The sequence below is a fragment of the Pseudomonas sp. PvP100 genome (assembly GCF_017833055.1).
Lineage (GTDB): Bacteria > Pseudomonadota > Gammaproteobacteria > Pseudomonadales > Pseudomonadaceae > Aquipseudomonas > Aquipseudomonas syringae.
Genome location: NZ_JAFIBO010000001.1, coordinates 3,221,142 through 3,278,812, shown reverse-complemented (window position 1 = coordinate 3,278,812; position 57,671 = coordinate 3,221,142). Strand labels below are relative to the sequence as shown.

Genomic DNA, 57,671 nt, shown 5'->3' with positions numbered 1-57,671 from the left:
CAGTAGCGATGCTTGAGCGTCATGTCGCAGCCTGATTGAACCCTGCTGGCGCGTTCCCGAGCGAATGCTCACGAACGCGCCACGCGCAGGGTTTACAACAGATTGAAGGTCGCTTCTTTCACTGCTTGCGAGTCCAGGCCGATCATGACCTTGAATTCGCCAGGTTCTGCCACGTGCTTGAGCTCGGTGTTGTAGAACTTCAGGTCGTCTTCACTGAGGGTGAAGGTCACGACTTTTTCTTCTCCGGGCTCGAGCATCACTTTTTCGAAGTTTTTCAGTTCTTTTACCGGACGGCTGATCGACGCCGCTACGTCATGCAGGTACAACTGCACAACAGTTGCACCGGCAACCTTGCCGGTATTTTTCACGGTCACACTGGCAGTCAGCTTGCCTTTGCGGGTCATGTTGGCGTCCGACAACGTGATGTCCGAGACGTCGAACTGGGTGTAGCTCAGACCATAACCGAACGGGTACAGCGGGCCATTGGGCTCCTCGAAATAGTGCGAGGTGTAGTTGCCTGGCTTGCCTTCGTGATACGGACGGCCGGTGTTCAGGTGCGCATAGTAGACCGGCAGTTGACCGATCGAGCGAGGAAACGTCATGGCTAGCTTGCCCGACGGGTTGTAGTCGCCGAACAGCACATCAGCCACTGCGTTGCCGCCTTCGGTGCCCGGGAACCAGGTTTCGAGCATGGCGTCGGCCTGTTCCTGTTCGTCGACCAGAACCAGCGGACGGCCGTTCATCAGTACCAGCACCAGTGGTTTGCCAGTGGCCTTGAGCGCCTTGATCAGGTCGCGCTGTTTGCCCGGAATGTTCAGGCTGCTGCGGCTGGCCGATTCATGCGACATGCCACGCGACTCGCCGACCACGGCAACGATCACATCGGCCTGCTCGGCGACCTTGACCGCTTCGTCGATCATTTCCTGGGCCGGACGCGGGTCGATCTCTACTTCCTTCTCGATGAAGTTCAGGTAGTTGAGGACGTGTTCGTTGTCACTGACGTTGGCACCGCGCGCGTAAACCAGCTTGGCCTTGTCGCCGACTGCGTTGGCCAGCCCTTCATACACCGTCACCGACTGGTTGGGACGACCCGCTGCCGACCAGCTGCCGAGCATGTCGAGGTGACTTTGCGCCAGTCCGCCGATCACTGCGATGGTGCCTTGCTTCTTCAGCGGCAGTGTCTCGTTCTGGTTTTTCAGCAGCACCAGCGTCTTGCGCGCCACATCTCGAGCTTCGGCACGGTGCAGGCGGTCATCGGAATAAGTGTCGGCCGGATCTTCGGCAGCGACACCGATGCGACCGTAAGGCGAGGCGAACAGGCCCATGTCGTACTTGGCACCCAGCACTTCACGCACGGCGCTGTCGATTTCCTTCATGGAAACCTCGCCGTCCTTCACCAGACCGGGCAACTGCTCGCCATAGGCCGCGTCGTTCATGCTCAGGTCAACGCCCGCCTTGATCGCCAGCTTGGCGGCCTCGCGGAAATCCTTGGCCACGCCGTGGTCGATCAGCTCCTTGAGCGCGCCGTGGTCACTGATGGTCACGCCCTTGAAGCCCCAGTCCTTGCGCAACAGGTCCTGCATCAGCCATTTGTTGGAGGTCGACGGGACGCCGTTGATCGAGTTGAGTGCGACCATGATGCCGCCGGCGCCGGCATCGATGCCGGCCTTGTAGGGCGGCAGGTAGTCCTGGTACATGCGCGTCATGCTCATGTCCACGGTGTTGTAGTCGCGTCCGCCTTCTACCGCGCCATACAGGGCGAAGTGTTTGACGGCGGCCATGATGCTGTCGTTGGCTGCGACGTTCTTGCCCTGGAAGGACCTGACCATCACATCGGAAATGCGTGACACCAGGTAGGTGTCTTCACCGAACCCTTCGGAACTGCGGCCCCAGCGAGGGTCGCGGGAAATATCCACCATGGGGGCGAAGGTCATGTCGATACTGTCGGCACTGGCCTCTTTGGCCGAGACCCGGCCCATCAGTGCGATGGCGTCCATGTCCCAGCTGGCGGCCATGCCCAGGCTGATCGGGAAAATCGTGCGATGGCCGTGAACCACGTCATAGGCAAAGAACATCGGAATTTTCAGACGGCTCTTGGCGACTGCGGCTTCCTGCAGCGGACGATTTTCCGAACGGGTAATGGAGTTGAACGTGCCGCCTATTCTTCCGGCGGCAATTTCCTTGAGAATTTGCGGCTGTGGCATTTCCGAACTGATACTGATGAGTCGTAACTGACCGATCTTTTCGTCCAGAGTCATTTGTTTCATGAGTTTGCCGATGAAGGCATTCTTGGCCTGAAGCGTTGTATTGTCCGTGGCGGCAGCGTTCTGGGCCATCACCGACTGACTGGCCATACCGACCAGCAAACCTAATAAACACAGCTTATTCATGAATGATTTCTCAAGGCTTTTGTCAGTAACTCGCGTTTAATGTCCGACAGCCAGTTTTTGGGTTATGGACCTTTGGCGTTATGGTTCGCACGGGATGCCAGGATAGTTGCCATCCGCTTCACTGTACGAAGTCTCCCCAAGGTGTGTACGAAAATGGCGGTTTGATTGATTTTTGTACAGACCCTGTTCGATCAAATAATGACCGCATCAGGTGTTGGCGATGGATTATGCCGGGGAACTTGTGTTTTGGCTAAGGCGCGTCGTTTCAATGGATTCAAAAAAACACCGGAGGTCTGGATTTTGAAGTCTGTTTCACAGTGGTTGTTGTACGTGGTGATGCTGTTGGGAGGGTTATTGCGTGCCGAGGCAGAGCCATCAGCACTGGTTTTTCCGCCGATGACCGGCAGTGTGGTGGACGCCGCACAAATGCTCGACAGCCAGACTACGGTTCGTCTGGCCAGACTTCTGAGCGCCCATGAAAAGGCGACCGGGGAGCGGGTGGTGGTCGTAACCCTCGCTGATCTGCAGGGCACGAGCATCGAAGAGTTCGGCTCTCGACTCGGTGACGCCTGGGGCCTGGGGCTGCATGGCAAGGATGACAGTGTTCTGCTGGTGGTCTATCGCGACAAGCGCAAGGTGTTCATGGAGGTCGGCGATGTGCTGAAGGATCGTCTCAATGACGCCCAGGCCTCTCTGATCATCGACATGCTGATGACCCCCGAGTTTGACGACAACCGGTTTGCCGTCGGTATAGAGCGCGGTACGCGCGCGGTTATCGCGGCATTGGGCGGGCAGATACCCGATTATCCTGAACCGAAAAGACAGATGTCCGAAGTTGACGAGCAGACCAATGACGACCAGGTCTGGCTGATCGGAATCGTGTTGACCCTCATCGTGCTGGGGATTGTAATCATCAGTGTCAGACGCGGCGGCGCCACCCGGCCTGCCCGTGAAAGAGCCGCTGATCGCAGTGGCGGACGTTTCGGCGGCGGCGGTGCTTCAGGCAACTGGTAGTTGATTGATTCGGAATGAGGGAACCATGGCTTTACTGAACAAAGACGAACAGCGGCAGGTTGCCGAAGCGATTGACCGCGTCGAGCAGCGCACTGACGCCGAGCTGGTCACGGTGCTGGCCGCTCGTGCTGACGACTATGCCTACATGCCGCTGATCTGGGCCGGGCTGATCGGTCTGTTGCTGCCGGGCACGATCAATTACTGCCTTCAATGGCTGAGCGCGGACGAGTTGATGCTGGCGCAGATGAGCACGTTCATTATTGTGGCGCTGGTGTGCCACCTGTCGAAGGTCTCAGCGTTGCTGGTGCCGCTTTCGGTGCGGCGCTGGCGGGCCGGCAACCTTGCGCGTCGGCAGTTCCTCGAACAGAACCTGCACAAGACCCATGACGGCACCGGCATTCTGGTGTTTATCAGCGAGGCCGAGCGTTATGTCGAAATTCTGGTCGATCATGGCATCGCCAGTCGTCTGCACGACGACACCTGGAAAGCGATGGTCGACGTGTTCACTCAACAGGTTCGAGACGGGCAGATTCTGCAGGGATTTCTGGGGTGTATTCACGCCTGCGGCGAGTTGCTTGCCGATCACGTTCCGGTAACCCACGGCAGAAATGAGCTGCCCAATCGGCTGGTGGTGCTGGGGTAAGGCCAAAAGGCAGGCGTCGAGTTCAACGACACCTGCCTTTCTTGAAACCCGTGCGGGTCAGACGATACGCTTTACGTTGTAAAACGATTTTATGTAAGTCTGCAGGTGTTCGACTTGCTGGCTGATCGACGTCGAAGTATCAGCTGGCGACGTTATCTGATCCAGAAAATGGTAGAGCGATTGATAAACCTTTTTCGCTTCTTGTACCCAAAGCGTTTTGCTCTGAGCAACGCCGGCGAGCGCTGTCAACTCGTCGAGTTTTTCTCGGGTTGCCTGTGCTTCCCGGAGAGCCGTGCGGGAATCGTCAAGCAGAGCGTTATAGCGAGACCTCAGTCTGTCGCGTTCTTCAATGAGGTCAAGGTAGTTCAGGGCGCTGCTGACCTTGTCGAGCAGTTTTCCGAGTCTGGCAATCCCGGCGTTGATCAACGCGAGTTCCGGAGAGGTCATGGTGACCAGCTTGAGTTCCTCTGGAGTAGGCAGCATTTCCTTGAACTGATCGGCGATGTTGTACTTTTCAAATGTCTTGATCGTTGTGTCAAGCAGGCGCCGGTCTGCAGCGATTAACGCCATTGCGCTTTCCTGCGTGGCTGAGCGTTGGGTCATGCTGTCGATCTGTTGCTGAAGTGTTTCCAGCAAACGGTTGCTTTCCAGCGTCAGGTTTATCTGCGCCACATCATCGCTGTGTGCGGCAATGGCTTGAGCGCTGCGGCGCACGACGTCTGTGAGATTCGATACCTGCCGAATGCGCTGCCCGTTCAGCAGGCTGATCGCTTGTTGTTTCTGTGTGTCGCTGAGCCTTGCGTCGGCTTCAATCAGTTGTTGTTTCTGATCGATCGGCTTCAGGTCTATGTTATTCAACTGTACGGTGACAGTGGCCAGTTCCTGGCCATAGACCTTTTCTGCACTCATCAATGCGGCCTGAAGCGGCAGCATTTTTTCTTTCATGACCGGCAAAAAGTCCAGCTTCAGCGCGGTCACTTGCGCAAGAATATTCTGACGGGCTGTTTCCATGACTTCATTGTCAGGGGGGGTAAGGATTAACAGCTCATCCAGGCGTTCAGTGCTCATGGTTATCGTCCTATGCCAATGGCGGGTTGCTGTTCGCGTTTAAACTGGTCCAGCGCGCTATCAAATATCTTTAATAGCTCAGTCGTTTTACCTTTTATTTCCAGCCACGGCATGACGACGCCTTGAAACTGCATGGCGAAAATCAGCAGTGCCTGATCGTCTTTGATGGCCGCCAGTTCATGTGCGGAACGTTCTATGTACGTGGCTAACAGTAACCAGAGGTCTTTCAGGTGGGTGGCGCCTTTGTGAGCGTCCAACATACGAATATACATATCATCAAACATGAGTTGCAGGCTGCGCACGGCGCCTGTCAAAGGAACTTTTTCCTTGAGCAGTTGAACGTTCTGAGCCTTTGAAGCAACCATTCGATTTTTTTCTTTTCGGATCTTTTCCGCTTTGGCGCCAAAAATACCTCCTGTGATAGCGACCCCGATGGGGCCGCCGAAACCACCCCAGGCAATATTATTCAGTGCGGTTTTATACTCCTTGTTTTTCTGCTCGATGTCCGTCGTCAGTTGTTCGATATCTTTTTCCAGCTCCTTGATTTGCTGGTCCAGGTCTGAGCGCGCAGCCAGTTTCACTTTGTCGTTGATGCCGGGAATGAGCGTGACGCTTAATACGGAGCTGAACGTATCGATGTGTTGCTCCAGTGTTTCGGCAGCGTGCTGATGGTTTTTTATTTGTGACGCCGTTTTCTTCAGAAATTCAGCCAGCGTGCTACAGACCCTTTGATCGTTTTTTTCCAGGGGTACCGGAGGTGTGTTGCGGACCTCTTCAATGATCAAATCGGCAACAGTCAGATCCAGCTGTCTGGCAAAATCCATCTTTTCAATGCGGTCGATGATCTGCTGACCCTGTACCGAGAACTGCGCGGCAAACAGGTCAATATTGAACCCGGTACGCTTGATGCCATCCTCGATCCCCGACCAGCTTTTGCCGTGACTGTTAATGGCCTTGTAGGTCTTGAGCATGTCTTCAGGCTCAAGCCCGGGAATGCCACTTTTGGTAAAACCCAATTGCTGTTCGACGCGCGAAAGTGACGTGGGAATATTAAGGGCGTGTCGTTCGTAGCGTTTCAGACTAAGAATGTCTTCCTTGGTCAGAACAAGGCCGGCGCTACGGCCACCACTTTTTTCATCATCAAAGATAACGTTCAGGTATTCGACGGGTTTCAAGGTAACCCGTGCGATGTCTTCGTTTTCCAAAAGTGCTGCTGGAGTCAACATAATGCACGTTCCTTGTGCGAGTTATTTCAGTCGAGCAAAAAGCTCTAGAGGGTTGGTCTGATTATCTATAATCAGCCAAACCGACTATAAAGATGTTTTTATGCCGCGCAAGTAGCGGTTCATCGTTTTTGGCAAGGATTACTTTACCGTTTATGTGCGTTTCTTCAGGGGATGTAGGCACGTGCGAACAGTGTGTGTAGTCCCTGAAAAATAGGGGTGCCCATGACGCGCTGACACGCCTAAAATACAGGCCTGATTTTTCGAGTCCCGGACGGGACGCTTGAGGCACATTTTCAATGTCAGTCATTACCTCCACGTCACCCATCGCTGCGACCGATCATCTCGCGCAGTTCCTCGGCCTGCTGGAGACCAGCCTGTCGCAGAACTCGCTGATCAAGCTGGTCCTGGCCAAATACGTGGGCAGCGAGGCTGATCTGCAGCGGATCATCATCAAGCCGCTGACCGTCAAGGAACAACCGTGCCTGAGCTTCGTGTATCGCTACAAGACTCGCGACATCACCAAGAATTTTTCGCTTGCTGAAGCGGTGGCTGTCATTGCCAGCCTGATACCGGCGTCCTTCAAGAACGCGCACCTTTTGTCGCTGACTGACGAGGTGCAGCTGGAGTTCAGCAAGAAGGGCAAGACGACGCTGTTCAAAAGCAAGGCTCAGCAGGAGCGCCAGGCTCCTTCGGCCGGGCATGACCGCGAGAAGAAACGCTACCTGGAGCTTACCCGGCCATTCCTGACTGACTTGGGTGTGACCAATCGCCAGCATGAGCTGATTCCGGCCATGTCGCGCAAATGGAAGCAGATCAACAAGTTCATCGAAGTGTTTTCCCATGCACTGAGCTCATCGCCGCTCAAGCTCGATCAGCCGATCAAGGTTGCGGACTTCGGCTCAGGCAAGGGTTATCTGACCTTCGCCATCCACGACTACCTGTGCAACACCTTGCAGGCGCAAGGGCAGGTGACCGGTGTCGAACTGCGCGAAGACATGGTCAGTTTGTGCAACGAGGCGGCGGCGAAGCTCGATCATCCGGGGCTGACCTTTGCGCAGGGTGACGTGCGTACGGTGGCGCCCAGCGCGCTGGACGTGATGATCGCGCTGCACGCCTGTGATATCGCGACAGACTACGCCATTCATATGGGCATTCGCTCCGGCGCCTCGATCATCATGTGCTCGCCGTGCTGCCACAAACAGATCCGCTTGCAGATCCAGAGCCCGACGCTGTTGAAGCCGATGCTGCAATACGGTCTGCACATGGGCCAGCAGGCAGAAATGGTCACCGACAGCCTGCGCGCGCTGTTGCTGGAGGCATGCGGTTACGAGACCAAAGTGTTCGAGTTCATTTCGCTGGAGCACACCAACAAAAACAAGATGATCCTCGCGGTCAAGCGTACCGAGCCGGTCGATCCGGCTCAGTTGCTGGCGCGTATTCAGGAGCTCAAGACGTTCTACGGCCTTAGCGAGCATTGCCTGGAAATGCTCCTCAAGAGCGACGGCTTTATTGGCTGAAAATAGCCGTCCTGTGCGCAGTGGCCGAAGAGTCTGCGACCAACGGTCTGGCGTTTGACTGCTTTGTTGCGCTGGGTCAATGGTTGTACCTCGCGCCAGGCGGATGCTTGGTTTATCACCCAAGCATCCGCGCTACCCACGAGGGTCCGTCATGATCAGCACTTTTTTCATCCCCGCCGTGAACATCATCGGCACTGGCTGCATTGATGAAGCCATGCTCGCCATACGCAAATACGGATTTCGCAAGGCGCTGATCGTCACGGATGCAGGCCTCGCCAAGGCCGGAGTGGCCAGTCAGGTCGCCGGGCTGCTGGTGGAGCAGGGCATCGACTCGGTGGTGTACGACGGTGCCCGCCCCAACCCGACCATCGCCAATGTCGAGAACGGTCTTGCCTTGTTGCAGGAGCGCCAGTGCGATTTCGTCATATCGCTTGGCGGCGGCTCGCCCCACGACTGTGCAAAAGGCATTGCCCTGTGCGCCAGCAACGGAGGGCACATCAGTGACTATGAGGGCGTCGACCGTTCGGCTAAACCGCAGTTGCCGCTGATCGCCATCAATACCACCGCCGGAACCGCGAGTGAGATGACCCGCTTCTGCATCATCACCGATGAAGCGCGGCATGTAAAAATGGCGATCATCGACCGCAACGTCACACCGCTGTTGTCGGTGAATGATCCCGACATGATGGTCGCCATGCCCAGGTCGCTGACCGCCGCCACCGGCATGGACGCCTTGACTCATGCAATCGAAGCCTATGTCTCCACGGCTGCCAACCCGATCACCGATGCCTGCGCGTTGCAGGCCATGGCGCTGATCGCCAACAATTTGCGTGACGCATTCAACAACGGGGCAAACATCACCGCCCGCGAGAACATGGCCTATGCCCAGTTTCTGGCCGGCATGGCGTTCAATAACGCGTCACTGGGCTATGTGCATGCCATGGCGCACCAGTTGGGCGGCTTTTATGATTTGCCCCACGGTGTGTGCAACGCCGTATTGCTGCCCCATGTGCAGCGCTTCAACGTCAGCGTCAGCGCTGCCCGCCTGACCGACGTTGCGCACGCCATGGGCAGCAATATCCGTGGGCTGTCTCCAGAAGAAGGCGCGCGGGCCGCCATCGACGCCATTCATGCATTGTCGGCTGCCGTGGAAATCCCGGCAGGTCTTGCTGCGCTGGGCGTCAAGGAGGAAGACTTCCAACTGTTGGCCACCAATGCCCTGAAAGATGCCTGTGGCCTGACCAATCCGCGTCCTGCCGATCTTGAGCAGATTCAGGACATATTTCGCCAGGCACTTTGATCATTCCTGCACAACAGGCCCGCCATGGACGTGCTTTGGCCGTACACCCTTGAAGATCATGAGTGTTGTGGACGCGGGATTGACAGCGTCAGGATGGAGCGGGTGTTTTCGTGAGCCAGGGTGCCTGAACAGAGGCTGACCAGCACCATGGAACCGGAGCAGACCATGCCGCAGTCCGTTTAGCATCCAGATTGTCCTCGCGAATCCCGCGAGCATGACGGGAAGCTCAACCGATGACGCCCCTGCAATCTCTTTTGCAAAGCGGCTATCTGAAGATCGCCGCCACTCTGGTTCTGCTGTTTTCAGGCGCGCAATGCGTGCGGGCAGCAGACATTCCTGAAGGTTTCGCCAAGGATGTGACCGGCGGAGGCTCCGCGGCTGCCGTGCATCCCTCCACGCTGGATGAACTTCGCTCAGCACTCTGTGCGTCGCATGACTCGCACGGTGCCTGCACCGATGACACACCGCGAGTGATTGTCCTGGACCACACGTTCGACTTCCGCGCGAGCGTGATTGCCAACGGCAATACCACAACCACCGAGCCTGGCTGCGTAGTGAAACCGTGCCCGCAGGGTGGTGAGCAACTTGCACTGAATGGCGCCAACAACTTCTGCCAATCAAGGCCACGTGTCATGGTGACCTACGACAACGCGGGGCTGAAACCACTGAAAGTCGGCTCCAACAAGACGTTGATCGGGTTTGGCGACAAGGCAGGCATTCAGGGCGCTGGGCTGTTCATTGGCGACGGCGCGCATAACGTGATCGTTCGCAACCTGACGCTTTCGGATATCAATCCACGTGTCGTATGGGGCGGCGATGCGCTGACCCTGAACAAGGCTGATGGCGTGTGGATCGATCACAACACCTTTGCGCGGATCAGCAGACAGATGATTGTTACGGGCTGGGGCACTGCGTCACACGTCACCATTTCCAGCAATGAGTTCGACGGCCGAACGCCTTACTCGTCTACCTGCGATGGCCATCATTACTGGGTATGGCTGTTCCTCGGCAGTCAGGACACGCTGACGTTGTCGAGAAACTATGTACACGATACCTCTGGCAGAGCACCCCATTCAGGTGGCATGAACAATGCGCAGGTTCGTGCCCAACTGGTCAACAACGTTTTCCAGCGCATGACCTATCAAGGCGCAATCATGTCGCGTACCTCATCGTCACAGCTGCTGGTCGAGGGAAACGACTTCGAGAACGTGGCTCATCCGCTGTATAACGATGTGGACCAGCCAGGCACGGCGTTCGCCTTGTTCGATCCGGTTTCAAAAGCCGCCAATGATGCGTGTATGAGCGCGATAGGCAGAATCTGTGTCGTGAATCAGCAGCGCAGCAGTGGCGAGGACTATCGCCCTCGGGATGCCTCTGCCCTGGAGGCGTTCAGGGAGTATCGGCAGTACCTGGTGGCGCCGGTTTCGGCGCAAGAAGCCGAGGCGCGGGTGCCGGGAGAGGCGGGGGTGGGGAAAGTCAGTGCCGGTCTACTGCAATGACTTCGAAGTTTGATTTGCACTCACCTGTACCCAATCGTTTTACTATCACGCAACACCGCGCCTTGTAACACCTTAAAAGGCCCGATCAGTGAGTCAGGGGAAGTCATTTTGATGGATCAAGAAAGCATCGTCCGGTACTGGCATGCGGTCGAGTTGTTGCAACCACAATCAGCACCCAAGCTGAAAGAACGCGCTAATCGATACGAAGCGTTTATCCATGACACGTCAATTCAGCGCCCGCTGCTTCCGTGGACCCCGGAAAGTATCGTCAGTGCACAGGAACTGCCCAAGAAGCGCATATGGAGCCACACGCTCTATGCTCATCTTTACGACAGCCGTCTCGTTGCCGAGAAGCTCGATGCGATGTACGGCGCCGATCAGGGCTACCAGGAGCCCGGGTTTCGCGAGTCAGCCGTGTTTGCGGCAAAATTCACGATGGCGGGCCGACTGGTCGATGACAGCCTCGTGCTTTCGAGTGAAGCGTGGTTTCTCGGGCGGGTGTTGACCGGCAAGGACTGGACCAGAGGGTTCGAGACCGACCAAAAGACCGTCAGGGAGCGTGCTAACAGCCTGTTCGAAGGTGAGGTATCAAGCGCAGACTTGCGTGAACTGACTCACTGGACCCTCCAGTTTCTGGGGCTGGGGGACTTTTTTGGTGAGATGGACCACCACCATTTTCGCTTTCGCTCACAACCCGTCAAGCCCGACAAGCCCGAGTCGGAAGACGATCCACTGAACAGCTTTTTGCTGGACGATCTTGCCGATGTCGCCGATGCGATCTCCAGAGGGGTGAAAAGCGAACCACTGGACCAGTACCTGCGCTATCACGATCCCGAGCTTCGCCTGCATATGGATGATAAGCGTGCATCGTTGCCACTGATGGGGCGACTGATGCCGGATGCCTACGCCAGTAGCTGTTGGCCCACCGAGCACCATTTGGGCCTGGTGCATTCCCAGCAGCTGGCCGTCAACACAATCCAGTCCACCCTGGCCGATGGTCAAGGGCTGCTTGGCGTCAACGGCCCACCTGGAACGGGCAAGACGACGCTGTTGCGCGACCTTATTGCAGCGATTATCACCAGCCGCGCCGATGCGTTTGCCAAGCTACGCCGTGCTTCCGATGCATTCGCAAGCGACGGACGCGAAGCTGCCAACGACGGTGGCAGGCAGCAATACAGCTTCAGGCTCAACCCCGCACTGTATGGCTTCGAAATCGTGGTCGCTTCATCCAACAACGGTGCCGTGGAAAATGTGACACTGGAACTGCCGCAGAGAGACAAGATTGATGAAAGTTGGCTGCCAGAAGCAGAGTATTTCGCCGAGCTGGGGGAGCTGGTCTCGGATAAGCCTGCGTGGGGACTGATTTCCGGTGCATTGGGGAGTAAGGCGCGTCGCAACAAATTCGTAGATCGTTACTTCTATGGTCAGCGCCCGTTTGGCAGCGAAGACAAGGCTGCGGCGCAGGTAGAAGACGAGACGGAGGTCGACCCTGATGAAGAAGTCGACAATATCGTGGAAGCACTCTTTTCGGCCTCCTCTGCCGAGATGGAAGACGCTGACGACAGCGAGAGCCAGAGCGAAGATGCTCCACCCGAGGAAGAGAAGGGCCCGAAGGATTTTGGGGGTGGCTCAATGTGAGTGCCGAGGTGAATGCGGTCCGTTCACCAGAGCAACGTCAAGCGTTGTGGCAGCAAGCAGTCTCTGACTACGAGGCGGTCAAGGCGCAAGAACGCAAAGCATGCCGTGACGCCAGTCGGATTCGTGAGTTGATCCTGGCCATCCTCGAGGCCAGGAAGAAGATTGCCGAACACTCCGAAAAACTCAGGTCATTCGAACAGTCGCTGATTGAGGTAGCCAATGAACTCTCGCGCCTGGATAACGAGGAAGGTGGTCCCGCCAATACGGCACTGAAGAAGTGTCTTGACGCGCTTGGGATGCTCCCTCCCAGACCCGGTTTCTGGTCAAATGTATTCAGTCTGGGAAATGCTCGACGCGACTGGAATGCCGCTCGGGCACTGCTGGAAAGCCAACGTGACGTTGCCAAGGCCGAGTTCGCGCGGATCACACGCCTTACTCAACAACTCGATATCGATAAGGTCCAGGCGGAAAGAAAAATCACTGACGCGCGCCGAGTGCTTCAGGGATCGCAGCAGCAGGACCAAACGCTTACGCGCGATGCCTGGGAACTGGCAACCACTCATCAGGCTGACCATCTGCTTGCTTGGTTAAAAGACAACGCTATCGGGGATGGAGATGCCATTGAACTGGCCGAACCCTGGCGCATTGAAGGCTGGCGGAAGGCACGTGCGCGGGTTTTCATCCAGGCACTGAAGCTCCACCAGACGTTCTTCGAGCTTGAGGCGTCAAGACTGCGTTCCAATTTATTCATGATCAATAGTCTGCTGACCGGTTCGCGTTTCCAAGGGTTGTCGCGCGATGCAATCCGTTCGGCGTGGGCTTCTTTGTTCATGGTCGTTCCGGTGTTGAGCAGCACCTTCGCATCATTCGCCCGTTCGTTTGGCTCGCTGGGTGCCAGTGAGATTGGCTGGTTACTCGTGGATGAGGCAGGTCAGGCCGCTCCGCAACAGGCAGTCGGCGCACTGTGGCGGTCCCGACGCGCGTTGCTGGTGGGGGACCCGCTGCAACTCAAGCCCATCGTTACCGTATCCGATGCGGTGCTGGAGCACATGCGTACACGTTACGGGGTTGATGCGCACTGGATTCCCAATCAAAAATCCGCACAGGTGCTGGCTGACGAAGCCACTCCTTGGGGACGCATGGCCGGGCCTGCCGGCGGCAAGACGTGGGTAGGATTGCCACTGGTCGTGCATCGCCGCTGCGACAAGCCTATGTATGCACTCGCCAACCGTATCGCCTACGACGGAGCAATGGTGTACGGAACGATTGCACCGCGCGCCGACAAAGAAACCCTCGCCAGTCTGCCGACAGGGTGGATACATGTCAGTGGGTCTTCCGAAGGAAATTGGGTGCCTGCGGAAGGCCAGGTCTTACGCGACCTGCTCAAGCGGCTGCATGGCGATGGCATAGAGGCGAAAGATATTTCGGTCATCACGCCTTTCAAGGCTGTGCAGCAAAACCTCAAGCGCATACTCCGAAGCAAGCTAGTGTCGGGCACGATCCACACGATGCAAGGCAAGGAAGCATCGATCGTCATCGTCGTATTGGGCGGCAACACTGCCGGAGCGGGTGCTCGCAACTGGGCTGTTTCAGAACCTAACCTGCTGAACGTGGCGGCGACGCGCGCCAAGCGACGTCTCTATGTGATTGGCGACAGAAACGACTGGAAGCACCGGCAGTTGTTCTGTGACGTCATGGATCTGCTGCCGCTTCAGGATATTCAAGCACACCCGTAAAGGGCCTTACGCATGAACGCCACAGCTCCACTGTGTGCCCTGCTGCAGCGTTCGCTGAGCGGAGATTAGTGGTTCGGGTGGATGTTTGAATTTGTCTTGACCCGATTGAACGCGATAGCGAGCCGGGACGATGATGAGAAGGACGTAGATTCCGCTCGAACGTCGGGCGGCCTGCCCGCCTGCCCAGCCAGAACGCTTCCTCCAGCCTCCCCCGGCTGTATTTCATCGGTTCCAGGAAACACCGCCTTAAGTCGCAAGAAAGCATGCCGACAACCTCATCAGCAATGAGATTGACGGTCTTCGACCGCGTCCTGGCGTACCTTCTCGAAGAGCAACACGATCGTCAAGATCAAGGCGGAGCAAACGCGCGTGAAGGTCATGAAACCAGCTTTCAAACCCGTCTCAGCGGCTTGAACTCATTCCCTATCCGTCCCCGATTCTTGCGTAATTAACTTGGCCAGGCATCCGTTGCCCCGGAGTTTCTACATGTGTTCGATGTGCGATGCACTTACCCAACTTTGGGACGAAGGAGCGACTGGCCAGGGTGCGGCTAAACAGACAGCCACCAACCAAGCGGCGCTTGGGCACCTGACGCTCGACCAACAAGCCAACTACCTTACCAATGGCTATTGGCACGACGCCTATGGCGGTTCCCAGCACCATTTTGACGTGCACGCCGGAGGGTCGCTCACTGTCAACCTGGCAAGTTTGAGCGCAAGCGCTCAGGTTGTTGCTCGATATGCGCTGCAAACCTGGACCAATGTCAGCGGCCTAAACTTTGTGGAAACCACCGCTGCCGCTGCGATCAATTTCAGCGAACAAAAAAGCGGTGCGTACAGCAACTCCAATTATGCAGGCAGCATCATCTCGGACAGCAGCGTCAACATCGCTTCCGATTGGGTGAAATACGGTTTGTATTATCAGCAAACCTACATTCATGAAATCGGCCACGCGCTGGGGTTGGGCCATGCGGGCAATTATAACGGGAGCGCGACCTTCCCCAACAATGCCTTCTATCAAGAGGACAGCTGGAAATACTCGGTGATGTCCTACTTCAGCCAGGACGAGAATACGTATTCCAACGCCTCTTTCGGCTATGTCGCTACCCCCATGCTGGCGGATATCGTAGCCATCCAGTCATTGTACGGCACCGCCGTTACCCGCACAGGTGACAATACCTACAGTTTCAATAAGACTTCCATCAACACCGGAACCGACTTCGTGCCCGGCCTGGTGGCCACGATCTATGATTCGGGCGGCAACGACACGATCAACGTCAGCACCTATGTCGGCGCTCAGACAGTCGATCTGAGAAGTGAAGCTTTTTCCAGCCTATACGGCGGTCTATCGAATATTGCAATCGCGCGCGGTACGGTTATCGAGAACGCCATCACCGGTGCAGGCGCAGATACGCTGATAGGCAACGCCAGTGACAACTTTCTAAATGCCAACGCGGGCAATGACCAGTTGCAAGGCGGCGATGGCAATGATCGGCTGATGGGTGGGGCGGGCTCGGACGTGCTCAATGGTGGCAACGGCATCGACACCGCCTTGTATACCGAGGCAGGTGCTCGCTACTTTGCAACGTACGATACCGCGCTGGTGAGGAATGCCACCCTCAACGTTCATGATGCGCAAACGTCCGATGTGGACACACTTTCAAGCGTCGAAAGGCTGTCTTTCAGCGACCGCAATGCCAGTCTTGACGAACTGCTCATGGCTTTTCACAGCCGTTATGGCGCCTTCAACGCCGAGAGTGACGCCACTGTTTCGTTGAGTTTTAGCACCGATCTTCATCACATCGCGCTCACCGAGGATCAGGCTGACATTGCCAGGCTTTATTCACTGTTCGGTCGGACGCCCGATTATCAGGGGTTGAAGAACTGGCTGACGCAGCAGGCGATCGGCAGTTCGTATGCAGAGATTCGCGATGGCTTTCTGAATTCCATTGAAGGGATGCAGCACTACAGCGGGCTTGGTGATCGGGACTTTGTCCTTGATCTCTATCAGACCGTATTGCATCGCACAGGCGAAGAATCAGGTGTGTCGTCCTGGAACACGCTGCTGCAGGCGGGTGTGAGTCGAGCAGCGGTCGCTGATGGCTTCCTGAATTCGCGCGAGAGCCGTGACCTCTCGGAAGGCGAGACGGGGTTCATCAGGATCGTGGCTCATAACGCCTGGAACAATCTGGATATGGTCGTAGGCAAGGGCGTGGCTACCGGCACGGCTGGGGATGATCAGATCAGTGAGCAGGAAGTCAGGCTGGACAGCAATGCGGTTTCGCATCTGGCGGGCAACGCTGGTATAGACACCTTTATTTTCAACGACGCTGCATCCGCCTACACGATCAGCGCGCTTGATACCGGCACGCTATCAGTCAGTCGTTCCACTGGAGCGGCGGCGAAATTCGAACTGAGTGGGTTCAATGTGCTCGATTTCGCAGATCGCGAACTGTTCGTCCTCGACTCTGCGCAGGCAAACATTGGTCGTCTGTATACCATTCTGGATCGTGCTCCCGATATTGAAGGCCTGAAGTTCTGGCTGTCTCACGGCGCCGCAGGCGCAACCGGTGCTCAGGTTGCGGGTGGTTTTGTTCAATCTGCCGAATTTTCTCAAAGCCTGCCCAATGGCAGCAGCAATACAGCCTTTGTCGAACATCTGTATCACAATGTCCTGGACAGAGGCAGCGACGCTAACGGCCTTGCCTATTGGGTCCAATCGCTGGACGGCGGCACGAGCCGTGGACAGGTCGCATTCAATATCGCCAACTCCGCGGAGTCTGCTGCACTGACTCAAGGCGATGCCGGCTTCATTCACCTGGTAGGGCATGCTGATTGGGTTTGACTTCGCGATGGCTGCAAACCTTCCGTTCGCCGGGGTTGCAGACCACTTGGGGATTTCTCTCTCCGCTTCTAAACACGTCGAGCTGAGCGAGGCATTGGAGAAGGAGATTTCGTCGATTGAGTTGTACCCTGACGCTGTCCGGGCGATCGTTGAGCTTCAAAACTCAGACATCCTGGTAGGGGTTTATTGAGTGATCGAAGGGGAAACGCGGGTCAGACAAGACGCCGTGTCGAGGGAGTCGACGGTGCATCAAATTTTTGGGGATTCCGGGAGAACTAATGGCGGGGCGGCGAGAAGGTATTGATGGCCTTAGGCTCTAGGGCGAAATTGCCTGGAATGCCCGGGATCATTGGCTGGAAGGTGGAGCGGGTAGAGGGAATCGAACCCTCAACTAAAGCTTGGGAAGCTTTCGTTTTACCACTAAACTATACCCGCTCTGATAGCTGCTCTGAGCGGCTGACTTTGTACCAGAACCCTGCCCTGATTTGAAGCGCTAATTTCACCCCGCAGCGCTTTGCCCCCTGATACTCACCCTGAAAACCAACCGCCAGATGACGATGCTCCGTAACTGACGGCGGCTTCGTGTGTGGTTTTCAGAAGGTCAGGGACGGGTAGTCCTGAACCCGGTTATGGACGTCGCGTGACACCTGTGCCGGTTGCAGGAAATTCATCAGTACCTGTTTCGAGTCGCGGCAGGCGGCCTTGTGTTCCATGTCCAGGAAGTGGCCGGTGGCGTCGATGGTGCTGAAGCTGCAGTCGCGAAGGTATCTGGAGAAGTGGGCGGCGTCGTGCGCGCAGGTGTATTCGTCCAGGGCTCCGTTGATGAACAGTATGGGGACGGTGATGTTCTTGCCTGCGGTCAGGTAATTGTCCGGGTCGAGCTCCAGGACCTGGCTGAAGTGGTAATGCATCTGGTCATATTCGTGAGCATCCAGGCTGCTGATATGACGGAAATTGAAGCGTTTGAACAACGTAGGCAGATGCTTGCCGACGGTGTTGTTGATCAGGTGGCCCATGTCATAACGGTTATGCGCGCCCAGGTGCGTGATGCCGTGACACAGGTAGTCATGCATCTTCTCGTTGATCACTGGGGAGAACGAGCTGATCACTGCGCTTTCGATGCGTTTCGGCCGATGCGCCAAAGCAACCAGCGTGGCCGCGCCGCCCCACGAGAACGACAGCACGTGCTCGGCATTGAAGTGATCGATCAGTTCCAGCAGGAGCTGGCCTTCTTCTTCCCGGGTCAGTGGCGCGCCATGCAGGTTGTGCGGTTTGGATTTGCCTGAATAGGGCTGGTCGTAAAGCACCACGTTGAAGGTCGGGTAGAGGTTGCGGACGGTCTGGGTAAATGAAGCGGTGGTGGCCAATGAGCCGTTGACCAGAATGATGGTCTTGGCGGCGGCATCGGTGCGATAGAGTTCGGTATAAACCCGAAACTGTCCTTGTATGTCGAGCACTGCTTTTTCTGGCGACATAGGTTTCACTCCTGGCGTAGACAGGTATGCGTGCCTATGACATTGCCCGCGTTTCGTGACAGACATGCGATAGTCGATCAACGGCCTGTGCTGATCCGACCAGCGTCTGCCACGCGGCTATGACGTTCAAAAAAGGCCGATTTCGCCGGCGTTCAGCGCGCGATAGCTGCCTGGGCACAGGTCGGGGTCCAGCGCCAGCGCGCCGATGGTTTCCCGATGCAGGCGCAACACTTTGTTGTCGAAGTGGCCGAACATTCGTTTCACCTGATGATAGCGGCCTTCGACAATGCTCAGGCGCGCACTTTGCGGCCCCAACAAGGTCAATTGCGCCGGTTGTGTGGTGAGGTTTTCGAATGCGAAATACAGGCCTTCGGCAAACTTCGCGGCGTAGCGTTCGTCGATCGGTTGCTCGGTCTCGACGTAATACACCTTGGGCATTTTGGTCTGTGGCTGAGTCAGGCGCCGCGACCATTGACCATCGTTGGTTATCAGCATCAGGCCGGTGGTGTTGAAGTCCAGCCGTCCGGCGATGTGCAGTTCGTGCTTGTCAGGCTCGTCCAGCAAATCGAGCACGGTTGGATGCTGCGCATCGCTCGTCGCGCTGACGCAGCCTTCAGGTTTGTGCAGCATGAAGTAGCGGGGGACTTTGCCTGCCTGGAGGATCTCTTCGTCGAGCGCCACACAACTGAATTCGCGTACTTCGTGGTGCGGGTCGCGGGTTGCCTGGCCGTCTACCTGCACCCGTCCGCTGGCCAGCGCCAGGCGCACTTGCTGACGATTGAAGCGTGGCAGGTTACTGAGGAAACGATCAAGGCGCATGGCGATAACGGCGAGCGGAGGAAGGGGCGCGCATCTTACTCTGTGGCCCGGTGTGCCTGCGGAGCTGGCGCTGCATCTTCGATCCCGGCGCAGCGCGGGCACAGACAGGCCTTGTCGCGAAGGTTATCCGGCAGGCCTGCCAGCAATGCCGGGTCGATGCTTTGCGAAAAGCACCAGCAGGGCCGGTCCACGGTGCGCGGATCGGCCAGGCTGCATTGGTTGCTGAAGCCGCACAAGGGGCACAGCGCGGTGTCAGGGGAGGCCGTTGTCATGTCGAGAGTAAGCGCCGTGCTGGATGATCGGGATGTCCGTTTCAGGCCATATTAGCAATCACCGAGCTCGCTGTCGGGGCATGATAGACGGGTGAGCGGTTCATCAGCGCCGATATCGCCGCACACCGGCAGTGCACGAGCAATATTCTGTCGTAATGGATGCCTTGAATGGACAGGCTTTCGAACAGGTCGGCCAGGGATGGCGGGGGCATGCCGAAGCGGTTGCGCACTGTCAGAACATCCATCGGCGTCGGCGGCAACCAGCCGCGCAAGGGCGACGCCCGCGAGTTGCCCACCACGCTTGCGATCTCGTCATAGCTCTCGCTGGTCGTCGTCTGAAACTTGGACAGGCTGTAGTTCTTCAGTCTGCCGGGCAGCGAAGTGCCTGCTATCAGCTTGGCGGTGAGAAGTAGAGGTTCAAGCGGCGTGGGCTGCATCACGCTATGCACCGCCGTATTGGAAAGTGCGAATGGCCGGGCGTTCTTGTTGACGACCCGATGCAGCTTCGGGTCCACCAGTTCGTAGCCATGCGGCGCGTAGGTGCGAATCTCGGTGCCATTGGGGATCTTCACCGTCCGGGACCATGGTGTGTAGTACCCATGGCTGCTGACCACCAGAGTGCGCGCCTGACCCCTGTCGGACGTCCATAAAAGGAACCTTTTACCCAGCTTCCAGGCATGGACCTGCAACAGGTTTGACGAGACGGCAGTGCTGACTGTCCAGCGTTTGAGCAGGGCGTCGGTGTGAAAGAATTTCTCCAGCCGGGTCTGGCGCGGGGTGACAAATTGTCTGCGCAACGGCCGGGTGCCGAACGCTCGGTCGAGCGTAATCGCTACGGTTTGGGAACTGCTCACGGCAGGTTTTACGATTCGGCTCAGTGAGCGCAGCATCCTTGGCGTGTGCGGAGCCAGTTGCAGCAAGCCCAGCGTTAGCGTGGCCAGCAGCGCCTGGTTTTTCTCTGCGTAACGGCTGCCTGGCAGATGCGTTGCGGCAATGGCCAGCGAGGTGATGCCAATCTCCGTGGCCAGGGAGGCAACGAGCGCAGGTGTCAGCAACAAGGATATCGGCACCAGCAGCCGCTGTAATTGCTGAAGCCGGTCGGTCCAGTCCGCCAGTGTTACCTGCGTTGATGTGACGATCTGATCTTCTGCGTCATCCAGCGCGTTCTGCTTGAGCAGTCGGTGCAGAAAAGCGAATGGCGTGTCTTCCAGCCTTTTCTCACACAACGAGTGGTTCATGGCCTGGCGTGTGTCAGGGTTGTACAGCGCATCGATCCAGGGGCGAAGGATGGAAACGGGCGGGTTGGGCGCCTGTGTCCCGCCCCATAATTTGAGCAGGTAGTCCAGGCGCTGGTGATGACGGCGCGGAACATAACGCATGACCGTCTCACGCCACTCCGGACCGGCCGTTGCCCGGCTCAGATGCAGCTTCAGCGCCGTGTCGTCTGCAAACTCGATGAACGCATCGGCATGGCCCGCCTGATAAAGCACGTTCGGTGAGCCCGGCTGCTCAAGTACCAGCAGGCCGGTGTACTGCTGTTGCATGGCGTCGATCAACGCGCCCTGAACGAAAAAACCGAGTGACCGCCAGTTATGAGGAGCAGGGTGCGCGAGGGTGTCCACGAGCAGATCGAAGGTGCCGCGCGTGAGGCTGCCGCGCTTCAGGCTGATCAGTGCCTGGTTGATGAAGGTGGTTCTGAATGCCTGTTGTATGGTGGTTCGCTGCTGATCCCAGAAGTCGTGGATGCGTTGAGTCATCCAGGTCAGAAAGTCGAAGGCTGTGATGTAGTCCTCGAGCGCCTGCGGGCTGATATCAAGCACCTGACCCTGCTCACTGTCGCCCTGCCCGGTGGGGTCGAAGAACACCACGGTGCTGCCGCCGTGATCGATATAGCCAGCAGGGTGATCGACTCGATAATTGCCTACCAGCGCCTCGCTCAGGCTGATCGGCCTCGGGTCGGGGGCGTGAACATAGGTAGGCGGCAACCGGGGATTGCCCAGAGGGGTGCTCGAATAGCCGGGTCGATAAGCGATGAACACATGCTCGGGGTTGATCGTCAGCGTGTGGTTTTCCTGTAAATAGCTCGCCATGACTTGCCCGGCCATTTTCGACGCAACCGGGATCTGTTCCAGAATGCTCGGCTGTGTCTGCAACAGGTCTGCGGCACCTGCCAGCGCCAGGCCACGAGCGACGGGCCTGAGCAGGTCGAGCGTGCTGCGCGCATGGCTGTCGGCAAGAAGCCCGGCGAACGAAGCCTGGGTCACTGCGGTGAACAGGTCGCCTTCGATCAGCGGCGCCTCGACAACGATGACGGCATGCTGCTCAAGCGAAAGAAATACCTGGCCGTAGAGCCCTGAGGCGTTCATGGCCGCCAACAGCCGCCTGCTCATCTGGCGTGGATCATCGCTGATGTATTCGATGACGTTACCCTTGGCACCCAGAATGTGAATGAAACAATGCGACGTGGTTTTCGAGCTGATCTGAAATATCTCCGGCACCTGTTTGCCATTCAGCATCAGGGCTCGGACTTCGGATTTTTCACCTCGTCCGCTCATGCTCAGCGTGTCGGTGGCGGCGGGAAACCGGTCCAGCCCCAGGGCGTCCAGCGCCAACCAATAACCGTCCCGACTGATGTGTCTGTGGTTGAGCTGCCGAGCCAGGTTGTCAAGGAACGCCAGCCGCGACAAGGTGCGCCAGGTTGCCTCGTGCCGGGTCCTGAATGTCTGCAGTACGGCGTTGTAATTGCGTTTGAGCGGCAGCTCGCCAATCCGCTTGAACATCCGCGCGGTTGTCAGCGCAGGCGTGTCTTCGCACAGTGAAATATCGGCAAGGGTGCTACGCGACAGCGCCTGGAAGTGCGCAGGCTCGAAGCTGGCCAGCGCCACATCGGTCAGCGACAGGCTGACGCTGTAATGCTCGTGTCCACTGTCGTCCACGGCAGGTCGGTCATCGTTGCTGAACGTGATCTGCAGGGCGTCCGGGTCGAGTGCCTTGTCGCTCGTCTGCGTGAGCAGTGTGGTCAGTTGCTGGCGAACATAATCCTGTCGCGTCGGCGGAAAGTCCATGTCCAGTTGGCAGGCTTGGAGGAGTAACGTCGAGTCGGCAATCAGCCGGAAACCTGCGCTGTTACGCATGGCTCTGAGTTGACGCTCGATGTGTGGCGCGGCGTCTTTCGGCTCGCTTTCTTCGGTCACCGCAGGCAACGGTGTTGGTTCGGGCACTGAAAAGCCGTCCGGCAGGATGAACGGCATTGATGCGTTCAGCGTGTCGTGCCTGCTACTGCTGTGCTCGGGACGCAGAACGCTGGTTTGCTCCAGCAGTAAAGAGGACGGGTGAAACAGCGTGTCCTGACGAAGCGGACTCCAGATGGGGGGCATGACGTGCGGTCGAAATGAATGGATGCCCATTATTTCGGGAAGCGAGATGGGGAAGGTCATAACTATGTATTGCAACTTCCCGTCGCGCTGAAAGAGGGAGACGGCATGCCCGAGCATGCCGCCTTGCTCACTGCGGTTGCACGTGCGCACGCCAGCTGCCGAGATGGCTGATGTCGCGGGCGCCCTCCAGACCATAGGCTTCGCAGATGAAACCGGTCTCCCAGCGGCCGTCGGCCAATTGCACCTTGCCCAGCCCGAGCGGCGCTGGAATGCCGGTCAGGAACGACCCCAACTCGATACTTGGCAGCTCCCAGACCTCCACGTCGATGGCGACGCCGTGTTCGGCCACCCGCACCATGCCAGGCCGGAAGGGCGGACCACCGGCCAGCGCATACAGCCGATAGTCGGCCGAGCTTTGCGTGGTTTCCAGCAGGCGTGCCCCTCGTTGCCTGAGCTGCCAGTTCAATGCCAGTCCGTCCAAGTGAGCACCGCAGACCACCAACCGCGCCCTATCGTTGCGCGCAGTGGTTTGCGGTACAGGCAGCCGAGGTGCTTCGCCGCCAATCAAGGGCAGGGCGGTTTGCCGTTGCAAGGCGTCGGCCAGACTGAGCAGGTACTGATCGGTGAATGCGCGTCCGAACAGCGTCACGCCCCACGGCAGACCGTTGCCCATGAAGGCACTGGGCACGGCGACGGCGGCGTAGTCGAGCAGGTTGACGAAATTCGTGTAGTAACCCAGCTCCGAGTTACGCAACACCGGCTCGGCCGCCAGCTCTGCCGATGTCACCGGGCGGCCGATGCTTGGCGTCACCATGCATTCCAGGCCTTCAAGTGCCCGATCGCACGTCGCCTTGAGTGCTTGCAAACGGTACTGCGCGCGAAACGTATCGACCCCGCTGACCTCGGGAGCCTTGGCCAGCACGTCGCGGATCACCGGCAATACCGCGTCAGGACGTTCTTCCATTAACTGTCCGGCGACGCTGTAGCGTTCGGCCACCCACGGCCCCTCGTACAACAACCGCGCCGCTTCGAGAAACGGTGACAAGTCCACTGTGACCGCTTCGCCACCCAGCGCTGCAAGGTGGTCGATAGCTGCGTTGAACAGTCTCGGCCCCTCGGTACAGCCGAAGAACTGCAGGTCCTCCGCACGGGGTACACCGAAGCGAAACGGGCGAGGTGTGCCGAAAGCCGAGGCGTCGTTCCACAAAGGGTTGCGACGGCTGTACTCATCGCGCGAATCAAATGCGGCGATCAGTGCCAATAGCTCGCTGGCTTCCCGCGCCGTGGCGGTGAAGGTCGAGACGCAATCCTGCGTGCGGCATGCGGGCACCACGCCCGCCGTGGAAATCAGTCCCTTGCTGGCTTTCATTCCCACCAGGTTATTCAGTGCCGCGGGCACCCTGCCCGAGCCCGCCGTGTCGGTGCCCAGCGAGAAGCTGCTGACGCCCAATGCCACGGCCAGCGACGAGCCGGCGCTCGAACCGCCTGACGGGTACTCGTTCAACACGCTGTTGGGGCAGGCGCCATAGGGCGAGCGGCTGCCGTTCAAACCTGTGGCGAACTGGTCCAGATTGGTCTTGCCCATGGGCACGGCACCCAGCGCGATCAGGTGCGCGACGACGCTTGCCGAGTGCTCGGGTGTGTAGGCGTAGTCCGGACAGGCCGCGGTGGTTGGAATGGCCGTCAAATCAATATTGTCCTTGATCGCGAAGGGGATGCCGAACAGCGGCAGGTCTTTGGGATCACGAGCATCCAGTGCAGCCAGATAAGGCTCGAGTTCAGCCGGGCTGAGCAGGTGGATGAACAGGTGATAATCGCTGTTCAGCCTTGCGGCTTTTTCGCGCAGCGCCAGGATCAGCTGGCGCGGCGATGTCCGGCCGGACTGGTAGAGCGCGCGTACGGTGTCCAGACGCAGGTCATTGGGCAGTGCTATGTCGTTCATGACGGGATTCCCTTGAAAGTGAAAAGTGGGTCGATTCAGTCTGCGCTCAGCACCACCACCCGTTGCCCTGCGCGTACTGCCGAGCCGGGTTGCACCCTGACGTCCTGCACCACGCCGGCGATCGGGGCGAGCAGGGGGATTTCCATTTTCATGGACTCCAGAATCACCAGCACGTCGCCTGCTTCCACGTGTTCGCCCGGTTGTACCTGGACTTGCCAGAGATTGCCGGCGATGTGGCTGTCGACGCCTTGCTGGCCGGGTTGCAGAGGCTGTTCTTCGGTGTTTGGCGTCACGCCTTCATCGCTCTGGAAGTCGGCCTGCCCGTTGGCGATCCAGCGTTCGCGCTCTGCGTTGAAAGCGGCGTTCTGCTGGGCGCGGAACGCCTCAATGCCTTCGGCTTCGCGGGTCAGGAAGGCTTGGTAATCAGCCAGATTCAGGGTGCTGTGTTCGATGTTCAGGGCGAAGCGACCCAGCGGGAAGTCGCGGCGGATACGCACCAGTTCGTCGGCGCTGACCGGGTAGAAACGGATCTGATCGAAGAAGCGCAACAGCCATGGTTTACCCTCGAAGGCAGCGACGTCGCGATAGCGATTCCACATCTGCAACGTGCGGCCGACGAACTGGTACCCGCCGGGGCCTTCCATGCCGTACACGCACATGTACGCGCCGCCGATGCCCACCGAGTTTTCGGCGGTCCAGGTGCGCGCCGGGTTGTACTTGGTGGTGACCAGCCGGTGGCGCGGATCCAGCGGCGTGGCCACCGGTGCGCCGAGGTACACGTCGCCCAGCCCCATGACCAGATAGCTGGCGTCGAACACCGTGCGCTGGACTTCGTCGAGGTTGGGCAGGTCATTGATACGGCGGATGAACTCCAGGTTGCTCGGGCACCAAGGCGCGTCCTTGCGTACTGTGGTCATGTACTTTTCGATGGCCAGCTGGCAGGCCGGGTCATCCCAGGACAGCGGCAGATGGACGATGCGCGAGGCCACTTGCAGGTCTTTCGCGGCGCACACGGCGTCCCATTCTCCGGCGATGATGTCGAGCAGTTGCCAAAGCGGCAGTTGCTCGGGGCGGTAGTGGACTTGCAGAGAGCGAATGCCCGGCGTCAGATCGACCACCCCCGCCAGCGCCTTGGCCTCCAGCGCAAGCATCAAGGCATGGCCGCGCAGACGCAGCACCAGATCCAGCTCCGGCGCACCGATTTCCAGCAGCAGATGGGTATCCCCGGACAGACGCGCAACCAGGCGTTTATCGTCCTGACCGATGTCGAGGATGACTGGGGAGGGCAGATCCTCTATGCGGACAACTTCGCTGTCACGGGAGTTTGCGGTGCCCTGTAGGAGCGGACTTGTCCGCGAAGAGTCCGGTGCGGTCGATGGATTTTCTGCGTCAGGACTATAGCTTTCGCGAACAAGCTCGCTCCCACGGGAGTTTGCGTTGCCTTGTGGGAGCGGACTTGTCCGCGAAGAGTCCGGTGCGGTCGATGGATTTTCTGCGTCAGGACTATAGCCTTCGCGAACAAGTTCGCTCCTACGGAAGTTTGCGGTGCCTTGTAGGAGCGGACTTGTCCGCGAAGAGTCCTCTACAGTCGATGGATTTTCTGCGTCAGGACTATAGCCTTCGCGAGCAAGCTCGCTCCCACGGGAGTTTGCGGTGCCTTGTGGGAGCGAGCTTGCTCGCGAAGAGTCCGGTGCGGTCGATGGATTTTCTGCGTCAGGACTATAGCCTTCGCGAGCAAGCTCGCTCCCACGGAAGTTTGCGGTGTCTTGTGGGAGCGAGCTTGCTCGCGAAGAGTCCGGTGCGGTCGATGGATTTTCTGCGTCAGGACTATAGCCTTCGCGAGCAAGCTCGCTCCCACGGAAGTTTGCGGTGTCTTGTGGGAGCGAGCTTGCTCGCGAGGAGGACGTTGCAGTCGATGGATTTTCTGCGTCAGGAATATAGCCTTCGCGAACAAGTTCGCTCCTACGGGTATACGCGGCTTCCTGTAGGAGCGGACTTGTCCGCGAAGAGGGCGTTGCAGTCGATGGATTTTCTGCGTCAGGAATATAGCCTTCGCTAGCAAGCGCGCTTCCACATCGTTCTGCATGACACGCCTCGACGCTCACCGGAGTGAATCGGACCTTGTCGCCAGCCTTCAATTGCCCCAGCTGCCACAGGTCCGCTTCGATGATGGTCACCGGGCAGACGAATCCGCCCAGGCTGGGTCCGTCCGGCCCCAGGATTACCGGCATGTCGCCGGTGAAATCCACCGCGCCGATCGCATACGGGTTGTCGTGGATGTTGGACGGGTGCAACCCCGCCTCGCCGCCATCGGCACGCACCCATTCGGGTTTGGGGCCGATCAGGCGCACGCCGGTGCGGCTGGAGTTGAAATGCACTTCCCAGTCGGTCGCGAAAAACCTCTCGATGTACGCTTCAGTAAAGTATTCCGGGGCGGCATGCGGGCCGTAAATGACCCTCATCCGGCGCACGTCTGTCAGCGCTTCAAGTGCCTCATCGGCAATCTGCTGCCCCGCACTGCGCTCCACCAGGGGCGCGATGTGCAGCACATCGCCGGCGCGCAGCGCGCGACCGCCATGACCGCCGAACTGGCCGAGGGTAAAGGTACTTTTGCTGCCCAGGTAATCCGGCACGTCGAGCCCGCCGCGCACGCACAGGTAGCTTCGCACACCGGCACCTGCGATGGTGCCCAGCGACAACGTCGAACCGGCGCTCACGAATAGCGCGGTGTTCATCGCACAGGCTTGGCCATCGAGGGTGATCGGGATGTGCGCACCGGTCACTGCGACCACCGCATCGGTGTTGAAACGCAGTAGCGGCCCGCTCATGGTTATTTCCAGCGCGGCGCATCCTTCAGGGTTGCCCAGCAGGCCGTTGCCCTGGCGCAACGCGCGGCTGTCCATCGGCCCGGATGGCGGTACACCGACCGCCCAGTAGCCCAAGCGTCCCGGATAGTCCTGAACGCTGGTCTGGGTGCCGCCGCTCAGCACCTCGAAGGTGTCAGCGTGATACACCAGATCTTCCAGACAGCGGGTCCACGGCTGGCCACTGGAGAACGGCGCGTCGGCAATGATCTGGCGCAGATAGTCGCGATTGGTTTCCACACCGTACAGACGCGTTTCGTTCAGCGCGTCGATCAGCCCGGCGCTGGCGTCCTCGCGGCTCGGTGCCCAACTGATCAGCTTGGCGATCATCGGGTCGAAGTACGGCGGTATCTCGCAACCGGCCTCGACCCAGGTGTCGATGCGCAGCTTTCGGCCATCGGCAGGCGGGAAATCAGCCGCAGTCAGCAGGCCAGGGCAGGGCTGAAAGTCACGGCCCGGATCTTCCGCGTACAGCCGCGCCTGAATCGCGTGGCCAACCGGTTTCAGACCGGCCTGCAACTGATCCAGCGGCGGCAGATCACCGGCGGCCAGTTGCACCATCCAGCTGACCAGATCCACGCCCCACACCTGCTCGGTGACGCCGTGCTCGACCTGCAAGCGTGTGTTCACTTCCAGAAAATAGAAGCGCTGATCTTCACTGTCGAAGACGAACTCGACCGTCCCGGCGCTGCGATAATTGACTGCCCTGGCCAGTTTCACCGCCGCTATGCAGAGTTCTTCGGCCATGCCGTGCGGCAGGTTCGGGGCCGGGGTTTCTTCCAGCACTTTCTGATTACGCCGCTGTACCGAGCAGTCGCGTACGCCGAGCGCCAGTACTTCGCCCTGACCGTCGCCGAACACCTGCACTTCCAGATGGCGGGCGCGCTGGATGTATTTCTCGATGAACACACCCGCGTCGCTGAAATTGTTCTGACCGAGGCGCTTTACCGCCTCGAACGAGTCCGCCAGCTCTTCGGCGCTGCGACACACACGCATGCCGATACCACCACCGCCCGCCGTGCTCTTGAGCATCACCGGGTAGCCGATGGTGTGAGCCGCCGCGATGGCCGACTCCAGGCTGTCGAGCAGCTCAGTGCCTTCGAGCATGGGCACGCCATGCTGTCTGGCCAGCGCTCGTGCGGTGTGTTTGAGGCCGAATACGCGCAGTTGCTCGGGCGTCGGGCCGACGAAGGCGATACCGGCGTCTTCGCAGGCCTGAGCGAACCCAGCGTTTTCGGAGAGAAACCCGTAGCCGGGATGAATGGCTTTGGCGCCGCTGGCTTTGGCGATGGCGAGGATCTTGTCCACCGCCAGATAGGTTCCGGCTGCGCCACCTTCGCCCAGACTCTGGGCTTCGTCGGCCTGCATCAGGTGCAGGCTGGCAGCGTCGGCTTCGGAATACACCGCCACGCCCTTGACCTGCAAGGTGCGCAGGGTCCGCAGGATGCGGCAGGCAATGGCGCCACGGTTGGCGATCAGCAGTTTGTCGAACATGGCATAACCCCGGAAACCCAGTCGCGCTCGGTTTCGTGATGGGAAGCGGGCCGTCCCGCTATTGATCAATCTACGCAACGGTCGTCCGTTGCTGAGGGCAGGTGCCGGGTCAGTCGCGAATCAACAATTGCGCAGGCGTCGGGTTGTAGCCGTTGCAGGGGTTGTTGAGCTGCGGACAGTTGGAAATCAGCACGATCACGTCCATTTCTGCGCGCAGCTCGACGTATTTGCCGGGTGCGGAAATACCGTCTTCGAAGGTCAGGCCGCCTTCGGCTGTCACGGGTACGTTCATGAAGAAGTTGATGTTGGGGCCGATGTCGGCCTTGCTCAGCCGACCGTCATGCATACAGGCGCGCAGGTAGTTGTCGCGGCAGCTGTGCATGTAGCGCTTTTCCAGGGCATAGCGCACGGTGTTGCTCTCTTGCGCGCATGCGCCACCGAGCGTGTCGTGGCGACCGCAGGTGTCATCGACAATGGTCAGCATCGGCTGGCCGAGGTTGGAAAACAGCACGCTGCCGGTGGTCAGGTACACGCTGTTCTGACGGCGCAGGGTGCGCTGTACGTCGTAGCGTTCACGCGGGTTGCTCAGGCTGAAAAACAGCGTGTCGACGGCCTGATTGCCTTGCAGATCGAGGATGCGCACGGTCTGCCCGGCCTTGACCTCGGCCAGAAACGGCTCGCCAGCCGGGATGGTCGCGTCGCAGCAAAGGTGAGTGGGTGAATTCATGACAAGGCTCCTCAGGCGAACAGGCGGTCGGTATTGATGAAGCCGCGCTCGTTTTCCGGGCGCGAGGTGCGGCAGTGCTCGGCGACGCTTGCGTCGGCTTTCATCCAGCTGAGTTTCATCGGTTGTGGGGTGTATTCGGGGTTGGGGTCCATCGGGTGTTGCAGCGCGGTCAGCACCACCAGCGTGTCCATCGGTGCGTAGAGTTCGATGTAGTCACCGGCTTTGGAATTATTCGGCGCGAAGTGCAGGGTTCCTGCCTCGTCGACATCGACACGGCTGAACAGGTTGAGGGTCATCAGCAGGTCGGACAGCCCCAGCCCCCATTTGCCCAGCTCGACCAGCAGGTTGTCGACGCCGTTGCGAAAGAAGCCGTTGCGCAATTCCTGATAACGGCCCTGGCCGTATTTTTCAGCGACTTCCTGAGCATTGAGCACGCCGCCGATGCTGTCGCTCCAGCCGCAGGTGTCAGTGACGATGGCCGCCAGTACGCGGCCCATGTCCGAATACAGGCAATGACCGTTGCTCAGACGAGCGGTGTGCTGGCATTTGAGGCTGTCAGGCAGGTTCAGCCGTTCGGTTTTTTCGTGGGCGTTGAGCAGGGTCAGGCTGACGTTGGCGTTGCCGTGCAGGTCGGTCAGGCGCAGCAGTTCGCCGCGCTTGAGGATAAACGAACGATGGCCGCCACCGGGCAGCATCTCTTCGGCGAAAACCGGGTACAGCGTGGTTGAGTCGGTCATTGAACGGGCTCCTCTGAAACGTTGAGCAGCGAATCGATGGCGGCGCGTTCGGCGCGGCGTTCGCTGTTGAGGGGGATGTCGTAAGTGATACGCGCGCCATAGGCGCCGGGGGCGTGCGGGTCGTGGCGCACCTTGTCGAAAACCAGCAGGCGGGTGCCGAGGTTGAAACCTTCGGACAGGTCGTGGGTGACCATGAACACAGTCAGTTTCGTTTCGCGCCACAGGTCCAGCAGCAGGTAATGCATGTCCTTGCGGATGCCGGGGTCGAGCGCGCCAAACGGCTCGTCCAGCAGCAGGACGCGCGGTTTCATGATCAGCGCCTGGGCGATGGCCAGTCGCTGTTGCATACCGCCGGACAATTGCGTCGGGTACTTGTCCAGCGCATGCCCCAGGCCGACCTTGCCGAGCAACTGTGCGGCGTGCTCGCGCGCCTCGCTTTTCGCCTGGCCGAACAATCGGCCGAGCCAAGACGAGCGGGGCAGCTCCAGACCCAGCGCCACGTTGTCGAGCACCGACAGGTGCGGGAACACCGAATAGCGCTGAAACACCACGCCACGGCTGGCATCCGGCTCATTGCGCAGGGGCGTGCCGTCCAGCGTGATCACGCCGCGACTGGCGGATTCCTGACCCAGCAACAGGCGCAGAAAGGTCGATTTGCCGCAGCCCGAAGCGCCGACCAGCGTGCAGAATTCGCCTTCGGCCACGTCCAGGTTCAGGCCCTCGAGTACCACCTGGTCGGCGTACTGCTGCCAGACATTGCGCACACTGATAAAACTCATGCGCGTGCTCCTTCGTACCAGGGAAAGGCGCGTCGGGTCAGTGCTTTCAGGCCCCAGTCCATTAGCCAGGCAAGCAGGGTGATCCACACCACATAGGGCAGAATCACGTCCATCGCCAGATAGCGCCGCACCAGGAAGATCCGGTAGCCCAGGCCGTCAGTCGAAGCAATCGCCTCGGCGGCGATCAGGAACAGCCACGCCGAACCCAGCACCAGGCGCAGGGCTATCAACAGGCGTGGCAGCAATTGCGGCAGGATCACCCGCAGGATCAGTGTCCAGGTCGAGGCACCGAGGGTTTGCGCCTTGATCAGCAGTTCGACCGGGATTTCACGGGCGCGCTGTTCCAGATCGCGGGCCAGAATCGGTGTGATACCGATCACGATCAGCATTACCTTCGATAACTCGCCCAGGCCGAACACGATGAACAGAATCGGCAGGATGGCCAGCGGCGGCACCATCGACAGCACCGTCAGCAAGGGCGACAGCGGTGCGCCGCATAGCGGCAGGATGCCCGCTGCGATGCCCAGACACAGGCCCAGCAGCGCGCTGATCCCCAAGCCGATGGCCAGGCGTTGCAGGCTCGATGCGCTGTCCTGCCACAGCAGGTAGTCACCGCTGCGCGGGTCGGCAACGAACGCCATGCGTTTGACCGCATCGGCCATCTGTACCGCGCTGGGTAGCAGTTTGTCGCTGGGGTTTTCCGCAAGCCGGGTGGCCGAGCCCATGAAATAGGCGAACAGCAACAGGGCGAACGGCAGGATCACCAGTATCAGGCGACCGGCACGATCCGGATGGCGGTTTATCAAACGCATGGCAATGACCTTTCTACTGAACGTGATTTACAGCTTGCCGTCGACGGCCATCTGCACGTAGCCGGGGTCAAAGTGCAGCTTGAGATTGCCCTTGTCGCCGAGCGTCACGCCATTGGCGAACGACATGCCGACCGCATCGGCGTCGCGTGCGCCTTCGCCGAGCAAGCCGTGGGCGAACGAGAAGTCAGCCACCTTGCGCTGGGTGTCCGGCAGCTGTTTGCTGGTCGCGAACTCAAGGGCTTCCTTGGGTGTGGCAAACAGCTTGGTGGTGTCCAGTTGCGCCTGGAAGCCGGCCAGATCGGTGCCCGATGCCTTGGCCATGTGTTCCAGCGCCGCCTTGCCCTGAGCGTTTTTGGCGTTCATCAGTTCGACCACTTCAAACCAGGCGCCGGTCAGGGCTTTGCCCAGGGCCGGGTTGTCTTTCAGGGTCTGGGTGTTGACGACCATCATGTCCATGATCTCGCCGGGAATCTGGCTGGAGTTGAACACCTCGGTCACGCCGGGCTTGGCCTTGATGTCCGAGAGCATCGGGTTCCAGGTGGTGACCGCCTGTACATCGTCGGTATTGAAAGCTGCCGAGATATCGGCATCCGAGGTGTTGACCACCTTGAGGTCTTTCTCACTGAGCTTGACGCTGTCCAGCGCTCGGGCCAGCAGGTAGTGAGACACCGACAGCTCGACCAGATTGACGTCCATGCCTTTCAGATCGGCGACTTTCTTGCCTTCGCCCTTGAGCACGATGCCGTCGTTGCCGTTGGAGAAGTCGCTGACGATCAGTGCCGTGCTTTCCACGCCACCTGCGGCCGGGATGGTCAGAGCGTCCATGTTGGTCATGGTGCAGCCATCGAACTGGCCGGCGGTGTACTGATTGATGGATTCGACGTAGTCATTGAGCTGGGTGACATCGATCTTGATGCCGTACTTTTTCGCCCACTTGTCGACGATGCCCTGGCTACCTGCGTATTCCCACGGCATCCAGCCTGCGTAGATGGTCCAGCAGACGTTGAAGTGATCTTTCTGGGCGGCAGTCGCCGAGAGGCTCAACGCAGCAAGCAGGCCTGCCGTCAGCAGACCGAAGAGACGAGACTTTTGCATGTTGAGAAATCTCCAGTAGTGAAAAAAGGCGGCCAGGAGCAACGTGACACCACTGGTGTCCCTGTCTCCCGGGCTTTTGTCCCGCCGTGTAACCTCTACTGGAGGTCGCCAACTCTCGGACCAGCCACTTGCCTGTTGGCAAGCCGGAACCCTAGTCGGCTATTGCAAATTGTGGTGCCGCGAACCTGTGTTGACTCCTGCACATCGCTCATCAAGCGAGAGTTGTGCCAACTCGTGCTGCGCCTTGTTTTTCAAGGGCTGGCCGAGTCATCGACGGCCAGCTGCCGGAGGAACTGCCTTGTGCTGGTGCGAGACCGCACCGTGATGAGGCAAAGGTGGATGAAATGTTTTGTAGCATGTTTGTAGAAGGCCGAAACAGGCCTGCAGGCCTTGGTTGCAGAGCCTTTGCGAGTCAGTTGCTGACCATTCGCGCCCAACCCTCTAAGCTGACCCAAGGCACTAGAAGGCCTTTTCGATGTCAGACATTTCGTCCGCCAACCGCTTTGACGGACGCCGACCAGCGTCGCTGGTTTGGCCCAATCGCGGTCCAGGAGGCCGCCATGTATCGAAGACCCTTGCTTATCACGTTGCTGACCCTTTTCCTTTCTGGTTGCTACGCAGGTCCCGGTTACTACGAATCCGATGTGTACACGCAGCCGACTGTCGTGGGCGGCGCCTACGCGTATGACAATGGCTACCGCTCTACCTACTATCAGGAGCGACGCATCTATGTGGCGCCTCAACCGCGCTATTACACCCAGCCCCGCTATTACGCCCCGGCACCCCGTTATTACGCGCCACCGCCCCCGCCGCGCTACTACCAGCCGGGACGTCCACCGGGTTATGGCTGGAGAAACGACGGTTTCGGCCGCAATGACGGCTTTCGCGGCAATGGTGGCTTCGGACGCAACGACGGCTTTCGTGGCGACCGAGGTAACCGTGGCTGGGACGACCACGGTGGGCGTGGCGGACGAGATGGCCGTGATCATGGAAGAGGCGGGCGCGGCGATGGTCGTGGCGGGCATCGATAGCTGAAATGTGTGCGCTCACTGTCATGCCAATGCTGTGAACTGACTACTGCTGCAAACTGACTATAGTGCCGACGTTCCGCGTCGGCACACTTTTCTGGACGCTCTGCGTCCTGCCTTGAAGACGCATAGCGCAACCGGCATTGACTTTGCCGCCTGGCTTTCCTAGTGTCCGCGCATTGTTTTTACCGGATGTAACCATGACTAGCGACGACCGCATCAAGCTTGAGCCGAGCTGGAAAAACGCCCTGCGTGACGAATTCGAACAACCCTACATGGCTCAATTGCGCGAGTTTCTGCGACAGGAGCACGCGGCGGGCAAGGAAATCTATCCGCCCGGACCACTGATCTTCAATGCGTTGAACTCCACGCCGCTGGATAACGTGAAAGTGGTCATCCTTGGCCAGGACCCGTATCACGGTCCGAATCAGGCGCATGGTCTGTGCTTCTCGGTGCAGCCGGGTGTGCCGACGCCGCCATCGCTGGTCAACATCTACAAAGAGCTGAAACGCGACCTGAACATCGATATTCCGAACCACGGTTGCCTGCAATCCTGGGCTGATCAGGGCGTGCTGTTGCTCAACACCACGCTCACTGTCGAGCGCGCCAACGCTGCTTCCCATGCAGGAAAAGGCTGGCAGCACTTCACGGACCGGATCATTCAAGTGGTCAGCGAGCACCAGCCGCATCTGGTGTTCCTGCTGTGGGGCGCTCATGCGCAGAGCAAGCAGAAACTGGTCGATGCGACCAAGCATCTGGTGCTGACCTCCGTCCATCCGTCGCCGTTGTCAGCCTACAAAGGCTTTTTGGGCAACGGGCATTTCGGGCGGGCCAACAAGTACCTTGAGCAAAACGGCATTGCGCCGATCGACTGGCGCTTGCCAGCGCTTTGATTTGCGAGGATTCCAGCGACCTGTTCAGTCAGCGAGCCGTTTGTTCCAGCGTCGGTATAGCGGCTCGGCGAGAAACAGCACGAACAGCAGGCGCATGACCTGCATGGCCGTGACCAGCGGCACCGACAGTTGCAGCACTTCGGCGGTCAGGCTCATTTCTGCGATGCCGCCGGGCATCATGCCCAGCGTCAGCGAACGCAGGTCCAGGTGGGTGAGGGCGCTCAGCGCCAGTGCCGCCAGCGCGGCGATCAGCATGGTCAGCGCAGTGCCCAGTAGCGTGCGCGCCAGGAACGATGGCGCACGCCGAAAGAACTCCCGATTGAAATGACAACCCAGTCCGCTGCCAATCAGCAACTGGCCAAGCTGGCTGGCACCGTTGGGCAGGCCGATTTTCAGATCCCAGACCACGCTCGCCACGGCACTGAGCAACAGCGGGCCGAACAGCCAGGGATTAGGCTGCTTGAGGCGTTGCCACAGCCAGGCCAGCGCAGCCCCGAGCGGCAGCAGAACGGCCAGCCAGCGCCAGTCCACGACGCTGGCATGCAAGGCTGGTGCGCCATCACCCAATAGGTATTTGAAGATCGCCGGCACGCACAGCACCACGGCGAGTACCCGCAGACTTTGTGCGGCCGCGACACTGCTCAGCGTTGCACCGTTGCGAGCGCCGAGGTTGACCATCTCCCCGGAACCGCCCGGCATGCTGGAGAAGAACGCCGTAGGGCGATCCTCGCCGGTACGCAGCATCAGCCACACGCCGACCAGACACGACAGGCTGGTGACCAGGGCACCGATGAAAATCAGCCCGAAATGCGCCAGTACCTGTTCAATGACCACCGGGGTGAAGTGCAGGCCGATGCCGATCCCGATGATCAGCTGACCGCATTTGCGACCGCCGGGAATCTGCGCCAGCTGCCAGGGTGTCAGGCAGCGCACCAGGATGATTGCCAGCAACGAGCCCACCATCCATGGCAACGGCCAGCCGACCTGACTGGCGAGGTAGCCGCCCAGCAGGCCGACCAGTGGCGTTGCCCACCATTGGCGCAGAGACGAATCAGCCATGTGCCGCAGCGGCCTGCTGTTTGGCGCGCTTGCGCCAGATGCGCAGCAGCGGGAACAGCAGCATGAACACGGTCACCACCCAGACCCCGAGGGTGATCGGGCTCGACCAGAGGATCCCCAGTTCGCCGTTGGAGATCGACAGGGCACGACGCAGGTTTTGCTCCATCAGGCCCCCCAGGATGAACCCGAGCAGGATCGGCGACAGCGGGAAGTCCAGCTTGCGCAGGATGTAACCGAAGATACCGATGCCGACCATCAGGAACAGGTCGAAGGTGGTGGCGTGCACCGCATACACACCGATGCCGGTGATGATCGCAATCACCGGGACCAGCGCCCAGTTCGGCACGGCGAGGATGCGCGTGAAGATGCGAATCATCGGGATGTTGAGGATCACCAGCATGATGTTGGCGATGAACAACGACGCGATCAGGCCCCAGACGATATCCGGTTGCTGTTGAAACAACATCGGGCCGGGCGTGATGTTGTACAGCGACAACGCGCCGATCATCACCGCCGTGGTGCCTGAACCCGGCACGCCGAGTGTGAGCATTGGCACCAGTGCGCCACAGGCTGTCGCGCCGATGGCTGTCTCGGGTGCGGCCAGGCCACGCATGTCGCCTTGGCCGAACTTGCCGCTAGCGCCGGCGATGCGTTTTTCCGTCATGTAAGCGACCGCGCTGGCCAGCGTCGCACCGGCACCAGGCAATACGCCAAGGATGAACCCCAGCAGACCGCAGCGAATATTCACCACGAATACGGCAGCGGCTTCCTTGACGTTGAACATCATGCGCCCGGTGGCCTTGACGGCCTCCTGGCCACGATGGGTCTTCTCCAGGAGCAAGAGGATTTCGCTGATCGAGAACAGGCCCAGCACCAGCACCACGAACTGAATGCCATCGGTGAGGTGAATGTTGTCGCCCGTGAAACGGTACACCCCGCTGTTGGCATCGATACCGACCGCAGACAGGAACAGCCCGATCAGCGCGGCAATGAACGTCTTCAGCGGCCGGTCACCGGCCATCCCGCCCAGACAGACGATCGCGAACACCATCAGCACGAAGTATTCCGCCGGACCAAAGGCAATCGCCCATTTGGCGAGCAGGGGGGCGAACAGCACCATGCCGCAGGTGGCGATGAACGCGCCGATGAACGAACTCCATGCCGACAGCGACAGTGCAACCCCGGCCAGGCCCTGACGTGCCATCGGGTAACCGTCCAGGGTGGTCATCACAGTGGACGCTTCACCCGGAATGTTCAGCAGGATCGAGCTGATACGTCCGCCGTATTCGCAGCCCAGGTACACGGCGGCTAGCAAGATCAGCGCCGACTCGGGCGGCAGGCCCAGCGCGAAGGCGATAGGGATCAGCAGCGCTATACCGTTGATCGGTCCAAGCCCCGGCAGCAGGCCGACGACAGTACCGATCAGTGTTCCGCACAGCGCCGTGATCAGGTTGTAAGGCGTCAGGGCGACACCGAAGCCCTGGCCCAGATAACCGAAAGTATCCATTTTAATTCTCCAGAACGCTGAGCAGGCCTAAAGGCAAGGGGACGTCCATGGCCTTGTCGAACAGCAGGTACAGGCCGACGCTCATCAGAATCACCACCACCACGCTCGGCAGCCAGCGGCCGCCATACAGGCGGGCCATGGGGATGCCGATCAGAATGCTGCTGAGGATGAAGCCCAGCGGTTCGAACAGCCCTGCGAATACCAGCAGCAGGACGATGCACACGCCGATCTTGATCAGGGTCTCGCGATCCAGCTCCGGGTCTTCCTCGGTGTGCACGATGGGTGTAGGTCTGATCAGCAGGTACAGCAGGGCGACGCCCATCAGCCCGAGCATCAGCAGCGGGAAGGCGCGCGGTCCGACCGGTTCATAGGAAAAAGGTGCCTGATAAGGCCAGGCCATAAGGGCAAGGCCTATGCATGCCAGCAACAGCACGCCAGCGAAGATGCGTTGTATGACCATGAGAAGCTCCTGAGTCGCGCCCTTCAGGCGGGCGCAACGGAATGTCAGTCAATTGAGTTCAATCACTGAATCAGGCCGAATTCCTTGGCCATCACTTTGTAGTCGGCAACCTGCTTCTTGACGTAGGTGTCCAGTTCCGTGCCGCTCATGGCGAACGGGAACAACTCGCGCTGGTCGCGCAGTTTGGCGAAGTCTTCGGAGGCCAGGATCTTGTCGAACGAGGCTTTCCACCAGTTGTAGTCTTCGTCGCTGACCTTTGGCCCGAGGTAGAAGCCACGCACTACAGGCCAGACGATGTCGTAGCCCTGCTCCTTGGCGGTAGGGATGTCTTTCATTTCGGGTTCGTCGATACGCTTCTCGGCGAATACCGCGAGCAGGCGCATGTCGCCGCTCAGAATGTGCGGCATGGAGTCGGAAATATCGGTACTGCCCACCTGGATGTGGCCGCCGAGTAACGCGGTGGCAATTTCACCGCCGCCTTCGAGTGCCACGTAGCGCAGGGCGCGCGGGTTGATGCCTGCAGCCTTGGCGATCAGCGCGGTCTGCATCCAGTCCTGGCTACCCACGGTGCCGCCTGAGCCGATCACGACTTTGCTCGGGTCGGCTTTCAGCGCCTTGACCAGGTCGTCGAGATTCTTGTAGGGCGAGTCGCTCTTCACTGCGATGGCGCCATAGCTGGTGCCCACGGCGGCTAGCCAGCGCACTGCGTTCTCATCGAAACGACCGAATTTGCCCTGCGCCAGATTGAGCAGCGAACCGCTGGACCACGCGACGAGTGTGCCGGCATCAGCGGGGCGTTGCGCGACGACGGCGTTGTAGGCCACCGCGCCGACACCCCCTGGCATGTAGGTGACGCGCATCGGCGAGGTCAGAATCTTTTCGTTGATCAGCGCGCTCTGTACCAGTTTGCAGGTCAGGTCAAATCCGCCACCTGGCGAGGCTGGGGCGATGCATTCCGGACGTTTGGGTTCGGCAAGTAACTGGCTGGCAATCAGCATGCACCCAGCGGTGGCGGCTATGTGGCGCAGGGAAAATTTCATGTTCAGTCTCCAGAGATATTGTTGTTTTTGGAAGAGAGAAGCTGTGTACCAAGCGCTTTTGTCACGCGCACGGCGAAACCTGCGCTGTCACAGCGGAGGGCGTTTGCGCTGATGTGTTGTTTTGAGGCGTGTAGCGGGAGGAGTGCGCAGAGCAGCCCTCGACGGGATGTGCTCCATGGGCTGGCAAGCCTGGGCGGGCTTAGACATGACGTGACTCCGTTTTGCGATTTATTGTTTTTATTGTTCAGACGCATCCGGGCGCCTGTTTTTTACGTACCCTTTTATCGGGTCGTGACGCGATGCTAAACGACAAACCTTTCGTAAACCTTTCAGTTGCCTTTCACGTTGCGATTGGCGAGTCGCGAATCGTTTCTGCCCTTCACAGACCGCGGCCGGCCTGTAAACTTCACCGCCACGAGCCTCGATACCCAGATCGATAACAACAGTGACAATCAGGAGACGGCGATGCGTGTTCTTCTTGTGGAAGATCATCTGCAATTGGCTGAAAGTGTCGCGCAGGCGCTCAAAAGCGCGGGTTTAACCGTTGATGTGCTGCATGATGGCGTGGCCGCCGACCTGGCGTTGAACAGCGAGGAATACGCGGTCGCCATTCTCGATGTCGGATTGCCGCGCATGGACGGCTTCGAAGTACTTGCGCGTCTGCGAGCGCGTAGCAAAAACCTGCCGGTGCTTATGTTGACGGCGCGCAGTGACGTCAAGGACCGTGTCCATGGCCTGAATCTGGGCGCCGACGACTACCTGGCCAAGCCTTTCGAACTCTCCGAACTGGAGGCCAGGGTCAAGGCCCTGTTGCGGCGCAGCGTGCTGGGTGGCGAGCGGCAACAGCGTTGCGGCGTCTTGGCCTACGATCTGGACACCCGACGCTTCACGCTCGGCGAAGAACTGCTGACCCTGACTTCTCGCGAACAGGCAGTGCTGGAAGCGCTTATCGCCCGGCCGGGTCGGGTGATGAGCAAGGAGCAACTGGCGGCGCAGGTGTTCGGGCTCGATGAAGAAGCCAGCCCCGACGCCATCGAGATCTATGTCCATCGTCTGCGCAAGAAGCTCGACGGACATTCCGTGGCCATCGTGACCTTTCGCGGTCTGGGGTATCTGCTGGAAAGCCGTGATGATTAACGACAGCCTGCGCTGGCGATTGTTGTGGAATCTGGCCCTGCTGCTGGTGGTATTGATGTTGGCCAGCGGCATGAGCGCTTACTGGAATGGCCGCGAAGTGGCCGACACCGCCTATGACCGCACATTGCTGGCTTCCGCACGTACCATCGCAGCCGGCCTGACTCAGCGCGATGGCACGCTGAGCGCCGACATTCCCTACGTGGCGCTGGACACCTTCGCCTACGACAGCGAAGGACGCATCTACTATCAGGTCAATGACATTCATCAGAAGCTGATTTCCGGCTATGAAAACCTGCCGTCGCCGCCGCCCGGTACGTTGCGTACCGACGATTACCCGGCCCTGGCGAAATTTTATAACGGGATCTATCAGGGGCAGGACGTGCGGGTTGTCAGCCTGCTCAAACCAGTGACCGATCCGGGCATGAATGGTACTGCTGAAATCCGCGTTGCCGAAACCCAGGAAGCGCGCAAGGGCATGGCGCGCAGTCTGATGGCTGACACATTGCTGCGGCTGGGCATGCTCGGAGGAGGCGCGCTGCTGCTGGTCTGGTTCACGGTAAGCGCGGCATTGCGACCGCTGGAGCGACTGCGCACCGCCGTCGAGGAGCGTCAGCCGGATGATCTGCGCGCGTTGCCGATGGTTGAAGTGCAGCACGAACTGCGTCCGTTAGTGGGCGCGCTGAACCACTTTACCGAGCGACTGCGTGTGCAGTTCGAGCGTCAGGCGCAATTCATCGCCGATGCCGCTCATGAACTGCGCACCCCGCTGGCCGCCTTGAAGGCGCGGGTCGAGCTGGGGCTGCGCGAACACGACCCGCAGCATTGGCGCAGCACACTGGAGTCAGCGGCGCTAGGCACGGATCGACTCACGCACCTGGCCAACCAGCTGCTTTCCCTGGCGCGCATCGAAAACGGCGCGCGGGCCATCGCCGAGGGCGGGGCGCAACAGCTGGACCTCAGTCAGTTGGCCAGAGAGCTGGGCATGGCCATGGCTCCATTGGCTCATTCCCGGGGTGTCGCGCTGGCGCTGGAGGCTGACGAGCCGGTCTGGCTGCGCGGCGAGCCGACCTTGCTGAACGAATTACTGAGCAATCTGATCGACAACGCGCTGGCCCATACCGCACCGGGCGGCAACGTGGTGTTGCGGGTCTATGCGCCGGGTGTTCTGGAGGTCGAGGATGATGGTCCCGGCATTCCGGCCGATGAGCGTGAGCGCGTTTTCGAGCGCTTTTACCGTCGCAGTCAGCAGGGCAGTGGCGCCGGGCTCGGGCTGGCGATAGTGGGCGAAATCTGCCGGGCACATCTGGCCAGAATCACGTTGCACGAGGGCGCCGAGCGCGGCCTGAAGGTAAGGGTCAGTTTCAGCTCCACCTGATCCAGACTGTGTAAAAACTACTGCGCTTGCCAATACTGCGTTAAAAACAGGCAAAAAATGCTCATTTAGAACACCTAGAGTCGGTCGCGACCCCGGCCGTTTTCGCCTGTTTTTGCCTTGTCTTGCCTTCGCTCGTGACGTTTTTACACACCCTGGACCAGCTGAGGCTAGTAGAGCATGCTCTTGGCTTCGTCCATCTGGGCGCTGAGCACGCCTTCTGCTCTGGCAAGCCCCAACTGGCTGTAGGCAGGCAGGTCGACCATTTCAATGAGGCCGAAGGGATGGTCGGTATTCCTGTGGATATGCACCGTGGCGATCTGTACCAGATCGGTGTAATCAGGGCTTTTCGAGACGCGCGCAAAGTTCTGGAACTGGCCCGGCACGCAGGCCAGTGGTTCGGGGAAATCCCATGAGCGCAGCAGGCGCTCGCCGATAACCGGATGAATGCTGTCGATCACGTGGTTGAGGCTGATCGGGTCGGACAGCAGCTCGTAATGGTCTTCGGCATAGGTCAGGATCGGCAGGATCCCGATCAGGTGGATTAATCCGGCGAGCGTGGCCTGATCAGGTTTCAGATTGGTATAGCGCTGACACAGGGTGTAGCTGATACCGGCAACCTGCAGGCTTTGCTTCCAGATATCGCGCATCTTCTGCTCGATGACCGGCGACTTGGCGTGGAACATCTGCTCGACCACCAGGCCGATGGCCAGGTTGCAGGTGTAGTTGACGCCCAGCCGTCGAATCGCAGTATTGACGTCGCTGACTTCAAAGTTCGGGCGCAGCAAGGGGCTGTTCGCGACCTTGATCAGGCGCGCGGAAAGGGCTGTATCGCTACCGATGACCTTGCTCAGGGCCGAGATGCTGATCTCGGTGTCCTCGGCAGCCAGGCGAATTCTCAGTGCCACTTCCGGCAGGGTGGGTAGAAACAAGGCATCTCTGTCGATGGCCTTGATCAAGTTTCTCTGCACCTCGTCAGCCATCTTGCTCATGTTGCATCTCGCAGCTGTTGGGGGTGTCCAGAGTTATCCGCGCGCTCTTCAGAGCGCCAGGCTGTACTGGATCGCTCTAAAGACACTAGGAAGCTGAATGTGTTCGTCTGGCTAGCGCTGAGTTTCGAGTTTGCTGTCCAGTGTGTAGGGCAGTTCACTCATTTGCAGCGCTGCGCCTTCTGGCGAGCCAAGATTGATACGGCCGTCTTCTGCCGCATCACCCTGCAATACCGCGAGCAGTTCGACGTTCTGCCCATCCTGTGCGGCCATGACGACGTTGCCCACGGCGCTGGCGTGCACCGGTGAGAACAGTGCCGTGCCGGGTTGCGGGATCTCTTCGCCGCTCAGGGTCAGGCGGTAAAGCCTGCGCTTGAGTTTGCCAAGATATTGCATTCTGGCAACGATTTCCTGGCCGGTGTAGCAGCCTTTCTTGAAGCTGACGCCGCCAACCGCTTGCAGATTGATCATCTGCGGAATGAACTCTTCGCGGGTGCTGCCGAACACCTGGCCGATGCCGACACGTATCTGGCCCAGCAACCAGTCATTCAGCAGGCCTTCACTCAACTGCGCTGCCAGGCGCGACTTGATGCTGTCTGCCTGTGCGCTGCGCACCCAAAGCTCGGCCCGGCCTGGCGAGACGCGGATTGCAATCAGGTCATTGGCGCGCACCACGCTATCGGTTTCCTGGGGCAGATCCAGCCCCAGGCTTGCCAGCGCAGCGTCCCCATCCTGCAGGCCGAAGCGCACCCAGTCTGCGCTTTCGTCCGTGAGTTTCGATTTGGAGAACACTGCGTATTTGCGCAGGTCGAGCAATTGCGCTTCGATCAGTTCGCCAGCCATCGCCAGCAGGCAGCCGTCGCCTTCGAACACGATGCGAAAACTCGACTGCATCCGGCCTTTCTGCGTGCAACGGGCACCCAGGCTGGATTTGTCTTCATTCAGATAGTTGAGGTTGCACGTCAGCTGACCCTGAAGAAACTTGCTGGCATCCACGCCGCGAACGGCGAGAACGCCCTCATGGGTTAGCGTGCAGAAAAAAGCTGTGTGGGCCATGGTCATCGCAGATTGGGAAAAAAGTCCGGGGGGCACATCATAGTGCCGAGTCGAGGTTATGCATACGGGTACATGAAAACTGCTGCGACCATTGCGATATTCGCGCGCCCGGCTCACGGCTGTATACTTGCCGCCTACTTTGAGGAGCGCTCCATGGTCGAAGACGTTGAACTCAACCGCCTTTACTGGCACAGCCGCCGCGGCATGCTTGAACTGGACGTGCTGCTGGTGCCGTTTGTCCGTGAGGTCTACCCACATTTGAATGACGTGGACCGCGATTTGTACCGCCGTCTGCTGACCTGTGAGGATCAGGATATGTTCGGCTGGTTCATGCAGCGTGCCGAATCCGAAGATGCTGAATTGCAGCGCATGGTTCGCATGATCCTGGATCGTGTCCAGCCCCAGTGATCGCTTCGAATGTCACTGGCAGGCCTCGCGTCTGCTGGTGACCGCGTATCTCGCGGTCCAGTGTCTGGCACTGGTCGCGTTGTACTGGCTGGACATCGCCGCGTGGGCTGCGGCGCTGGGTGCGCTGATATGTCTGGCGCATGCTTTCCGGGTGATACCACGCTCTATCCTGCTGACGCATCCGGCGGCATTCACCGCGCTCAAGCGCGATCATCAAGGCTGGCAGCTGTGGAATGCACGTGACGGCTGGCAGCCTGTGCAGTTATGCCCCGACAGTCTTGCCTTGCCGTGGGTGGTCATTCTGCGTTTTCGCCCGATTATCGCCGGTCGTCCCGGACGATCGATCAACAGCTGCTGCATTCCGTGTGACGCACTGACGCCGGACATTCACCGACGTTTGCGCGTACGTTTGAAGTTCAGCCGGCATAAGTGGGCGGCACCAGAATAGTGTCCAGCGCCTCCGGCAACATTTCGGGATAGTCCAGCGTGTAGTGCAGCCCCCGGCTTTCCTTGCGCTGCATGGCCGAGCGGATCATCAGTTCCGCCACTTGCGCCAGGTTGCGCAACTCGATCAGGTCGCGGCTGACCTTGTAGTTGGTGTAAAACTCGTCAATCTCATCCAGCAGCAGGCGTATGCGATGCTGAGCGCGCTGCAGGCGTTTATTGGTGCGCACAATGCCGACGTAGTCCCACATGAACCGTCTCAGCTCGTCCCAGTTGTGCGCGATGATCACGTCTTCATCCGAGTCAGTGACCTGGCTGGCGTCCCAGGCCGGAAGGTCGGCGGGCATCTGCACGTCAGCCAGTTGCTTCTCGATGTCTGCGGCGGCCGATCGGGCATAGACGAAGCACTCCAGCAGCGAGTTGCTGGCCATGCGGTTGGCGCCATGCAGGCCTGTGAAGCTGGTTTCGCCGATGGCGTAAAGGCCCGGCACATCGGTATGCCCCTTGCTGTCCACCATCACGCCACCACAGGTGTAATGCGCAGCGGGGACTACGGGGATCGGTTCGCGAGTGATGTCGATGGAAAATTCCAGGCAGCGTTCATAGACGGTTGGGAAGTGCGTCTTGATGAAGGCTTCGGGTTTGTGGCTGATGTCCAGATACACGCAGTCGATGCCCAGCCGCTTAATCTCATGGTCTATCGCGCGGGCAACGATATCGCGCGGCGCCAGTTCTGCCCGCTCATCGAAGCGTTGCATGAAGCGCTCACCGTTAGGCAGCTTGAGGTAAGCCCCTTCACCGCGCAGTGCCTCGGTGATCAGAAAGCTCTTGGCCTGCGGGTGGTACAGGCAAGTGGGGTGAAACTGGTTGAACTCAAGGTTCGCTACTCGGCAGCCGGAACGCCAGGCCATGGCGATGCCGTCGCCACAGGCACCGTCAGGGTTGCTGGTGTAGAGGTAAACCTTGGCGGCGCCGCCCGACGCCAGGATTGTGAAGCGCGCGCTGTAAGTATCCACTTCGCCACTGTGGCGATTGAGCACGTAGGCGCCGAGGCAGCGCTGGCCTTCCAGGCCGAGACGGCGTTCGGTGATCAGGTCGATGGCAGCGCGCTGTTCGAGCAATTCGATATTGGGTCGCTTGATTGCCTGTTCCAGCAGGGTGCGAAAAATGGCTGCACCCGTGGCATCTGCAGCATGAATGATCCGCCGGTGGCTGTGGCCGCCTTCACGCGTCAGGTGAAATTCAAATCCGCTTTCGTCGGTGCCTGCGTCATCGCCGCGGGTAAAAGGCACGCCTTGATCGATCAGCCATTGAATCGCCTCGCGGCTGTGTTCGACGGTGAAGCGCACAGCGTCTTCGTTGCAAAGGCCGCCGCCTGCGTTCAGCGTGTCCTCAACATGAGATTGCACGGTGTCGGTGTCATCCAGCACTGCCGCAACACCGCCCTGCGCCCAGAAGGTCGAGCCGTTGGCGAGGTCACCCTTGCTCAGGACCGCAATCCGCAGGTGGTCGGGCAGGGTCAGTGCCAGGCTCAACCCGGCAGCGCCGCTGCCGATTACCAGTACGTCATGCTGAAAATGTTGACTCATCTGCGAATTCTGCCCTTGGCGACCACTAGTATAAGTATTGGGGTAACGGCACAATAGCCTCGCCTACATGGCAATGTGAGACCACGGCGGGTCTGGATTGTGCTCCAGTCCCGGACGGCATGCCTATTGTTTTCCTTTTGTTCGGTCGCTGGAAATGCTCCAGTGCGTTGATTCAAGGGAACTTTAAGCAGTTTGAGTCTCACGCCGGCAATTGTGTCAATGGAACTTTTTGTAAAGAACCATGCTCAATAGCAGGTTGCCTACACAGGAACAGCGTCTATTTCGCAGGGTTAGATAAGTGATCATCAACTGCGAAACTGGCGACAAGACTATTCGCGCAGCCGACCGTGTCGAGCTGCGTTTTTCGTGCACGCTTTATGATGGCTTGCAGGAAACTTGCTTGAAGGGGGAGAACTTTTGCGAAAAGCCCGAGTCTATGTTTGCAAGCCTGAACACTATCAGTTGCAACACTCCTTCATGCTTAACGAGGAGTGTTCATGCTAACCCAGGAAGAGGATCAGCAGCTTGTCGAGCGCGTACAGCGTGGCGATACGCGAGCATTTGATCTGTTGGTGCTGAAGTATCAGCACAAAATTCTAGGGTTGATCGTGCGATTCGTGCACGACACCCATGAGGCTCAAGACGTTGCACAGGAAGCCTTTATCAAGGCTTATCGTGCTCTCGGAAATTTTCGCGGTGACAGTGCTTTCTACACCTGGCTGTACCGTATCGCCATTAACACGGCGAAGAACTATCTGGTTTCGCGAGGTCGGCGACCACCGGATAGCGATGTAAGGTCTGAAGACGCGGAGTTCTACGACGGCGACCACGGCCTCAAGGACATCGAGTCGCCGGAGCGTGCATTGTTGAGGGATGAGATCGAGGGCACCGTCCATCGGACCATCCAGCTTCTCCCGGAAGATTTACGTACGGCACTAACTTTACGTGAATTCGATGGTCTGAGTTATGAAGACATTGCGAGCGTCATGCAGTGTCCAGTTGGTACCGTGCGCTCTCGGATCTTCCGCGCTCGGGAAGCCATCGATAAAGCCCTGCAGCCGTTGTTGCAGGAATCCTGAGACAGCGGCGATAGCCCAAGAGAGGAACCCGCCATGAGTCGTGAAGCCCTGCAGGAATCGCTGTCCGCGGTACTTGATAATGAAGCGGACGAACTGGAATTACGTCGGGTATTGAATGCCATTGACGATGCCGATACTCGCGCCACCTGGTCGCGTTACCAAGTTGCTCGTGCAGCGATGCACAAAGAGTTGCTGATCCCTCATCTGGATATCTCGGCTGCTGTATCTGCCGCGATCGCCGATGAAGTCAGCCCGCTCAAGGCAGCTCGCGGTCCTTGGCGTACGCTGGGTCGTCTGGCCGTTGCAGCGTCGGTTACCGTAGCCGTTCTGGCTGGTGTCCGCCTGTATAACCAGGACGACATTGCCGGTGCACAGTTGGCACAGCAGACTCAACAGCCTGCCAATCTGACTGTTCCGCAAGTGAAAGGCCCTGCCGTACTGGCTGGCTACACTGAAAGCGCCGAGCAAGCACCTGGTCCTATGGCCAACGGTGTACTGCAGGGCGGTGGTCAAGGTGACCAGCGTCTGCCGGGCTATCTGCGTCAGCACGCCCAGGAAGCAGCGTTGAAAGGCACTGAAAGCGCGTTGCCATACGCACGTGCTGCGAGTCTGGAAAACCGTTAAGGAGGATCATGCGAGCCGTCCCTCTACTGCCACTACTGCTTGGTGGATGGCTTGCCCTCCCGGTACAGGCTGATGATGCGCAAGACGCAATAAATCGTCTTGCCAAGGTTGATCAGCAGCAAAGCTATCAAGGCACCTTCGTATACGAGCGCAACGGTAGTTTTTCTACCCACCGGATCTGGCACCGCATAGCGGACGGCCATATTCAGGAGCGCTTGCTGCAGCTTGATGGTTCTGCTCAGGAAGTATTGCGTGTTGACGGGCTTACTCAGTGCGTCAGCGGCACGCTCGAAGCGGGTGTAGCCAATCCGGCCGACTCTTCTGCCCGCGCATTCGATGTCAAAAGACTGTCCGCCTGGTACGACATGAAAATTGCCGGCAAATCCAGAGTGGCCGGTCGTCAGGCGACTATCGTTGCGCTGTCCCCCAAGGACCAGCATCGATACGGCCTCGAACTGCACCTGGATAACGAAACCGGTCTTGTGCTCAAGTCGCTTCTGTTGAGTGAGAAGGGGCAGTTGCTCGAGCGTTTCCAGTTTACCGATCTCGATACCGCCAGCGTGCTATCCGAGCAGATGCTCAAGACCAGTACAGACTGCAAGCCTGTTTCTGTAGTGAAGACCAAGCCTGAGGCTTCCATAAGCCCTGTGGCCTGGCATTCTGACTGGCTGCCGCCGGGTTTTGACGTCAGCAGCAGCGGTGTACGCAAAGACCCCGCTACGCAGTCCCCGGTGACACATCTCATGTACAGCGACGGTCTGGCGCGTTTTTCGGTGTTCATCGAATCGGTTAAAGGTGGCGCGTCTTCGGATATTCGCACCCAGCTAGGCCCGACAGTGGCCGTTTCCCGTCGTCTGACAACGCCGCAGGGCGACATGATGGTGACGGTCGTCGGAGAAGTCCCGATGGGTACTGCAGAGCGCATAGCATTGTCGATGCGTAACGACGAACCTTCAGCCAATAAATAAACATTTGGAGTCACGGCTCTCAGGATGTAAAAATTTTCATCCTGGGTTACAGAAGCCGCCAGGCCGCACTCAACCTGGCTTGAGCAAAGGCGCTGAAATGTTTAGTGAGGTTTGCAGATTGCAAAAACTCTGTTTTTTTTCTATAGGTCAGAGCCTCGCAGCCCTGGCCTTTTGTCGTTTTCAGAGGTCATGTCGCTGATCCAGAGATAAGCATCGCTGCTTGAGGTCTTTGAGTCGGTTGCTTCGGACTGCTTAATTTTTTCCTCGTTACAAACGGGAGCCATATGTCGATACCACGCATGAAATCCTACTTTTCATTGATTGCCGCTGTGCTGATGCTCGGTCAGGTGGCTACGGCTCAGGCCGAAAACCTGCCGGACTTCACCGGGCTGGTCGAGCAGGCATCGCCCGCAGTGGTGAATATCAGTACGCGTCAGAAATTGCCGGACCGTGCCGTCGCCAATCAGCAGATGCCTGATCTGGAAGGGCTGCCGCCGATGCTTCGCGAGTTTTTAGAGCGCAGCATGCCGCCGGGTTCGCGTCCGCCAGGCTCGGGTGCAGGCAAGGGTGATCGCCAGCGTGAGGCTCAGTCCCTTGGATCGGGCTTCATCATCTCCCCTGACGGCTACGTTCTGACCAACAATCACGTAATCGATGGTGCTGACGAGATTCTCGTACGCCTGTCCGATCGCAGCGAGTTGAAGGCCAAGCTGGTCGGTACCGATCCGCGTACGGACGTTGCCGTGCTGAAAATTGATGGCAAGGACCTGCCGACCGCCAAACTGGGCAATTCCAATACGCTCAAGGTCGGCGAATGGGTTCTGGCGATCGGCTCGCCGTTCGGCTTCGATCACTCCGTGACCAAGGGTATCGTCAGTGCCAAGGGGCGCAGCCTGCCTAACGATACCTATGTGCCGTTCATTCAGACCGACGTGGCCATCAACCCGGGTAACTCCGGTGGCCCGCTGTTCAACATGGCTGGCGAAGTCGTCGGGATCAACTCGCAGATCTTCACGCGCTCCGGTGGTTTCATGGGGCTGTCGTTCGCGATTCCGATCGACGTCGCCATGGATGTCGCCAATCAGCTCAAGGCCAATGGCAAAGTCAGCCGCGGCTGGCTGGGTGTGGTCATCCAGGAAGTGAACAAGGACCTTGCCGAGTCTTTTGGTCTGGACAAGCCTGCCGGCGCGCTGGTTGCGCAGGTGCTTGAAGACGGCCCGGCTGCCAAGGGCGGTGTGCAGGTGGGTGACGTGATTCTGAGCGCCAACGGCCAGCCAATCGTCATGTCGGCTGACCTGCCGCACCTGATCGGCAACCTCAAGGACGGCAGCAAGGCCGAACTTGAAGTGATTCGTGACGGCAAGCGTCAGAAGCTGACGGTCACCGTCGGCGCACTGCCTGATGAAGGTCAGGAGATGGGCGATGTTGGCGGTACGGGTGCCGAGCGCAGCAGTAATCGTCTGGGTGTATCGGTGATCGAGCTGACCGCCGAGCAGAAGAAGTCCCTGGACCTCAAAGGTGGCGTTGCCATCAAGGAAGTCACAGGCGGCCCGGCTTCGCTGATCGGCCTGCAGGCGGGTGATGTGATCACTCACCTGAACAATCAGGCGATCACGTCCAGCAAGCAGTTCACCGAGGTGGCGAAAAGCCTGCCCAAGGATCGCTCTGTCTCGATGCGTGTTCTGCGTCAGGGTCGTGCGACCTTCATCACCTTCAAGCTGTCCGAGTAACTGGTCGGTTTAAGCGGAAAGGGTGGCCATGGCCACCCTTTTTTGTGCCTGTTTGTTTACCGTGCGCCGATCCGGGTGCCTGTAAGCGTGACGCCTCTTGCTTAGTTCAGGTACAATTCCCGGCTATTTTTCGGCGGGCAATCTGCCTGCAACCTTTTTGAGTGTTGATCCGTGAGTGATTTGAGTCATATCCGCAATTTCTCCATCATCGCCCACATTGACCATGGCAAGTCGACGCTGGCCGACCGCTTCATTCAAATGTGCGGCGGCCTGACCGAGCGCGAAATGGAAGCGCAGGTGCTCGACTCCATGGATCTTGAGCGCGAGCGCGGGATCACCATCAAGGCCCATAGCGTTACCCTGTATTACAAGGCCAAAGACGGTATCACCTACCAGCTGAACTTCATTGACACCCCGGGGCACGTCGACTTCACCTACGAAGTCAGCCGTTCTCTGGCCGCGTGCGAAGGTGCGTTGCTGGTGGTCGATGCAGGGCAGGGCGTCGAGGCGCAATCGGTCGCCAACTGCTACACCGCCATCGAGCAGGGCCTTGAGGTCATGCCGGTACTGAACAAGATGGACTTGCCACAGGCCGATCCGGACCGCGTCAAGGAAGAGATCGAGAAGATCATCGGTATCGACGCCACCGATGCCGTGGCGTGCAGCGCCAAGAGCGGCATGGGCGTTGACGAGGTCCTCGAGCGCTTGGTCGCAACCATTCCTGCACCGACCGGCAATATCGAAGATCCGCTGCAGGCGTTGATCATCGACTCCTGGTTCGACAACTACCTGGGCGTCGTGTCTCTGGTGCGTGTGCGCCACGGCCGCGTCAAGAAGGGCGACAAGATTCTCGTCAAGTCGACCGGCAAGCTGCATCTGGTCGACAGCGTGGGCGTGTTCAACCCCAAGCACTCGGCGACCGTCGATCTGAAAGCGGGCGAAGTAGGCTTCATCATCGCCGGCATCAAGGACATTCACGGTGCGCCGGTCGGTGACACCCTGACCCTGAGCACCACTCCCGACGTCGACGTACTGCCCGGCTTCAAGCGTATTCAGCCACAAGTCTACGCAGGCCTGTTCCCGGTCAGCTCGGACGACTTCGAAGACTTCCGTGAAGCGCTGCAAAAGCTGACGCTTAACGACTCTTCACTGCAATACCTGCCCGAGAGCTCCGACGCGCTGGGCTTCGGCTTCCGCTGTGGCTTCCTCGGCATGCTGCACATGGAGATCATCCAGGAACGCCTGGAGCGTGAGTACAATCTCGACCTGATCACCACCGCGCCAACCGTAATCTTCGAGCTGTTGCTGAAGACCGGCGAAACGATTTACGTCGATAACCCTTCCAAGCTGCCTGACCTGTCGGCCATTGAAGACATGCGCGAGCCCATCGTTCGCGCAAATATTCTTGTGCCGCAGGAGCACCTGGGCAACGTCATTACGTTGTGCATCGAAAAACGTGGCGTACAGCACGACATGCTGTTCCTCGGCACGCAGGTTCAGGTGAGCTACGATTTGCCGATGAACGAAGTGGTTCTCGACTTCTTCGATCGTCTCAAGTCTGTCAGCCGCGGTTATGCTTCGCTGGATTATCATTTTGATCGTTACCAGTCGGCCAACCTTGTCAAACTCGACGTTCTGATCAACGCCGAGAAGGTCGACGCCCTTGCCCTGATCGTCCATCGCGACAATGCACACTACAAAGGGCGTGCGTTGACCGAGAAGATGAAAGAGCTGATCCCTCGACAGATGTTCGACGTGGCAATTCAGGCGGCTATCGGCGGTCAGATTGTGGCCCGGACAACCGTCAAGGCGCTTAGAAAGAACGTATTGGCCAAATGCTACGGCGGCGACGTCAGCCGCAAGCGTAAATTGCTGGAGAAGCAAAAGGCCGGTAAGAAACGCATGAAGCAGGTCGGCAACGTGGAAATTCCACAGGAAGCCTTCCTTGCAGTGCTCAGGTTGGAATAGTCAGGTCCTATGTCACTAAATTTCCCGCTGTTGTTGGTCATCGCTGTCTTCGTCTGTGGCGTGCTTGCACTGATTGATCTGGTCATCCTGGCGCCTCGTCGCCGGGCTGCCATTTCCAACTATCAGGGCAGCGTGGGCGAACCTGACATTGCTGTCGTGGAGCGCTTGAACAAAGAGCCTTTGCTGGTCGAGTACGGCAAATCGTTCTTCCCGGTGTTGTTCATCGTGCTGGTGCTTCGTTCGTTTCTGGTCGAGCCGTTCCAGATTCCTTCGGGCTCCATGAAGCCGACACTGGATGTGGGTGATTTCATTCTGGTCAACAAGTTCGCGTACGGCATTCGCCTGCCGGTACTGGACCAGAAGGTGATTCAGATCGGTGATCCGCAGCGTGGCGACGTGATGGTGTTCCGTTATCCGAGCGACCCGAGCGTCAATTACATCAAGCGCGTCGTCGGTCTGCCGGGTGATCGTATCCGCTACACCAGCGACAAGCGGCTGTTCATCAATGGCGAGCTGGTCGCCAAGAAGCTGATCGGCACCGAGCCCGGTACACTGGGCAGCGCGGAACTCTATGAAGAGCAGCTGGGCGAAGTCGAACATCAGATCCGTCAGGAAATGAGCCGCTACCGCGCGCCGCCTGACAGTGAATGGACCGTGCCTGCCGCGCACTACTTCATGATGGGCGACAACCGTGACAACTCCAACGACAGCCGTTACTGGGATGATCCCAACATTCCCAAGGACGAGCTGGGCATGGTCCCGGACAAGAACATCGTAGGCAAGGCGTTCGCGGTGTGGATGAGCTGGCCCGAGCCGAAACTGAGCCACTTCCCCAATTTTGCGCGCGTAGGGCTGATCAAGTAATCGATGCGGCGCTGCCTGAGCAGCGCCGTATGTCATTTGGGCTGACTGGAAACGCCTCTGAAGCATGAGTCGACCCGGTCAGGAGGCGTTGCACTCTTGAGGTCGAAGTCGAACATGACGTTCTCTACTTCTCAAAAAGGCTTTTCTTTCGTGGGCTGGCTGTTAGTGCTGGCGCTGGTCGCGTTTGCGACGAGCACGGCCTTCAAGCTGGTCCCGCACTACCTCGACTACATGACGATGAAGAAAATCATCGAAGCGGTCGACACCAACAAGACCCTGGACATCACCACGGTCGACGATTTTTACGGTTATGTCGGTAAGAACATGCAGGTCAACAGCATTCGGGATATAGATTTGAACAAGGCGTTGAAAGTGACGGTGGAGAACAATGCGTTCCAGGCTCATTTGAACTATGAGCAGCGTGAACCGTGGTTCCAGAACATCGATCTGGTGTTGAAGTTCGACAAGCAATTCAGCGTGGGTAAACCGTGAGCGTATCCTTGAGCCGCCTTGAGCGTCAGCTCGGCTACACCTTCAAGGATCAGGAACTGATGGTCCTGGCCCTGACCCATCGCAGTTTTGCCGGTCGCAACAATGAGCGTCTGGAGTTTCTCGGTGATGCCATTCTCAACTTCGTGGCTGGCGAGGCGCTGTTCGAGCGTTTCCCCCAGGCTCGCGAAGGCCAGTTGTCCCGCTTGCGGGCGCGGCTGGTGAAGGGCGAGACTCTGGCGTTGCTGGCCCGTGGTTTTGACTTGGGCGAATATCTGCGCCTTGGTTCGGGCGAGTTGAAAAGCGGTGGTTTCCGTCGTGAATCGATTCTCGCCGACGCGCTCGAGGCACTGATCGGGGCGATTTACCTGGATGCGGGCATGGAGGCGGCGCGCGAGCGCGTCCTGGCCTGGCTGACAACCGAGTTTGACAGCCTGACGCTGGTGGACACCAACAAGGACCCCAAGACCCGACTGCAGGAATTTCTCCAGTCGCGGGCCTGCGAACTGCCGCGTTACGAGGTGGTGGATATCCAGGGCGAACCGCATTGCCGGACGTTTTTCGTCGAATGCGAGATCAACCTATTGAATGAAAAAAGCCGAGGACAGGGTGTCAGCCGCCGGATTGCCGAACAGGTAGCCGCCGCAGCAGCACTCATCGCCCTGGGCGTGGAGAACGGTCATGAATGATACAACCGCAACACGCTGTGGCTATGTTGCCATTGTCGGCCGTCCCAACGTAGGCAAGTCCACGCTGCTCAACCACATTCTCGGTCAGAAGCTCGCGATCACCTCGCGCAAGCCGCAGACCACGCGCCACAACATGCTGGGCATCAAGACCGAGGGCGCCGTGCAGGCGATCTATGTCGATACCCCCGGCATGCACAAGAATGGCGAGAAAGCGCTCAACCGTTACATGAACAAGACCGCTTCGGCGGCGCTGAAGGACGTCGACGTGGTCATCTTCGTCGTCGATCGCACCCGCTGGACAGACGAAGACCAGATGGTTCTGGAGCGTGTTCAGTATGTGCAGGGGCCGGTCATCCTGGCGATCAACAAGACCGATCGCATTGAGGACAAGAGCGACCTGATGCCGCATCTGGAGTGGCTGCAGGGCCAGTTGCCGAATGCGTCCATCGTGCCGATCTCCGCGCAGCATGGCCACAACCTCGAAGCGCTGGAAAGCCTGATTGCCTCGCACCTGCCCGAGAACGATCACTTCTTCCCGGAAGACCAGATCACCGATCGCAGCAGCCGCTTTCTGGCTGCTGAACTGGTTCGCGAGAAGATCATGCGCCAGTTGGGCGCCGAGCTTCCGTATCAGATCACCGTCGAGATCGAAGAATTCAAGCAGCAGGGCCGCACCCTGCATATCCATGCGCTGATCCTCGTCGAGCGCGACGGACAGAAGAAGATCATCATTGGCGACAAGGGCGATCGCATCAAGCGCATCGGCAGTGACGCGCGTCGTGACATGGAACTGCTGTTCGACTCCAAGGTGATGCTCAACCTGTGGGTCAAGGTCAAAGGTGGCTGGTCCGATGACGAGCGCGCACTGCGTTCCCTTGGCTACGGCGACCTCTAAGCTGTCCTTTCGCCCGACCTTGCTATGGTCGGGCGAACACTTCCCTTTCGAGCCAGCCTGATGAGCACGCCTACCGGCCAACCTGCTTATGTGCTCCACAGCCGTGCGTATCGCGAAAACAGCGCGCTGGTCGACTTCCTCACGCCTCAGGGCCGTCTGCGTGCCGTGCTGCGCAGTGCCAAGGGCAAAGCCGGTTCGCTGGCACGTCCGTTCGTGCCCCTCGAGGTCGAGTTTCGAGGGCGGGGCGAGCTGAAGAATGTCGGTCGCATGGAAAGCGCCGGTGTCGCCACCTGGATGACCGGCGAAGCGCTGTTCAGCGGCATGTACCTCAACGAGCTGCTGATTCGCCTGTTGCCTGCCGAAGACCCTCATCCTGCCGTGTTCGAACATTACGCTGCCACGCTGCTGGCCCTTTCTCTGGGGCGTCCACTGGAGCCATTGCTGCGTTCGTTCGAATGGCGCTTGCTGGATGACCTGGGCTATGGCTTCGCGATGGACGCCGACATCAACGGCGAACCGCTGGCCATTGATGGCATGTATCGTCTGCAGGTCGATGCCGGGCTCGAGCGTGTGTACTTGCTTCAGCCCGGTCTGTTTCAGGGCGCGGAATTACTGGCCATGTCCGAAGCGGACTGGAGCGTCCCCGGCGCATTGTCCGCTGCCAAGCGCCTGATGCGTCAGGCGCTGGCGGTTCACTTGGGCGGTCGCCCTTTAGTCAGTCGTGAACTGTTTCGCAAGCCGTGATCAGGCTTTATTCTCTACAGCCTGCTTCGACCAGCTCGCCCATTTTTCTGGAGACCACCGTGACCCACAGCACTCGTATCCTTCTCGGCGTGAACATCGACCACGTAGCCACCTTGCGTCAGGCCCGTGGCACGCGTTACCCGGACCCGGTCAAGGCTGCCCTGGACGCCGAAGAGGCAGGCGCCGACGGCATCACCGTTCACCTGCGTGAGGACCGCCGACACATTCAGGAGCGCGATGTCCTGCTGCTCAAGGACGTCTTGCAGACCCGCATGAATTTCGAGATGGGCGTGACCGAAGAAATGCTCGCCTTCGCCGAACGCATTCGCCCGGCGCACATCTGTCTGGTGCCTGAGACACGGCAGGAGCTGACCACCGAAGGCGGTCTGGATGTGGCAGGGCAGGAAGCGCGGATCAAGGCGGCGGTCGAGCGACTGGCGAAGATTGGCTGCGAGGTTTCACTGTTCATCGACGCCGACGAGCGTCAGATCGCCGCTTCAAAACGCGTCGGTGCACCCGCCATCGAACTGCACACCGGTCGCTATGCCGATGCTCAGACCCCGACTGAAGTCGCCGAAGAACTGCAGCGGGTCGCCGACGGCGTCGCGTTTGGTCTCGCCCAAGGGCTGATCGTCAATGCCGGTCACGGCCTGCATTATCACAACGTCGAAGCGGTCGCCGCGATCAAGGGCATCAACGAACTGAACATCGGCCACGCGCTGGTGGCTCATGCCCTGTTCGTCGGCTTCAAGGCGGCAGTGGCCGAGATGAAGGCGTTGATCGTGGCTGCGGCCAGATAACTCGTCCCTCAGGGTTTGCGCCCCACGATCACCGCACGCATGGGGGCAGGCAAGCCCTCGACTGTCTTGCTGTGGTCGGTGGGGTCCAGATAGTCGCTCAGGGACTGGAAGCGCATCCACTCGGTACTGCGTTGTTCGTCGACCGTCGTGTGGCTGACGTCGACGCAGCGCACATCGGTGAAGCCGGCACGGCGCATCCATAACTCCAGAGCAGGCACTGAAGGCAGGAACCATACATTGCGCATCTGCGCATAACGATCTTCCGGGACCAACACCTGATGGACATCACCCGGCACTACCAAGGTTTCCATCACCAGCTCGCCGCCTTTTACCAGGCAGTCTTTCAAGGCCAGCAGGTGGTCGATGGGGGATTTGCGGTGATACAGCACGCCCATCGAAAACACCGTGTCGAAACCTTCCAGGTTGGCGGGCAGGTCTTCCAGCGCGAACGGCAGGTGCCAGGCGGGCAGATCAGGCAGATAGCGCTGCATGGCCTGAAACTGACAGAAGAACAGCCAGTTGGGGTCTACCCCGATCACGCTGTCGGCTCCGGCGCCAAGCATGCGCCATT

Annotated in this window: 46 protein-coding genes, 1 tRNA gene, 1 pseudogene and 1 riboswitch (2 of these 49 cut by a window edge); of the genes and pseudogenes, 24 read left to right on the top strand and 24 right to left on the bottom strand. The window is 59.1% G+C overall.

Annotation, left to right across the window (positions count from 1 at the left end; translation table 11 throughout):
* A protein-coding gene (locus tag JOE39_RS13905; protein ID WP_096115837.1) for an ATP-binding protein crosses the window boundary here: on the bottom strand, positions 1-23 show its 5' end (the start). It extends 1,735 nt beyond the left edge of the window; the window shows 23 of its 1,758 coding nt (coding positions 1-23); it begins with the start codon at positions 21-23; its stop codon lies beyond the left edge, outside the window.
* A gap of 69 nt (positions 24-92) precedes the next feature.
* Positions 93-2,390, bottom strand: a complete 2,298-nt coding sequence (bglX, locus tag JOE39_RS13900) for a beta-glucosidase BglX (protein ID WP_003395900.1) — start codon at positions 2,388-2,390, stop codon at positions 93-95.
* Positions 2,391-2,726: 336 nt separating this feature from the next.
* Here bglX and JOE39_RS13895 point away from each other — a divergent pair, with 336 nt between their 5' ends.
* Positions 2,727-3,404 (top strand): TPM domain-containing protein, encoded by a 678-nt coding sequence (locus JOE39_RS13895; protein ID WP_050511528.1) that lies wholly within the window; start codon positions 2,727-2,729, stop codon positions 3,402-3,404.
* A 25-nt stretch (positions 3,405-3,429) separates the two neighbouring features.
* Positions 3,430-4,047, top strand: a complete 618-nt coding sequence (locus tag JOE39_RS13890; protein WP_003395896.1) for a TPM domain-containing protein — start codon at positions 3,430-3,432, stop codon at positions 4,045-4,047.
* A 57-nt stretch (positions 4,048-4,104) separates the two neighbouring features.
* Here the strand turns inward: JOE39_RS13890 and JOE39_RS13885 are convergent, their stop codons facing one another.
* Positions 4,105-5,121: an alpha-xenorhabdolysin family binary toxin subunit B gene (locus tag JOE39_RS13885; RefSeq protein ID WP_032634555.1), complete on the bottom strand. Its 1,017-nt coding sequence runs from the start codon at positions 5,119-5,121 to the stop codon at positions 4,105-4,107.
* Entirely contained in the window at positions 5,118-6,341 is a 1,224-nt protein-coding gene (locus tag JOE39_RS13880; protein ID WP_096115836.1) for an alpha-xenorhabdolysin family binary toxin subunit A, read from the bottom strand. Before JOE39_RS13880 ends, JOE39_RS13885 begins: the two co-directional genes overlap by 4 nt.
* Positions 6,342-6,637: 296 nt before the next feature.
* On the opposite strand from JOE39_RS13880, the gene JOE39_RS13875 reads away from it, so the two are divergent.
* The 5 genes and pseudogenes from JOE39_RS13875 (at position 6,638) to JOE39_RS13855 (ending at position 16,875) form a co-directional block, all read left to right on the top strand.
* Positions 6,638-7,858 (top strand): SAM-dependent methyltransferase, encoded by a 1,221-nt coding sequence (locus tag JOE39_RS13875; protein ID WP_096115835.1) that lies wholly within the window; start codon positions 6,638-6,640, stop codon positions 7,856-7,858.
* Positions 7,859-8,009: 151 nt separating this feature from the next.
* Positions 8,010-9,158, top strand: coding sequence for an L-threonine dehydrogenase (gene yiaY, locus JOE39_RS13870; protein ID WP_210078630.1), 1,149 nt, complete (start codon positions 8,010-8,012; stop codon positions 9,156-9,158).
* 233 nt (positions 9,159-9,391) lie between these two features.
* Positions 9,392-10,657: a right-handed parallel beta-helix repeat-containing protein gene (locus JOE39_RS13865; protein WP_096115833.1), complete on the top strand. Its 1,266-nt coding sequence runs from the start codon at positions 9,392-9,394 to the stop codon at positions 10,655-10,657.
* A 111-nt stretch (positions 10,658-10,768) separates the two neighbouring features.
* A pseudogene (locus JOE39_RS13860) lies at positions 10,769-14,031 on the top strand (AAA domain-containing protein).
* Between the two features lie 486 nt (positions 14,032-14,517).
* The gene (locus JOE39_RS13855) at positions 14,518-16,875 is read left to right on the top strand and encodes a DUF4214 domain-containing protein (RefSeq protein ID WP_210078631.1); all 2,358 of its coding nucleotides are present in this window, start codon (positions 14,518-14,520) and stop codon (positions 16,873-16,875) included.
* 361 nt (positions 16,876-17,236) lie between these two features.
* Here JOE39_RS13855 and JOE39_RS13850 read toward each other — a convergent pair.
* The 12 genes from JOE39_RS13850 to JOE39_RS13795 all read right to left on the bottom strand — a co-directional run bounded on the left by JOE39_RS13850 (position 17,237) and on the right by JOE39_RS13795 (position 33,268).
* A tRNA-Gly gene (locus JOE39_RS13850) sits at positions 17,237-17,310 on the bottom strand.
* Positions 17,311-17,468: 158 nt separating this feature from the next.
* Positions 17,469-18,350: an alpha/beta hydrolase gene (locus JOE39_RS13845; RefSeq protein ID WP_004416378.1), complete on the bottom strand. Its 882-nt coding sequence runs from the start codon at positions 18,348-18,350 to the stop codon at positions 17,469-17,471.
* A 126-nt stretch (positions 18,351-18,476) separates the two neighbouring features.
* The gene (locus tag JOE39_RS13840) at positions 18,477-19,169 is read right to left on the bottom strand and encodes a pseudouridine synthase (RefSeq protein ID WP_096113818.1); all 693 of its coding nucleotides are present in this window, start codon (positions 19,167-19,169) and stop codon (positions 18,477-18,479) included.
* Positions 19,170-19,204: 35 nt separating this feature from the next.
* Positions 19,205-19,441 carry a cysteine-rich CWC family protein gene (locus tag JOE39_RS13835; RefSeq protein WP_096115831.1) on the bottom strand — a complete coding sequence of 79 codons (237 nt, stop codon included), beginning with the start codon at positions 19,439-19,441 and terminating at the stop codon, positions 19,205-19,207.
* A 41-nt stretch (positions 19,442-19,482) separates the two neighbouring features.
* Positions 19,483-22,818: a DUF6543 domain-containing protein gene (locus tag JOE39_RS13830; RefSeq protein ID WP_210078632.1), complete on the bottom strand. Its 3,336-nt coding sequence runs from the start codon at positions 22,816-22,818 to the stop codon at positions 19,483-19,485.
* Between the two features lie 127 nt (positions 22,819-22,945).
* Complete coding sequence (gene atzF, locus JOE39_RS13825) at positions 22,946-24,760, bottom strand: allophanate hydrolase (RefSeq protein WP_096115830.1); 1,815 nt, start codon at positions 24,758-24,760, stop codon at positions 22,946-22,948.
* A gap of 35 nt (positions 24,761-24,795) precedes the next feature.
* A complete protein-coding gene (locus tag JOE39_RS13820) occupies positions 24,796-29,118 on the bottom strand; it encodes a 5-oxoprolinase/urea amidolyase family protein (RefSeq protein WP_210078633.1) in 4,323 nt (1,440 codons plus the stop codon).
* Positions 29,119-29,227: 109 nt separating this feature from the next.
* Positions 29,228-29,845 carry an urea amidolyase associated protein UAAP2 gene (locus JOE39_RS13815; RefSeq protein WP_003395856.1) on the bottom strand — a complete coding sequence of 206 codons (618 nt, stop codon included), beginning with the start codon at positions 29,843-29,845 and terminating at the stop codon, positions 29,228-29,230.
* Positions 29,846-29,856: 11 nt separating this feature from the next.
* On the bottom strand, positions 29,857-30,582 hold the full coding sequence (locus JOE39_RS13810) for an urea amidolyase associated protein UAAP1 (protein ID WP_096116362.1): 726 nt from the start codon (positions 30,580-30,582) through the stop codon (positions 29,857-29,859).
* The gene (locus tag JOE39_RS13805; RefSeq protein ID WP_096116361.1) at positions 30,579-31,361 is read right to left on the bottom strand and encodes an ABC transporter ATP-binding protein; all 783 of its coding nucleotides are present in this window, start codon (positions 31,359-31,361) and stop codon (positions 30,579-30,581) included. Before JOE39_RS13805 ends, JOE39_RS13810 begins: the two co-directional genes overlap by 4 nt.
* Positions 31,358-32,173 (bottom strand): ABC transporter permease, encoded by an 816-nt coding sequence (locus tag JOE39_RS13800; RefSeq protein ID WP_003413041.1) that lies wholly within the window; start codon positions 32,171-32,173, stop codon positions 31,358-31,360. Before JOE39_RS13800 ends, JOE39_RS13805 begins: the two co-directional genes overlap by 4 nt.
* 27 nt (positions 32,174-32,200) lie before the next feature.
* A complete protein-coding gene (locus tag JOE39_RS13795) occupies positions 32,201-33,268 on the bottom strand; it encodes a putative urea ABC transporter substrate-binding protein (RefSeq protein ID WP_017279503.1) in 1,068 nt (355 codons plus the stop codon).
* Positions 33,269-33,331: 63 nt separating this feature from the next.
* Positions 33,332-33,434: riboswitch (guanidine-I (ykkC/yxkD leader) on the bottom strand.
* A gap of 478 nt (positions 33,435-33,912) precedes the next feature.
* Here JOE39_RS13795 and JOE39_RS13790 point away from each other — a divergent pair.
* On the top strand, positions 33,913-34,299 hold the full coding sequence (locus JOE39_RS13790; RefSeq protein ID WP_161632673.1) for a hypothetical protein: 387 nt from the start codon (positions 33,913-33,915) through the stop codon (positions 34,297-34,299).
* A 197-nt stretch (positions 34,300-34,496) separates the two neighbouring features.
* Positions 34,497-35,189, top strand: coding sequence for a uracil-DNA glycosylase (gene ung, locus JOE39_RS13785; protein ID WP_003405314.1), 693 nt, complete (start codon positions 34,497-34,499; stop codon positions 35,187-35,189).
* Between the two features lie 24 nt (positions 35,190-35,213).
* Here ung and JOE39_RS13780 read toward each other — a convergent pair whose 3' ends face one another.
* From JOE39_RS13780 to JOE39_RS13765, 4 genes are all read right to left on the bottom strand, one after another.
* On the bottom strand, positions 35,214-36,248 hold the full coding sequence (locus JOE39_RS13780; RefSeq protein ID WP_024648546.1) for an AbrB family transcriptional regulator: 1,035 nt from the start codon (positions 36,246-36,248) through the stop codon (positions 35,214-35,216).
* Positions 36,241-37,755, bottom strand: coding sequence for a tripartite tricarboxylate transporter permease (locus tag JOE39_RS13775; RefSeq protein ID WP_210078634.1), 1,515 nt, complete (start codon positions 37,753-37,755; stop codon positions 36,241-36,243). Before JOE39_RS13775 ends, JOE39_RS13780 begins: the two co-directional genes overlap by 8 nt.
* Position 37,756: 1 nt before the next feature.
* Positions 37,757-38,215, bottom strand: coding sequence for a tripartite tricarboxylate transporter TctB family protein (locus tag JOE39_RS13770; RefSeq protein ID WP_011268760.1), 459 nt, complete (start codon positions 38,213-38,215; stop codon positions 37,757-37,759).
* A gap of 62 nt (positions 38,216-38,277) precedes the next feature.
* Positions 38,278-39,261, bottom strand: coding sequence for a tripartite tricarboxylate transporter substrate binding protein (locus JOE39_RS13765; protein ID WP_192874428.1), 984 nt, complete (start codon positions 39,259-39,261; stop codon positions 38,278-38,280).
* A 459-nt stretch (positions 39,262-39,720) separates the two neighbouring features.
* Here JOE39_RS13765 and JOE39_RS13760 point away from each other — a divergent pair, with 459 nt between their 5' ends.
* Positions 39,721-40,392 carry a response regulator gene (locus JOE39_RS13760; RefSeq protein ID WP_003363740.1) on the top strand — a complete coding sequence of 224 codons (672 nt, stop codon included), beginning with the start codon at positions 39,721-39,723 and terminating at the stop codon, positions 40,390-40,392.
* Positions 40,385-41,767, top strand: coding sequence for a sensor histidine kinase (locus JOE39_RS13755; RefSeq protein WP_003425281.1), 1,383 nt, complete (start codon positions 40,385-40,387; stop codon positions 41,765-41,767). Before JOE39_RS13760 ends, JOE39_RS13755 begins: the two co-directional genes overlap by 8 nt.
* A 167-nt stretch (positions 41,768-41,934) precedes the next feature.
* Here the strand turns inward: JOE39_RS13755 and JOE39_RS13750 are convergent, their stop codons facing one another.
* Together JOE39_RS13750 and JOE39_RS13745 are read right to left on the bottom strand one after the other, a co-directional pair.
* Positions 41,935-42,756, bottom strand: coding sequence for an HDOD domain-containing protein (locus JOE39_RS13750; RefSeq protein WP_003395819.1), 822 nt, complete (start codon positions 42,754-42,756; stop codon positions 41,935-41,937).
* A 111-nt stretch (positions 42,757-42,867) separates the two neighbouring features.
* On the bottom strand, positions 42,868-43,809 hold the full coding sequence (locus JOE39_RS13745; RefSeq protein ID WP_192874857.1) for a folate-binding protein YgfZ: 942 nt from the start codon (positions 43,807-43,809) through the stop codon (positions 42,868-42,870).
* A 153-nt stretch (positions 43,810-43,962) separates the two neighbouring features.
* On the opposite strand from JOE39_RS13745, the gene JOE39_RS13740 reads away from it, so the two are divergent.
* Positions 43,963-44,217, top strand: coding sequence for a succinate dehydrogenase assembly factor 2 (locus tag JOE39_RS13740; RefSeq protein ID WP_003363729.1), 255 nt, complete (start codon positions 43,963-43,965; stop codon positions 44,215-44,217).
* A complete protein-coding gene (locus JOE39_RS13735) occupies positions 44,201-44,665 on the top strand; it encodes a protein YgfX (protein WP_096116358.1) in 465 nt (154 codons plus the stop codon). Before JOE39_RS13740 ends, JOE39_RS13735 begins: the two co-directional genes overlap by 17 nt.
* Here JOE39_RS13735 and nadB read toward each other — a convergent pair.
* Positions 44,634-46,250, bottom strand: a complete 1,617-nt coding sequence (gene nadB, locus JOE39_RS13730; protein WP_096116357.1) for an L-aspartate oxidase — start codon at positions 46,248-46,250, stop codon at positions 44,634-44,636. The two genes, JOE39_RS13735 and nadB, sit on opposite strands and share 32 nt — an antisense overlap.
* A 497-nt stretch (positions 46,251-46,747) precedes the next feature.
* On the opposite strand from nadB, the gene rpoE reads away from it, so the two are divergent.
* From rpoE to pdxJ, 11 genes are all read left to right on the top strand, one after another.
* Positions 46,748-47,329, top strand: coding sequence for an RNA polymerase sigma factor RpoE (gene rpoE / locus JOE39_RS13725; RefSeq protein WP_002554912.1), 582 nt, complete (start codon positions 46,748-46,750; stop codon positions 47,327-47,329).
* Between the two features lie 33 nt (positions 47,330-47,362).
* Positions 47,363-47,953 carry an anti sigma-E factor RseA C-terminal domain-containing protein gene (locus tag JOE39_RS13720; RefSeq protein WP_003395810.1) on the top strand — a complete coding sequence of 197 codons (591 nt, stop codon included), beginning with the start codon at positions 47,363-47,365 and terminating at the stop codon, positions 47,951-47,953.
* 8 nt (positions 47,954-47,961) lie between these two features.
* Positions 47,962-48,921, top strand: coding sequence for a MucB/RseB C-terminal domain-containing protein (locus JOE39_RS13715; protein WP_024665307.1), 960 nt, complete (start codon positions 47,962-47,964; stop codon positions 48,919-48,921).
* A 299-nt stretch (positions 48,922-49,220) separates the two neighbouring features.
* Entirely contained in the window at positions 49,221-50,651 is a 1,431-nt protein-coding gene (locus JOE39_RS13710; RefSeq protein WP_226487942.1) for a DegQ family serine endoprotease, read from the top strand.
* Between the two features lie 171 nt (positions 50,652-50,822).
* A complete protein-coding gene (lepA, locus tag JOE39_RS13705) occupies positions 50,823-52,619 on the top strand; it encodes a translation elongation factor 4 (RefSeq protein ID WP_003413009.1) in 1,797 nt (598 codons plus the stop codon).
* A gap of 9 nt (positions 52,620-52,628) precedes the next feature.
* Positions 52,629-53,483: a signal peptidase I gene (gene lepB, locus JOE39_RS13700; RefSeq protein WP_003363711.1), complete on the top strand. Its 855-nt coding sequence runs from the start codon at positions 52,629-52,631 to the stop codon at positions 53,481-53,483.
* Between the two features lie 114 nt (positions 53,484-53,597).
* Positions 53,598-53,975: a DUF4845 domain-containing protein gene (locus JOE39_RS13695; protein ID WP_003384196.1), complete on the top strand. Its 378-nt coding sequence runs from the start codon at positions 53,598-53,600 to the stop codon at positions 53,973-53,975.
* Positions 53,972-54,661, top strand: coding sequence for a ribonuclease III (gene rnc, locus JOE39_RS13690; RefSeq protein ID WP_002554906.1), 690 nt, complete (start codon positions 53,972-53,974; stop codon positions 54,659-54,661). Before JOE39_RS13695 ends, rnc begins: the two co-directional genes overlap by 4 nt.
* The gene (gene era / locus JOE39_RS13685; RefSeq protein ID WP_003363707.1) at positions 54,654-55,556 is read left to right on the top strand and encodes a GTPase Era; all 903 of its coding nucleotides are present in this window, start codon (positions 54,654-54,656) and stop codon (positions 55,554-55,556) included. The genes rnc and era overlap by 8 nt, the downstream gene beginning before the upstream one ends.
* A gap of 60 nt (positions 55,557-55,616) precedes the next feature.
* Positions 55,617-56,300, top strand: coding sequence for a DNA repair protein RecO (recO, locus tag JOE39_RS13680; protein WP_003413003.1), 684 nt, complete (start codon positions 55,617-55,619; stop codon positions 56,298-56,300).
* Positions 56,301-56,359: 59 nt separating this feature from the next.
* Complete coding sequence (gene pdxJ, locus JOE39_RS13675; RefSeq protein ID WP_003425294.1) at positions 56,360-57,100, top strand: pyridoxine 5'-phosphate synthase; 741 nt, start codon at positions 56,360-56,362, stop codon at positions 57,098-57,100.
* A gap of 8 nt (positions 57,101-57,108) precedes the next feature.
* Here pdxJ and cmoB read toward each other — a convergent pair whose 3' ends face one another.
* Positions 57,109-57,671, bottom strand: the 3' portion of a protein-coding gene (gene cmoB, locus JOE39_RS13670) for a tRNA 5-methoxyuridine(34)/uridine 5-oxyacetic acid(34) synthase CmoB (protein ID WP_003405349.1). Its footprint extends 397 nt past the window's final position; only the last 563 of its 960 coding nucleotides appear in the window; its start codon lies off the right edge, out of view; its stop codon occupies positions 57,109-57,111.

Excerpts from the sequence above, each read along its gene's own strand:
- JOE39_RS13830 (WP_210078632.1), bottom strand. The coding sequence starts at position 22,818 with ATGCCCCCCATCTGGAGTCCGCTTCGTCAGGACACGCTGTTTCACCCG.
- JOE39_RS13835 (WP_096115831.1), bottom strand. The coding sequence starts at position 19,441 with ATGACAACGGCCTCCCCTGACACCGCGCTGTGCCCCTTGTGCGGCTTC.
- JOE39_RS13840 (WP_096113818.1), bottom strand. The coding sequence starts at position 19,169 with ATGCGCCTTGATCGTTTCCTCAGTAACCTGCCACGCTTCAATCGTCAG.
- era (WP_003363707.1), top strand. The coding sequence starts at position 54,654 with ATGAATGATACAACCGCAACACGCTGTGGCTATGTTGCCATTGTCGGC.
- JOE39_RS13750 (WP_003395819.1), bottom strand. The coding sequence starts at position 42,756 with ATGAGCAAGATGGCTGACGAGGTGCAGAGAAACTTGATCAAGGCCATC.
- JOE39_RS13845 (WP_004416378.1), bottom strand. The coding sequence starts at position 18,350 with ATGTCGCCAGAAAAAGCAGTGCTCGACATACAAGGACAGTTTCGGGTT.
- JOE39_RS13780 (WP_024648546.1), bottom strand. The coding sequence starts at position 36,248 with ATGGCTGATTCGTCTCTGCGCCAATGGTGGGCAACGCCACTGGTCGGC.
- JOE39_RS13775 (WP_210078634.1), bottom strand. The coding sequence starts at position 37,755 with ATGGATACTTTCGGTTATCTGGGCCAGGGCTTCGGTGTCGCCCTGACG.
- lepB (WP_003363711.1), top strand. The coding sequence starts at position 52,629 with ATGTCACTAAATTTCCCGCTGTTGTTGGTCATCGCTGTCTTCGTCTGT.
- rpoE (WP_002554912.1), top strand. The coding sequence starts at position 46,748 with ATGCTAACCCAGGAAGAGGATCAGCAGCTTGTCGAGCGCGTACAGCGT.
- JOE39_RS13820 (WP_210078633.1), bottom strand. The coding sequence starts at position 29,118 with ATGTTCGACAAACTGCTGATCGCCAACCGTGGCGCCATTGCCTGCCGC.
- JOE39_RS13770 (WP_011268760.1), bottom strand. The coding sequence starts at position 38,215 with ATGGTCATACAACGCATCTTCGCTGGCGTGCTGTTGCTGGCATGCATA.
- JOE39_RS13875 (WP_096115835.1), top strand. The coding sequence starts at position 6,638 with ATGTCAGTCATTACCTCCACGTCACCCATCGCTGCGACCGATCATCTC.
- bglX (WP_003395900.1), bottom strand. The coding sequence starts at position 2,390 with ATGAATAAGCTGTGTTTATTAGGTTTGCTGGTCGGTATGGCCAGTCAG.
- JOE39_RS13895 (WP_050511528.1), top strand. The coding sequence starts at position 2,727 with ATGCTGTTGGGAGGGTTATTGCGTGCCGAGGCAGAGCCATCAGCACTG.
- JOE39_RS13720 (WP_003395810.1), top strand. The coding sequence starts at position 47,363 with ATGAGTCGTGAAGCCCTGCAGGAATCGCTGTCCGCGGTACTTGATAAT.
- JOE39_RS13880 (WP_096115836.1), bottom strand. The coding sequence starts at position 6,341 with ATGTTGACTCCAGCAGCACTTTTGGAAAACGAAGACATCGCACGGGTT.
- JOE39_RS13855 (WP_210078631.1), top strand. The coding sequence starts at position 14,518 with ATGTGTTCGATGTGCGATGCACTTACCCAACTTTGGGACGAAGGAGCG.
- JOE39_RS13805 (WP_096116361.1), bottom strand. The coding sequence starts at position 31,361 with ATGAGTTTTATCAGTGTGCGCAATGTCTGGCAGCAGTACGCCGACCAG.
- atzF (WP_096115830.1), bottom strand. The coding sequence starts at position 24,760 with ATGAACGACATAGCACTGCCCAATGACCTGCGTCTGGACACCGTACGC.
- JOE39_RS13760 (WP_003363740.1), top strand. The coding sequence starts at position 39,721 with ATGCGTGTTCTTCTTGTGGAAGATCATCTGCAATTGGCTGAAAGTGTC.
- JOE39_RS13695 (WP_003384196.1), top strand. The coding sequence starts at position 53,598 with ATGACGTTCTCTACTTCTCAAAAAGGCTTTTCTTTCGTGGGCTGGCTG.
- JOE39_RS13890 (WP_003395896.1), top strand. The coding sequence starts at position 3,430 with ATGGCTTTACTGAACAAAGACGAACAGCGGCAGGTTGCCGAAGCGATT.
- nadB (WP_096116357.1), bottom strand. The coding sequence starts at position 46,250 with ATGAGTCAACATTTTCAGCATGACGTACTGGTAATCGGCAGCGGCGCT.
- yiaY (WP_210078630.1), top strand. The coding sequence starts at position 8,010 with ATGATCAGCACTTTTTTCATCCCCGCCGTGAACATCATCGGCACTGGC.
- JOE39_RS13815 (WP_003395856.1), bottom strand. The coding sequence starts at position 29,845 with ATGAATTCACCCACTCACCTTTGCTGCGACGCGACCATCCCGGCTGGC.
- JOE39_RS13740 (WP_003363729.1), top strand. The coding sequence starts at position 43,963 with ATGGTCGAAGACGTTGAACTCAACCGCCTTTACTGGCACAGCCGCCGC.
- JOE39_RS13745 (WP_192874857.1), bottom strand. The coding sequence starts at position 43,809 with ATGGCCCACACAGCTTTTTTCTGCACGCTAACCCATGAGGGCGTTCTC.
- JOE39_RS13755 (WP_003425281.1), top strand. The coding sequence starts at position 40,385 with ATGATTAACGACAGCCTGCGCTGGCGATTGTTGTGGAATCTGGCCCTG.
- JOE39_RS13865 (WP_096115833.1), top strand. The coding sequence starts at position 9,392 with ATGACGCCCCTGCAATCTCTTTTGCAAAGCGGCTATCTGAAGATCGCC.
- JOE39_RS13810 (WP_096116362.1), bottom strand. The coding sequence starts at position 30,582 with ATGACCGACTCAACCACGCTGTACCCGGTTTTCGCCGAAGAGATGCTG.
- JOE39_RS13800 (WP_003413041.1), bottom strand. The coding sequence starts at position 32,173 with ATGCGTTTGATAAACCGCCATCCGGATCGTGCCGGTCGCCTGATACTG.
- ung (WP_003405314.1), top strand. The coding sequence starts at position 34,497 with ATGACTAGCGACGACCGCATCAAGCTTGAGCCGAGCTGGAAAAACGCC.
- JOE39_RS13710 (WP_226487942.1), top strand. The coding sequence starts at position 49,221 with ATGAAATCCTACTTTTCATTGATTGCCGCTGTGCTGATGCTCGGTCAG.
- JOE39_RS13715 (WP_024665307.1), top strand. The coding sequence starts at position 47,962 with ATGCGAGCCGTCCCTCTACTGCCACTACTGCTTGGTGGATGGCTTGCC.
- JOE39_RS13795 (WP_017279503.1), bottom strand. The coding sequence starts at position 33,268 with ATGCAAAAGTCTCGTCTCTTCGGTCTGCTGACGGCAGGCCTGCTTGCT.
- recO (WP_003413003.1), top strand. The coding sequence starts at position 55,617 with ATGAGCACGCCTACCGGCCAACCTGCTTATGTGCTCCACAGCCGTGCG.